Source organism: Nitrospirota bacterium, assembly GCA_030645475.1.
GTDB lineage: Bacteria > Nitrospirota > Nitrospiria > Nitrospirales > Nitrospiraceae > Palsa-1315.
The window spans coordinates 1-57,671 of record JAUSMA010000068.1; the positions used below are offsets into that span (position 1 = coordinate 1).

53 protein-coding genes and 1 tRNA gene (1 of these 54 running past the window's edge) are annotated in these 57,671 nt (G+C 56.8%); 27 read left to right on the forward strand and 27 right to left on the reverse strand.

Annotated features, from left to right (window positions below; genetic code table 11):
- A partial coding sequence (locus tag Q7U76_14350) for a phage baseplate assembly protein V (GenBank protein ID MDO8357565.1) occupies nucleotides 1–793 on the forward strand: 793 nt, incomplete at its 5' end.
- Nucleotides 794–1,010: 217 nt separating this feature from the next.
- Here the strand turns inward: Q7U76_14350 and Q7U76_14355 are convergent.
- The 18 genes from Q7U76_14355 to Q7U76_14440 form a co-directional block, all read right to left on the reverse strand.
- On the reverse strand, nucleotides 1,011–1,532 hold the full coding sequence (locus tag Q7U76_14355) for a type VI secretion system tube protein Hcp (GenBank protein MDO8357566.1): 522 nt from the start codon (nucleotides 1,530–1,532) through the stop codon (nucleotides 1,011–1,013).
- Nucleotides 1,533–1,609: 77 nt separating this feature from the next.
- Nucleotides 1,610–2,653 carry a phage tail protein gene (locus tag Q7U76_14360; GenBank protein MDO8357567.1) on the reverse strand — a complete coding sequence of 348 codons (1,044 nt, stop codon included), beginning with the start codon at nucleotides 2,651–2,653 and terminating at the stop codon, nucleotides 1,610–1,612.
- Nucleotides 2,654–2,799: 146 nt separating this feature from the next.
- Complete coding sequence (locus tag Q7U76_14365; protein ID MDO8357568.1) at nucleotides 2,800–3,534, reverse strand: hypothetical protein; 735 nt, start codon at nucleotides 3,532–3,534, stop codon at nucleotides 2,800–2,802.
- A gap of 138 nt (nucleotides 3,535–3,672) precedes the next feature.
- Nucleotides 3,673–4,851, reverse strand: coding sequence for a hypothetical protein (locus Q7U76_14370; protein MDO8357569.1), 1,179 nt, complete (start codon nucleotides 4,849–4,851; stop codon nucleotides 3,673–3,675).
- A 335-nt stretch (nucleotides 4,852–5,186) separates the two neighbouring features.
- Nucleotides 5,187–5,888, reverse strand: a complete 702-nt coding sequence (locus Q7U76_14375) for a glycosyltransferase family 2 protein (protein MDO8357570.1) — start codon at nucleotides 5,886–5,888, stop codon at nucleotides 5,187–5,189.
- A gap of 122 nt (nucleotides 5,889–6,010) precedes the next feature.
- Nucleotides 6,011–6,883, reverse strand: a complete 873-nt coding sequence (locus Q7U76_14380; GenBank protein ID MDO8357571.1) for a hypothetical protein — start codon at nucleotides 6,881–6,883, stop codon at nucleotides 6,011–6,013.
- Nucleotides 6,884–6,941: 58 nt separating this feature from the next.
- A complete protein-coding gene (locus Q7U76_14385) occupies nucleotides 6,942–7,469 on the reverse strand; it encodes a M66 family metalloprotease (protein ID MDO8357572.1) in 528 nt (175 codons plus the stop codon).
- Between the two features lie 91 nt (nucleotides 7,470–7,560).
- The gene (locus tag Q7U76_14390; protein MDO8357573.1) at nucleotides 7,561–8,052 is read right to left on the reverse strand and encodes a hypothetical protein; all 492 of its coding nucleotides are present in this window, start codon (nucleotides 8,050–8,052) and stop codon (nucleotides 7,561–7,563) included.
- A gap of 312 nt (nucleotides 8,053–8,364) precedes the next feature.
- Nucleotides 8,365–10,128: a hypothetical protein gene (locus tag Q7U76_14395; protein ID MDO8357574.1), complete on the reverse strand. Its 1,764-nt coding sequence runs from the start codon at nucleotides 10,126–10,128 to the stop codon at nucleotides 8,365–8,367.
- A 151-nt stretch (nucleotides 10,129–10,279) separates the two neighbouring features.
- Nucleotides 10,280–10,465 carry a hypothetical protein gene (locus Q7U76_14400; protein MDO8357575.1) on the reverse strand — a complete coding sequence of 62 codons (186 nt, stop codon included), beginning with the start codon at nucleotides 10,463–10,465 and terminating at the stop codon, nucleotides 10,280–10,282.
- A gap of 94 nt (nucleotides 10,466–10,559) precedes the next feature.
- A complete protein-coding gene (locus Q7U76_14405) occupies nucleotides 10,560–13,109 on the reverse strand; it encodes a hypothetical protein (GenBank protein MDO8357576.1) in 2,550 nt (849 codons plus the stop codon).
- 100 nt (nucleotides 13,110–13,209) lie between these two features.
- On the reverse strand, nucleotides 13,210–14,916 hold the full coding sequence (locus tag Q7U76_14410) for a hypothetical protein (protein MDO8357577.1): 1,707 nt from the start codon (nucleotides 14,914–14,916) through the stop codon (nucleotides 13,210–13,212).
- A gap of 199 nt (nucleotides 14,917–15,115) precedes the next feature.
- Nucleotides 15,116–16,867, reverse strand: coding sequence for a hypothetical protein (locus Q7U76_14415; protein ID MDO8357578.1), 1,752 nt, complete (start codon nucleotides 16,865–16,867; stop codon nucleotides 15,116–15,118).
- Between the two features lie 174 nt (nucleotides 16,868–17,041).
- Nucleotides 17,042–17,227: a hypothetical protein gene (locus Q7U76_14420; GenBank protein ID MDO8357579.1), complete on the reverse strand. Its 186-nt coding sequence runs from the start codon at nucleotides 17,225–17,227 to the stop codon at nucleotides 17,042–17,044.
- Nucleotides 17,228–17,489: 262 nt separating this feature from the next.
- Entirely contained in the window at nucleotides 17,490–18,056 is a 567-nt protein-coding gene (locus Q7U76_14425) for a hypothetical protein (GenBank protein MDO8357580.1), read from the reverse strand.
- Between the two features lie 277 nt (nucleotides 18,057–18,333).
- Nucleotides 18,334–20,466, reverse strand: coding sequence for a hypothetical protein (locus Q7U76_14430; GenBank protein MDO8357581.1), 2,133 nt, complete (start codon nucleotides 20,464–20,466; stop codon nucleotides 18,334–18,336).
- 93 nt (nucleotides 20,467–20,559) lie between these two features.
- Nucleotides 20,560–21,378, reverse strand: coding sequence for a DUF1566 domain-containing protein (locus Q7U76_14435; GenBank protein ID MDO8357582.1), 819 nt, complete (start codon nucleotides 21,376–21,378; stop codon nucleotides 20,560–20,562).
- A gap of 115 nt (nucleotides 21,379–21,493) precedes the next feature.
- Nucleotides 21,494–23,428, reverse strand: coding sequence for a hypothetical protein (locus tag Q7U76_14440; protein ID MDO8357583.1), 1,935 nt, complete (start codon nucleotides 23,426–23,428; stop codon nucleotides 21,494–21,496).
- 453 nt (nucleotides 23,429–23,881) lie between these two features.
- Here Q7U76_14440 and Q7U76_14445 point away from each other — a divergent pair, with 453 nt between their 5' ends.
- Complete coding sequence (locus tag Q7U76_14445; GenBank protein ID MDO8357584.1) at nucleotides 23,882–24,409, forward strand: hypothetical protein; 528 nt, start codon at nucleotides 23,882–23,884, stop codon at nucleotides 24,407–24,409.
- A 39-nt stretch (nucleotides 24,410–24,448) separates the two neighbouring features.
- Here Q7U76_14445 and Q7U76_14450 read toward each other — a convergent pair whose 3' ends face one another.
- Nucleotides 24,449–25,795: a caspase family protein gene (locus Q7U76_14450; GenBank protein ID MDO8357585.1), complete on the reverse strand. Its 1,347-nt coding sequence runs from the start codon at nucleotides 25,793–25,795 to the stop codon at nucleotides 24,449–24,451.
- Nucleotides 25,796–26,428: 633 nt separating this feature from the next.
- Here Q7U76_14450 and glgB point away from each other — a divergent pair.
- The gene (gene glgB, locus Q7U76_14455) at nucleotides 26,429–28,636 is read left to right on the forward strand and encodes a 1,4-alpha-glucan branching protein GlgB (GenBank protein MDO8357586.1); all 2,208 of its coding nucleotides are present in this window, start codon (nucleotides 26,429–26,431) and stop codon (nucleotides 28,634–28,636) included.
- Nucleotides 28,637–28,854: 218 nt separating this feature from the next.
- On the opposite strand, the gene Q7U76_14460 is transcribed toward glgB, so the two are convergent.
- A complete protein-coding gene (locus Q7U76_14460) occupies nucleotides 28,855–29,379 on the reverse strand; it encodes a DUF882 domain-containing protein (GenBank protein ID MDO8357587.1) in 525 nt (174 codons plus the stop codon).
- Between the two features lie 354 nt (nucleotides 29,380–29,733).
- Here Q7U76_14460 and Q7U76_14465 point away from each other — a divergent pair, with 354 nt between their 5' ends.
- Together Q7U76_14465 and Q7U76_14470 are read left to right on the forward strand one after the other, a co-directional pair.
- Entirely contained in the window at nucleotides 29,734–30,582 is an 849-nt protein-coding gene (locus Q7U76_14465; protein MDO8357588.1) for a substrate-binding domain-containing protein, read from the forward strand.
- 86 nt (nucleotides 30,583–30,668) lie between these two features.
- The gene (locus tag Q7U76_14470; GenBank protein MDO8357589.1) at nucleotides 30,669–31,031 is read left to right on the forward strand and encodes a response regulator; all 363 of its coding nucleotides are present in this window, start codon (nucleotides 30,669–30,671) and stop codon (nucleotides 31,029–31,031) included.
- Between the two features lie 9 nt (nucleotides 31,032–31,040).
- On the opposite strand, the gene Q7U76_14475 is transcribed toward Q7U76_14470, so the two are convergent.
- The 4 genes from Q7U76_14475 to Q7U76_14490 form a co-directional block, all read right to left on the reverse strand.
- On the reverse strand, nucleotides 31,041–31,460 hold the full coding sequence (locus Q7U76_14475; GenBank protein MDO8357590.1) for a glycine zipper family protein: 420 nt from the start codon (nucleotides 31,458–31,460) through the stop codon (nucleotides 31,041–31,043).
- Between the two features lie 49 nt (nucleotides 31,461–31,509).
- On the reverse strand, nucleotides 31,510–32,364 hold the full coding sequence (locus tag Q7U76_14480; protein ID MDO8357591.1) for a hypothetical protein: 855 nt from the start codon (nucleotides 32,362–32,364) through the stop codon (nucleotides 31,510–31,512).
- Nucleotides 32,365–32,410: 46 nt separating this feature from the next.
- The gene (locus Q7U76_14485) at nucleotides 32,411–34,144 is read right to left on the reverse strand and encodes a SagB/ThcOx family dehydrogenase (protein MDO8357592.1); all 1,734 of its coding nucleotides are present in this window, start codon (nucleotides 34,142–34,144) and stop codon (nucleotides 32,411–32,413) included.
- 143 nt (nucleotides 34,145–34,287) lie between these two features.
- Complete coding sequence (locus Q7U76_14490; protein MDO8357593.1) at nucleotides 34,288–35,517, reverse strand: response regulator; 1,230 nt, start codon at nucleotides 35,515–35,517, stop codon at nucleotides 34,288–34,290.
- A gap of 186 nt (nucleotides 35,518–35,703) precedes the next feature.
- Between Q7U76_14490 and Q7U76_14495 the strand changes: the two genes are divergently transcribed.
- From Q7U76_14495 to tadA, 19 genes are all read left to right on the forward strand, one after another.
- The gene (locus tag Q7U76_14495; GenBank protein MDO8357594.1) at nucleotides 35,704–36,126 is read left to right on the forward strand and encodes a hypothetical protein; all 423 of its coding nucleotides are present in this window, start codon (nucleotides 35,704–35,706) and stop codon (nucleotides 36,124–36,126) included.
- Between the two features lie 70 nt (nucleotides 36,127–36,196).
- Nucleotides 36,197–36,961: a tetratricopeptide repeat protein gene (locus tag Q7U76_14500; protein MDO8357595.1), complete on the forward strand. Its 765-nt coding sequence runs from the start codon at nucleotides 36,197–36,199 to the stop codon at nucleotides 36,959–36,961.
- Nucleotides 36,962–37,144: 183 nt separating this feature from the next.
- On the forward strand, nucleotides 37,145–37,747 hold the full coding sequence (locus Q7U76_14505; protein MDO8357596.1) for an acyloxyacyl hydrolase: 603 nt from the start codon (nucleotides 37,145–37,147) through the stop codon (nucleotides 37,745–37,747).
- A gap of 13 nt (nucleotides 37,748–37,760) precedes the next feature.
- Nucleotides 37,761–38,510, forward strand: coding sequence for a hypothetical protein (locus Q7U76_14510; protein MDO8357597.1), 750 nt, complete (start codon nucleotides 37,761–37,763; stop codon nucleotides 38,508–38,510).
- An 88-nt stretch (nucleotides 38,511–38,598) separates the two neighbouring features.
- The gene (locus Q7U76_14515) at nucleotides 38,599–38,916 is read left to right on the forward strand and encodes a tetratricopeptide repeat protein (protein ID MDO8357598.1); all 318 of its coding nucleotides are present in this window, start codon (nucleotides 38,599–38,601) and stop codon (nucleotides 38,914–38,916) included.
- A gap of 33 nt (nucleotides 38,917–38,949) precedes the next feature.
- Entirely contained in the window at nucleotides 38,950–39,150 is a 201-nt protein-coding gene (locus Q7U76_14520) for a hypothetical protein (GenBank protein MDO8357599.1), read from the forward strand.
- 120 nt (nucleotides 39,151–39,270) lie between these two features.
- The gene (locus tag Q7U76_14525) at nucleotides 39,271–40,404 is read left to right on the forward strand and encodes a hypothetical protein (GenBank protein MDO8357600.1); all 1,134 of its coding nucleotides are present in this window, start codon (nucleotides 39,271–39,273) and stop codon (nucleotides 40,402–40,404) included.
- Between the two features lie 21 nt (nucleotides 40,405–40,425).
- Nucleotides 40,426–41,226 (forward strand): class I SAM-dependent methyltransferase, encoded by an 801-nt coding sequence (locus tag Q7U76_14530; protein ID MDO8357601.1) that lies wholly within the window; start codon nucleotides 40,426–40,428, stop codon nucleotides 41,224–41,226.
- Nucleotides 41,227–41,320: 94 nt separating this feature from the next.
- A complete protein-coding gene (locus tag Q7U76_14535; protein ID MDO8357602.1) occupies nucleotides 41,321–41,614 on the forward strand; it encodes a PqqD family protein in 294 nt (97 codons plus the stop codon).
- Between the two features lie 3 nt (nucleotides 41,615–41,617).
- Entirely contained in the window at nucleotides 41,618–42,529 is a 912-nt protein-coding gene (locus tag Q7U76_14540) for a radical SAM protein (GenBank protein ID MDO8357603.1), read from the forward strand.
- Nucleotides 42,522–43,658, forward strand: coding sequence for a radical SAM protein (locus Q7U76_14545; GenBank protein MDO8357604.1), 1,137 nt, complete (start codon nucleotides 42,522–42,524; stop codon nucleotides 43,656–43,658). The genes Q7U76_14540 and Q7U76_14545 overlap by 8 nt, the downstream gene beginning before the upstream one ends.
- A gap of 240 nt (nucleotides 43,659–43,898) precedes the next feature.
- On the forward strand, nucleotides 43,899–44,804 hold the full coding sequence (locus tag Q7U76_14550; GenBank protein ID MDO8357605.1) for a hypothetical protein: 906 nt from the start codon (nucleotides 43,899–43,901) through the stop codon (nucleotides 44,802–44,804).
- The gene (locus Q7U76_14555) at nucleotides 44,801–45,859 is read left to right on the forward strand and encodes a radical SAM protein (GenBank protein MDO8357606.1); all 1,059 of its coding nucleotides are present in this window, start codon (nucleotides 44,801–44,803) and stop codon (nucleotides 45,857–45,859) included. The genes Q7U76_14550 and Q7U76_14555 overlap by 4 nt, the downstream gene beginning before the upstream one ends.
- Nucleotides 45,828–46,796: a nucleotidyltransferase family protein gene (locus Q7U76_14560; protein ID MDO8357607.1), complete on the forward strand. Its 969-nt coding sequence runs from the start codon at nucleotides 45,828–45,830 to the stop codon at nucleotides 46,794–46,796. Before Q7U76_14555 ends, Q7U76_14560 begins: the two co-directional genes overlap by 32 nt.
- Nucleotides 46,793–47,584, forward strand: a complete 792-nt coding sequence (locus Q7U76_14565; GenBank protein MDO8357608.1) for a hypothetical protein — start codon at nucleotides 46,793–46,795, stop codon at nucleotides 47,582–47,584. The genes Q7U76_14560 and Q7U76_14565 overlap by 4 nt, the downstream gene beginning before the upstream one ends.
- Nucleotides 47,585–47,937: 353 nt before the next feature.
- Nucleotides 47,938–48,570, forward strand: coding sequence for a sigma-70 family RNA polymerase sigma factor (locus tag Q7U76_14570; GenBank protein ID MDO8357609.1), 633 nt, complete (start codon nucleotides 47,938–47,940; stop codon nucleotides 48,568–48,570).
- A complete protein-coding gene (locus Q7U76_14575) occupies nucleotides 48,567–49,583 on the forward strand; it encodes an anti-sigma factor (protein ID MDO8357610.1) in 1,017 nt (338 codons plus the stop codon). Before Q7U76_14570 ends, Q7U76_14575 begins: the two co-directional genes overlap by 4 nt.
- Nucleotides 49,584–49,699: 116 nt before the next feature.
- Nucleotides 49,700–50,599 carry a hypothetical protein gene (locus Q7U76_14580; protein ID MDO8357611.1) on the forward strand — a complete coding sequence of 300 codons (900 nt, stop codon included), beginning with the start codon at nucleotides 49,700–49,702 and terminating at the stop codon, nucleotides 50,597–50,599.
- 96 nt (nucleotides 50,600–50,695) lie between these two features.
- Nucleotides 50,696–51,160 (forward strand): tRNA adenosine(34) deaminase TadA, encoded by a 465-nt coding sequence (gene tadA, locus Q7U76_14585; GenBank protein ID MDO8357612.1) that lies wholly within the window; start codon nucleotides 50,696–50,698, stop codon nucleotides 51,158–51,160.
- A gap of 39 nt (nucleotides 51,161–51,199) precedes the next feature.
- Here the strand turns inward: tadA and Q7U76_14590 are convergent, their stop codons facing one another.
- The gene (locus Q7U76_14590) at nucleotides 51,200–51,982 is read right to left on the reverse strand and encodes a 4'-phosphopantetheinyl transferase superfamily protein (GenBank protein ID MDO8357613.1); all 783 of its coding nucleotides are present in this window, start codon (nucleotides 51,980–51,982) and stop codon (nucleotides 51,200–51,202) included.
- A gap of 173 nt (nucleotides 51,983–52,155) precedes the next feature.
- Here Q7U76_14590 and Q7U76_14595 point away from each other — a divergent pair.
- A tRNA-Ser gene (locus Q7U76_14595) sits at nucleotides 52,156–52,245 on the forward strand.
- Between the two features lie 55 nt (nucleotides 52,246–52,300).
- Here the strand turns inward: Q7U76_14595 and Q7U76_14600 are convergent.
- Nucleotides 52,301–53,827, reverse strand: a complete 1,527-nt coding sequence (locus Q7U76_14600) for a DUF2779 domain-containing protein (protein MDO8357614.1) — start codon at nucleotides 53,825–53,827, stop codon at nucleotides 52,301–52,303.
- Nucleotides 53,828–54,069: 242 nt separating this feature from the next.
- On the opposite strand from Q7U76_14600, the gene Q7U76_14605 reads away from it, so the two are divergent.
- Nucleotides 54,070–55,395 (forward strand): MATE family efflux transporter, encoded by a 1,326-nt coding sequence (locus Q7U76_14605; protein ID MDO8357615.1) that lies wholly within the window; start codon nucleotides 54,070–54,072, stop codon nucleotides 55,393–55,395.
- A gap of 10 nt (nucleotides 55,396–55,405) precedes the next feature.
- Here Q7U76_14605 and Q7U76_14610 read toward each other — a convergent pair whose 3' ends face one another.
- Nucleotides 55,406–56,749, reverse strand: a complete 1,344-nt coding sequence (locus Q7U76_14610) for a 2-dehydropantoate 2-reductase (GenBank protein ID MDO8357616.1) — start codon at nucleotides 56,747–56,749, stop codon at nucleotides 55,406–55,408.
- A 269-nt stretch (nucleotides 56,750–57,018) separates the two neighbouring features.
- Between Q7U76_14610 and Q7U76_14615 the strand changes: the two genes are divergently transcribed.
- Nucleotides 57,019–57,671 carry the 5' portion of an NAD-dependent deacylase gene (locus tag Q7U76_14615; protein MDO8357617.1) on the forward strand. 73 nt of this gene lie beyond the right edge of the window, so only the first 653 of its 726 coding nucleotides appear in the window; the start codon lies at nucleotides 57,019–57,021; its stop codon lies off the right edge, out of view.

Here is a 57,671-nt window from a genome sequence, read left to right on the forward strand (position 1 = left end):
TGAAACCAAACATGTCGATCAGTTCGGACGGGTTCGGATTCGATTCCCCTGGAGAAACCCGTCGCATTCCACACAGACCGATCCAGGAGACAGCGGGTTTGTGCGAGTCGCGCAGATCGCGACGGGTGTCGGAAGTGCAGCCCTGTGGTTGCCGGATATCGGGGATGAAGTCGCCATCGCCTTCGAACATGGCGATCCGAATCGTCCTGTGATCATCGGCAGTCTGTATAACGGGAAGGACATGCCCCCTGTTGGCCTTCCCGCCAATAAACATCTCTCCCTGCTGCGTGCGCAATCGTCAAGCGGCCAGAAAGCGGAAATCATCTTTGACGCGACGGCAGGGCACGAACGGCTCGTCCTAGAATCAGGCGCACAAATGCTGACCCTCGGCACGAGCGGTCTGACGATGGCGGGATCTTCGGTCGCATTGTCGTCCGGCACGTCGCTTCAGTTGCAGGCAGGCGCCGACTTGGTCCAACAAGTCGGACGGAATATGGTGGTGGAAGCCGGCAAGGACATGCTGCTCAAAGCCGGACAGAACTTCGCGCTCACCAGTCAACGGAACGCGCAGTTTACGGTCGGAGACAATGCCGTTATCGTGACGGGAAAGTCACTGACGACTCAATCCGGTGCCATGCTCAAATTCGTCGCAGCAGACACGGGAACCATCCAGGTTGGACAAGGCCTGCTGACCATCCAACGTGACGGGAACATCGAGATTGCCGGAAGCAACATCGCCGTCAAATCCAGCGGAAATTTAGTGATGAAGGGTTCGAAAATCACCCAGAACTAGGCCTGCATGCCGATGACCTATCTGTCGAGAGGGAGAGGGTTTTCAAACCCGTATCCCTCTCGAACAGACGGTCTGACCCGATCAGCGCATCCGTCAGCAAGCAGAACCGCACGTCAAGGTGAGATCGTACTTGGCCAGGAAACGTTTCGGATCTCTACCTCATGCACAATAATGAATCCGTCTCGCCTCAGTTCATCACGACTATTCCGCAAGAGTATTAGAACGGTTTGTTATTGATCACATCCCAGCCTGTTCTGGCAGGAGAGGGAGACAACGAGCCGTTGGGCATTTGCTTAAAATACAGCCACTCAATTTTGGCAAATCCCAGCTTGACCGACTCGACTGGAGGACTCGCGCTATTATTATGGCCTGCTGCAGCGTAGGCTTTGACGGTCACATCGCTAAGGATGACTCTCAGATAGACTTGCTGTTGGCTTCCCACCGGTTTTTGAAACTCCAGAATGGCGGTCTGGAAATGCCGGCCATCGGCCGCAGCCAAGGCCAGCAGAGGTGAGGCAAGATCGAACACCTTTGTGAACACGAGAGGGTCGAACGGAGCCTTTGTAACATGACTCCATGAGGCGGAGTCCACCTCGATCCAATTGGCATGTGGCACTTGAGTCGCCTCACCGGGCACTCCTTGTATAAAAAGAAACATGTCCGTTGCTGCATAGCTCCGATCGATCTGGATGATCGACAAGAGCGCACTGGCCATAACTACGAGCATCCATTTCTTCATCGTCCTATCACCTCTTCAAACCATAAGAAGATTACAGGCCCTATTTTTTTCGCAACGAATCAACGGGATTGGCAGCATCACAGAATCGTTATATTGAAGCTTTCGCAGTACATATCGACTTGCACCTGTCCAGGCCTTTCTGCGCCAACATTGATCGGTTCCGGTGCATAGCGAACGATGCCCAGGCCGGCGAGTTGGACCGAGGCCAGGACTACTTTTAAGGTCGGGTCAAGCCATTCCAGCAGACCGGCCAGTTCGCCGCCTGGCCTACCTTTTACGACCGTGTCATCGAACCAAGTGTAGAAGGGGCCTGCATCGGCCTCCGGCAGCGTGAGGCGAACGATTGAACAATCGAGTACGCCGGGAGCCGATTGCTTGAGCCGGTCTTGACCGACCGCGCTCCCTGCAACAGGACGTTTCGCGACGATCGACTCGACCTTACCAATGCGCACACAGGCCTTCTCAAGCCCCTGCACGTTGAAACGGAAATTACTGTTCAGCAGCCTCTTTGATTTTGCCGCTATCCCTGAAAGTTTTTTCCCTTTACTCCCGGCCAAGCGCGTTGTCTGCGGGGTGATTCGAAGCGTGAGTGCCGCCAGCTTCTTGCCGTCGCTGGCGTCCGCAGCTGGCAACGCTACTTCCGTCAAGACGGCATTGAAGAATTCGAGCCGTTTGACCTCAGTGAAATTGATGTCCGCGTACACGACCGCGCCGTTTCTAGGGGTCGAGCCTTTTGTGAGCGTCTCTGTGATCCAGCTCATCAAGGCTTTCGCATCGCCATCCAGCCGCACTTCGATGACGAGGTCCTCAAACTTAACCGGTCCCGGCCGCTTTCGCTGAATCGCATCCGGGCCCACGGCCTCCACCAGAATATCGGCAAAGGCGTTCCCGCCCTGCACGGCTTCTATAAACCCAGCCGGCGCTCCATCCAACTCCAGCGCAATATTCACCCCGGAGAAAGTACGTGCGACGGCTGCCTCTGCCGTGCCCCCCCAGCTTCCAATGAATTTCGGGAGCCCCAGCAACATGGCTCCACCGGTGGCGAGGCTGACGGTGCGAAACAGGTCACGACGAGAGAGGTTTGGGACGATACGGTCAGATGACGACTTGTCCGAGGCCATAATGAAGACTCCTTTCGATACGTGAATACGCGACAGCACGATTCGATCTCTCTGCTCCATCAGTCGTTCAGTCAGGCACCAAGGTTTATCTAGCGCGAGATCTCTATTGCGCTGAACCAGTGCTCGCGAATCAACCGGAGACGGTCTTAGTTCCCCAGGATCGTCGGACTACCGGTGATAATCTGGCCGGTCGATGAACCAGGGATCATTTGCACTTGACTACCCACGGTCGCGAGCGCCTTTGTCCCTCCGTTCAGCAAAATCATCGACCCTTTCAGATCGAGGGGGGCCGACGCCTGCACCAGAGTTCCCGCCCCGCTTCGGAGTGAGAGACTCGCTCCGGTTTGGACTGAAGTATTACCCCCAGTTGAGACGGACAGATTTACGCCGGTCCTCACGTCCACATTCGAGCCCGCACGCAGCGCCACGCTATTTTGAGCCTCGATGGTGACCGTGGGGCCTTGCAGTTTCACTCCACTCGGTGTCACCTGGACAGCGGTCTGTAGCATCGCGAGCTGTGCCTGAAGCATGCTGACCTGCTGTTGGAGAAATCCCACTTGCTGCTCAATGGACAATTGCCCTCTCGCAGCCCCAGCCGATCCGCCAGCCGCTGCTGCTCCTCCTCCAGCAGCGGCCCCTCCACCGGCACTGGCTGCTCCACCGGCCGAAGCCCCGCCAGCAGTAGCGGCTGCCCCACTCGCGCCACCGGCTGCCGCTCCCCCAACCGCAGTGCTCCCGCCCCTCGTAGCGCCTGTGAGAGGAGGAGCAGATTGTATCTGAGGGAAGATCGGCACCGCGCGATCGGTCACTTCTTCCGCCGCCCATGCAAAATGGCAGTGAAGTGAGAACAGTACCGCCAGCGTCAACAGAAGTGCTCTCATGAATAGACTCCCCTCACTTCGCGTTGCATCAACATTGTTCCCCTGACTGATGCACAATCCATGAATCAGGGTCGTTGGGCATTTTGACCATGGCCACACTCTGCGACGGTTCGAGGAACTCGTTCCCATCTGTACCTTCTACTGCCGTGGCATCACTTTGGGCGTGAACCCTCCTGGAAGCGTCATGGCTGGAGCTGGAGCAGGCGCTGGCTGCCCTTGTGGAGGAGCCATGGGTGAAGGAGGTGGCGCTGACTGCGTGGTGACGATCCCACCTTGGGCCAACGTGAGACGCTCGCAGTACATCTCGACTTTCACCTTCCGGATGGCCTCTGCATTTGACTCCTGCTTCACCGGGGCAAAGCTGAATATTCCCAAATTGCTGAAGTTCACGGTTAACAGGACCTCTTTGAGATCTGGCGCCAGCAGCTCCAGGACACCCGGCCGTTCGCGGTCCTGACCGTTGTTGCCTTTGACCACAAAATCATCGAACCACCCATAGAACGGACCGGCCTGAGATTCAGACAGGAACAGGACAAGGTTGGGGAACTCAATCTTGGCCGGTTCCTTTTGATAGTTGCGTAGCTCCCCCACCTGATCCTGTACGATGGTTTGTTTGAACACCAGCGCCTCGATCTTGCTGACATATCTGCAGGCATCCTCAAGGCCTTGAATTCGAATCCTGAAATTATTTGGGGTCCAGGCCTTTTGTTGCTTCGAAGCGACCGCACCGATCACGTTCCCGCCTTTGCCGGCCGTCGGCGCGGTAAATTCCGGGGCGAACTTGACCGTCAGGAGACCTGCCTCCTTTGAAGCCGCATCGCAGGCAGGAAGGCCAATCTCCGTGATTAAGGCATTGCTGAATTGTAACCGGCTCCGCTCCACGCGATTGAAGTCGGCTGTAACAATTGCGCCGTTTTTTCTGACATGAGACCCGTTCAGTTCGGCAGCGATCCAGTCAAAGAGCGGTTTAGGCATCACTGGATTGCATTGGATGGCAATATCTTGGTACTTGATCGAGGCAAGATGCTTTGACGGAAAGAGAGACGTGCCCAACTGCTGCACCACGACATCGCCTTTCGCAAAACCTCCGTCGGCCGTTTTCAGGAAATCGACGAACTGGCCATCGAGTTCCAGCGCAATAGTCCCAGAGGAATATGCTCGTGAATCGACCGCCGCCTGCGCCACGGTGCGAAAACCGGGAATGCTCATGAGAGCCATCCCGCCAGCCAGCAATCCAGCCTGGGTGAGAAAATCTCGCCGTGATGGTGATGGATGGAGCCCGGATTCTGTCTCGGCATCATTCTGCTTGTCGTTCATACGTGACTCCTTAATAGAGGTTGCTAAAACTCGTTCCCCTGAGTCTCAAGGCCCTTGAGCCCTCACGTCTCAATGTTGCTTGCCTGTGTGTCGCGCTGCCGGCATGGGAGGTTCAACCGGCTTCCGCAGAAGTGTAGAAGCCGACTCTGGGCTTGTCAACGCGGGTCATCGACATCTATTGTGAGCGCTGAAGTGCGGACCACTGGCATGGAATAGTACAACGAATCTAGGAGCGCGATGAATGCAGACACAGGATGTCGGTAGGGTGGAAGCAGGACCGGCGATCTCCAATATCGGGGTGGCCGACGCACTACACAAACAGGCAAAGGCAGGACTCATGTCGCCCTAGGTCTGATGATCAGCCCCCATTTGACCAACGCCACCAAGGCGCGCACGCCGTCCTTCCACGTAACTTTCTTTCCCTCGCGATATGTGCGGCCCGTGTAGGTGATCGGAATCTCATACACGCGATAACCGTACCGAAAGAGTTTCATCGTGATCTCGACCTCGATGTCGAAAGTCGAGGATCTGAGCTCCAGCGACTTCAATGTATCGGTACGCAGCATTTTGAACCCAGTCTCCATGTCCGTCAGGATTCCAGACGTCAGGAGATTGCAGATGAATGTCAAAAGCCGGTTACCGAGGTAATGCCAGAAAAAAAACGCACGGTGCGGGCCCAAGAACCGGGAGCCATAGACGGCATCAGCATACCCTTGCTCAATGAGCCGGAGTGCGACCGGATAATCTTCCGGGTGATACTCGAGGTCGGCATCCTGAATCATCACGACATCTCCGCTGGCCTCTGCGATCGCGGTCCTGAGCGCCGCGCCTTTCCCCATGTTTCGAGGATGAAAGCAGCAGCGTAGTGACTCCGGATACTTCTCCTGCAATTGCTCTGCAATGTGGCGGCTTCCGTCCGTCGACCCGTCGTCCACGATAATGATTTCATGCGGTTTGGCGACGCGCATGACACACTCCACGATCGTGTGGAGCGTCTGCCGCTCGTTATGGACGGGGATCAGGACGGATAAACGCATGCAGCCTGTCTTGCGCGTGATGAATTACAGTCAGACCGGTCAAGGAAGGTGCCTTGGCATTCCGGGCCTCCTGCCAGAACAAAGCAGGAGGCCCGGAACCCAGGAATAGCACATGCTCTCTTCTAGTTGGGCTGTTTCCCTTCCGTCGGAACCTCGATTTCCTCTGTTGCACCGGCATCAGTACCGGCTTCCTTCTCGATGCCGCGCGGCATCACTCCGCCCAATCCAGGCAGCGAGGGGGCGAGCCGGCCCATCGCCGGCGGAAGGACGAGCTGGCCAGGAAGCTTGCCTGGTATCGGTCCCCGCTCCGGGGTCTCAATAATCGTCTTGCGCAACTGGTCCAGGTTTTGTCCTCTGAGAAGAAAGCCCACTCCACCCTGGGACATGGGCTCAAGCTTACCGTCTGGTCGAATCAGCAAACGCGTGCTGGGAGAAAGTAGAGAGTGAGTGGCCACCGGCTGACCCTTCATTTTCACCAGTGGGCCTTCCCGCAGGAACATCAGATAATGCTCACCCGGTTGATACTGGGGGTCATCGTGAATATTGACGGTATTCGCCACGAATGGGAATATTTGTACCGGAGGATCTATTCCACCCTTAGGTTTGGGAGGAGCCTCTTTCATAGAGGGCGGAGCTTGAAACCCGGACGGCATGCCGAGGGTATGGAATACCCGTATCTCCTGCGCCTGCTCTCCTTTCATCCTTCCTGTGGTATTGAGGGTCACGACTTCTACCGCGATTCGATTCACTCCGCCTGGTTCGCCCGGCGCGTCGAGAACGATATCGTCGGCCCGTTCCGCCTTGGTCACCTGTGCTTCGACAATGTCTCTGGCGAGGCCTTTGGCTTCTGCGATGTCTCGAGGATCATAGGCCCAAGCGGCGGTGATGGTCGGTGGAGCATAGAGATAGGTGTTGATCGCGATCTGGGCGAGGAACCCCACGCCTAGGACGGCGATCGCCGAAAATAAGATTCGATTCAGTTGCTGGTTGTTCATGGTCTTCGTTCCTCCTTCTTCATCACACCTTGAGGCACAACTAAGTCCAGGACCTCGGTCAGTATTTGGCGTTCACATCGGCCCAATTGTGGGGGGAGGTGAAATTACTACTCGGACTGTAGTAGCCCTTTGCCATACAGTCACCCGTGGCGCTGTGGTCCAGTCCGAACGTGTGACCCACTTCCTGACAGAAGACGCCCTGTGCGCTCGCCGAAGACCAACTGTAGTAGGTGTTGAGGGTGGCATGGGCATGGGTGATCTTGCACCAGCACCAGAGGTGCCACCAGTCGAAATCGGAACTCACGATCGTGGCAAGCCCACCCCAACCGGTGGCGCCGGCGTTCGCTCCATACACACTCACATCGGTGTGGGAACCAGCGAGCGGCAGGCTCAGATCGGTATGAGAATCCCAATCAGCAATGGCGTTTCTTGCCTCGGTCTGATTGCTGCCATACACCCACAAATTTAGCCTGCTCTTGTCCCAATGCCAGCTTCCCCAGTTATGGGCCTGTAAGGCCTGAATGTTGACCATGCCAAGACCCAGCACAATCACGGCTAACAAAACCGTCTTCACAATTTGCTTCATGGCTTCCCCTCCTCGTTTGCGTCCCAGGCTCCTTGTGTGCCACGAGACTCAGATCCCGGTGATACTGATCAACCCGGCCATGCCGGCGGCTTCACTTACCCTCACCTCCCTTCGTTAAATGGCCCTCTTTTTCGCCCGCAACCTGAGGGCCGAGCGCGGCATTGAGCGTCTCTGTCACGTTCTGACTGACTCCCACATACAGGACAAGCAGCTTTCCTTTCTTGAAGAAATGGGGCGGCTCGACCCACCCGATTCGGGTGTTACCGACTGTTGAGCCGTCAGGGGAAATCTTCGCCACCGCGGTTTTCAACGCTGTTTCGTTCGCGTACTCAAAAGTCTGGACGTCGTTGCCATCGATGCTCACGAACTGACCCGGGACTGACAGGAACGGCTGCGTGATGGTCCCCTTGGACTCGACTACATGACCGAGCTTTTTCAACTCCGCGACGAATGCTGCGCGATCCGGCTGTGAGCTACTCCCCTCCGTATTCGAGTCTTGGGATCCTAGACAGGCTGTCCCGCTGGCGATGACGATCAACACCAGGGCTCGCAACAGAGTCAGGCACCAGATTATTCGAGACATGATATGCCGTGCTCCGGGTGCCCTGTACTATCTCTGCAGGTTTGCGCGCTGACTCCCCGTGCGCTAGTGAGTCGTTCTGGAGAGCGAACTGGTTCATCCCAGGACGTAGAATGGGCAAGTTGAGAGAAGACGGAAAGGCTGGTGAGCTGGGGACCGACATACGGTTCACGCTTGCTGTACCTGTGAGGCATGAACAAGCCATTCTGAACCATAATTTGAACCTTCATTCCTCATCGGCTGAACCGATGAATTCCGAGGGTAAATTACTCATATGCGGTTTCCTCAAAGAAGTCAAACTTGAATAGAGCGAGCCTATGACGAGCCCTTTGGAGTTGCTGGCCCTGGGGACGTGGAAGAGCATTCCCGGTCTGGCAGGTCGAGACGAAAAATGGCGACGGCCTCGTCACGGTAACTGAGCTGAAGGAACCTATCAAAGCGTTGGATCTGCTCGTTGTGCCCGGCCAACCAGGATTGGTCAATCACCACCGTGTTCACGCGCAGGTTTTGGGCCATCATGCACAAGAGGACCTGGTTCGGAAAATCGCGAGCCATATCTAACTGGAACCGAAGGTACCCAGGGGGGAAAAACCCGGAATATCCGTTCACTATCGGCTTTTTATGATCGATCTGCGCAAAGAGGCGCCAGGTCTCGATCTCGTACTGAGAGACATGCTGGCCTGCTGGGAACGGAATATGAGCCACGATGGTCGCGGCCGGTTTCGTCTTGAGCCACGCGGTCCATTCCGTGCGAGGCGTCGCGGGTATGTGAATCAACGGGACTGGGACCGCAAGGTTTTCCGCGAAGGCCAGGATTCCGACCGTCAGTGCCAAGAGCTTTCCGCTCGCTCCGGGACGCCACTCAGCAAGACGGGAGAGGGCGATGGCAGCCAGCAGGCAGAGACCCAACTGGGTGAGAATCGCGAACCGGAAGGGGCTCCGCAGTTGGTCAAAGCCCGGCACGACATTCCGCAGAGTCCAAAATGGGTGCCAGTTTCCAATCTCGAGATGTAAGCCAAGGGCAAGGAGAAAGGAACCGATGACCATCGCTCCCAAGAGGATAGTCCAGCGACGTTGCGCTCCCTGTTGCAGGCTTGAGGCGAACCCGAAGCCGGCCAGAATGAGGACCAATAGGCCGGGAAAGAGTCCCCCACTGTCTCGATCCGGCGATTCTCGTGGAGGAATGGACAGGAGGGCCGTGGCAGGACGAGTGACGAAATCAGATGGCTTTGCTGAGAGGGCCAAGACAAGCGCAAAGGGGCGTTCGAAGTTCAGATTTCGGTGTAGCGATAAAATCGGAACCATCAGCACGGCGAGGAGGGTGACGGCACCCAACAGAGCGACCATCACGTGGATGACCGCACGCCGCTCACTGCGAACAGCCCATAGAGTCAGCAGTCCGGCTATACCGACGAAGGGAGCGCTCAAGAGTGCCAGTTGCTGAGAGGTCAGGCATTGGACGATATAGCCGGCCGATGCCCACCAAGCATGCCGGACATGTCGTGTGTGGGAGAAACGCACCAAGCCGTCGAGGGCCCAAAGCAGACCGAACAGCGGCAAGACCGGAAGCACTCCAAGCACCTTCGCCACAAAGGGCAACGCGACAACCAGCAGGCTGCCGAGGATGGCAGTAAAGGCAGGCTGAGACAGTGCACGAAGGATACGAAAGGCAAACAGGCCGTTGAGGGTCAGGATCAAGAGCAACGCCACGTTGTAGATCAACGCTGGCGGGATATCGAGCCACCATAAGGGCGAGACCAGAAACCCTACGAATGTCTGTGGTTCGGAGTAGCTGAAGGTTCCCGGGTTCGGATAGAAAATGGGGGCATTCCAATACGAGCTGAACCCTTGCCCAATCCGGTCTGCCGTCCACCAGAGTGTCCACAGGTTGAAGATGGGAACCGTGGCTTCCGGCTCAGTGCCGAGCGGAATCGCTGATGACACATGCCAGGCTAGAGGCCACGTCACAGCGATGGCGCCGAGCAGGCACACCATCGGTGCTATGACGGACCACTTCAGTCCGGTTTGCCCAGGGGATAGCGGCGTGGCATCGTCAAGGTTCGGTTTATGATTCGGCATACCAATGTTGGAATATTGCGGCATGAAGACAGACTATTCGGGCCGCATGGACACGATTCGATCGTGAGCTAATGACATTATGCTGGGGCAACGAGTAGCGCCCTAGCCCCAAGAGCTGAAAATTGGCCTATTGTCTCGTTATCCACTCTGACTACCGTAGTCGTGCCGATGCTTCAGCGAGTTCACGCACGCTGACGTTATAGTGCTCAATGGCCAGGCGAGTATCTTTGATATAGGACTCGGCCAGGAACAGGATCGCCTCTTTCTGAAGATTATCGACCAGCGGAGCAAACAGACCTACGATGTTCAATCCCCTCGCGCTCTGAAATTGGAACATCGCGCTACCCCTCATGTGATGAACGTACTCATTGTCAAAATGATCAAGGACTCTATAGCTGTTGAGTCGTCAGTTCGTAAGAATAGTTGACCCATTATCGTGAAAATGGCTTTTGCATGCCCGCCGGGGGCAGGGTCTGTCCCAGTGGGTTTAGGGGCTGCATTGATTTTGGTACCACAGGGAAATTGGGGACGAGTTTGGCATCCCGACAGCCATCAAAGCCATTGCTGGGCGGAAAGGGGTCATTCGGACAGATCCCAATTCCTCGTGCGAGATTCTGAGGGCCCAATGCCGACACTAATCCCGGAGTCAGAGGCCCCTGGAAGATTTTGTTGAAGACCGACTGACGAAGCTCCGGATCCCGCCAGAATCTAAGTCCGCTTTTCCCCGGTTCACTCCCGTCGTATCCGAAGATTCGCGGGGCGCATGGTTGCTTGGCTGAACAATTGATCGGCGTTCTTCTTGGCAGGAGCGGAGCAAGTTTTTGCCACTGGTGGTCTCCGTCGATACTCCTCACGGCACCGATGAGAATTTCACCGGCCGGTGCCTGGATATCGTAGGGTTTGAGCGGAGGAGGAGATGCGGTCCGCGCCATTCTTAGCTCACGGAAACCAGTGGCGGGCGTGAGGGTTAAACGGTTCAAATCACCACCGTCCAACAACACGAGCTTGGCCATCGTGAAGGCATTCTGAAGTGCGGCAAAGCTACGGAGATCGACTAGCGATTTGTCTGCATGGAGCTGTCCGTCGTTTAGAGGCGAAAAACCCATGTCCTGGTAAAGCAAATCGGTAAAACGAGTGGGGAACGTCGCCAGATGCTTGCCGGAGATGTCGTCGGCGAATTCTGCATCGATCTCAGGGCTTGTCGGTTCCTTCATGCGGAGGTTGACGATTGATCTCGCATAACCGGCGATGGCACCGTTGTCGATCCGAATCGTTGCCGACACCATCTTTGCGGCTTCGGGCACGATTTGTTGGACAGCTCGGTTCGCCAGCCTGTCGAGTTCTTCCAGCGCGTCCCTGACAGGTCTGGGGATCAGGGCATTTTGAAGGAGTTGTTTGATTTGGTCGGAAGCGGTGAGGTAACTGGACCGGGCTTTTTGACAGACCGGAGCGATCTGCGTGAGTACCGGTAATCCAAATGTGGGACCCCAGCAGGTGACCCACTCCTTCAGCGGCTCCGTGATATCTCCTCCGGGAGACAATCTTCTTCCGGGAGGACGCATCAATTCTTTTGAGGTATCTTCCCAGGCCAGGATATACGCATCGACGGAATCTTCGATCCCTTCCTGCCAGGTAGTGACGCCCCCATCGATAACGTTCAGCGACTGGTCTCGTACTTGTCTAATGGCAATGCGGGCTGCTTTCTCAGTATCCGCATTACGGAGGGCCCGTTCCTGGTCTGCCTGTAGGCGATCCCGCTTACCTTTCTCCCGATTGTAATCATTCCTGGCGGACGTCAGTGCGTTGTTTGCCGCACGCATCGCGTTTTGTGCGAACTGAATGGCCGCTTTTGCCGGAGGCGGCCAATTGTTGATGTCGTCTCCGAGGTTGAACGTCCGTCTGGTGTCCCGAATGGCCCGATCCAGCGCGGCGGCCGCATCGGTCACCACGCGTTCAGCCTGCTTGAACAGATCGTAGGCGGTCGAATAGGCCTGGCCGGTCAGTCTCAACGCCCTGTCGGCCGCGTCGAACGCCGCCTCGGCATCGCGTACTTTGCGATCGGCGTCCAGGGCCGCCGTATTGACCAGGGTACGGAGAGGCTGCACGCGCGAACGGATTTCGCCGACTTCCGCCCAGTACACATACATTGCGAAAAGGTGGAGGGTGGATAGTTCGCGCGCATACTGATTCGCCACATGGGAATTGAGGATCAAGGTGCTGCGGACAAAGTCTACGGGAGCGGTGAGCCTCGAAAGCTCGTCTGTAGACGGGGTCGTTACGCTCAAGGGATTGCGAAGTTTGTTTCGCAGTTGCACCACAGCCAGTTCCTGCGTCAATTCAATCGGAGCGGCGAAGATGCCTTGGTGGGTCCGTTTGACGAAGGTTTCGATCGCCATGTGACGGAACTCCACCTCCTGCTCATCCATCAATGAAAATACGTCACCGGAATAGAGATTGACGTAGGAGTGCGCCCACATGTCCATAGCTGCATGCGTCAGGTAGCCATAGGCAAACGCAAGCTCGCGTTGACGAGTCCTCGGGGATACGCCCGATGCTAACGGAAGCATGGCGCGCGACCGTACCCATTGGAGCCAATCGTCCGTACCCCAAAGAGGTCCCTGTAGATGCCGTCCTGTCATTGCCAGGACATTCTTTGCAAGAGGCAGAATGTCCTTCGGATCGCGCGGAGTAGCCTCCAATCCTGGGTGCGTGGTCATTTGTCCTGCCACCATGTCCGGATAGGTGTCCGGGCCGAGGACGCCGATGAGATAGTCTCCCGGCTTGTCCTTGATGGCCTGGTACAAACCTGGCGGGATTGAGTAGCTCGATTTCGATGGGATGCTGACCGACCCATTGGTTGCCCCGAGTTCTTTGACGACCTCTTTTGCCAGCCAGTAGTGGGTCTCAAGTTTCCAGGCGTATGAGGGTGAACCGGCAAGGGCACTGAGAAGCACCATCCCGATCAAGACGCGTGTTGTCATAGTTGTGGCTCCCTCAGGTAGTCATTTGCGGCGCATCTCGCATATCGAGTCAGCGCTCAATCATCAAGCCGCGGCCGGCTGTATCATCCTTGCCTCTGTGTTAGCGACGAGCTGCTGCTTCGGCAAACTGCCGCACACTGTCGTTATAGTCAAACAAGGCCAACTGCATCTCTTTGATAGAGCGATCCTTCGTGGCAAAACTGATCACCAGTTCTCTGGTCGGAAATGCATTCAGGATCGAGACAAAGGGTCCCATGTTCTGGCGCGCCTGCCGGGGATCGTACTTCTGAATATAGGCTTTGGCGATCTCATTGATACTCTGGTCGAGGGCGCCATGCATCGTGTTCGAAATCAGAATCTTCATCGCTTCCGGGGTGACGTAGTTGTAGGCCACCTCAATCAACTCTTTGAATATCGAGCACACGGCGGCACCGGCTTCAGGAATCAGTCCACAGGCCGATTCCACGACGTTACCCACCGTATCTTTGGTCGTGCCCATCGTCGAGACCGCGAGGTTGGCGACAAAGGCGCCGGCGCCAGGCATGTCGCTGTCGACCCATTTGTGACCGGAGAATCTCAGAATTTCCATGGCAACCTGAATCGCCACTTCCTCAGGCCAGATCTCCTGTTTATCCAATACTTTTTGCAAGTCTTGCAGGGAGGTTTGAGCTTGTTGCGGATTGCCTAAAGAGGCCGACATCGCCCTCACCTTCTGGGCGACCTTGCGGACATGGCTCGGCCGGATCAGTTGCTCCGCCGCCACGCCACGGATAATGCGATCCAGCTCTTTTTGGTTCGGCAAGAGAGGGCCGAGGCTATTTCCTGTCATGTCGGACTGCATGATCTGATTGAATACCTGGCCCATTTGTTGCCCCACCGGATCGAGAATGGCGGGAAGCACCTTGGTCTGCAACAGGTTCATAGCCTTATCAGCGATCTGCTGTTGAACCCCACGCGCAACCTGTTTCATGGCGGGAATGTGAGGCTCCATCGCTGCATAAACACACTTGGCTGAAGGGTCACGTTCCGCCAGCTTCTTGAGCGCTCGGACTGATCGATCGAGGACGATGTCGACTTGCGGCAGCTTGCCGTTCGCTGCGGATTCCCGTAATCCCGCCAGTTCCTCATGCATCACAATGTCGAAATTGCCCTCCATCTGCTGCCAGACTTCCATAATGAGATAGGGCGGAAAGGCAGCCGGGTTGGCAACGAAGCGTTGTGTGAGCTGCACCATGTCGCGCTGAGCGGATGAGGCCGCCGCCAGGCAAGTGTTCACCCCGTCCAGATTCATCTGGCCGAGAGCGGCGAGGGCTTGAAGATCCTTCTGGAACTTCCCTGCAAGCGGGGCAAGGGGGTTGTTCTTTTGCAGGTTTGCCAATTGTTGTTCAAGACTATCTTTCTGTCTGTCGAGCGCCTTCAGTTGGACATTGAGTTGCGCCTGGGCCTTCGCGACTTCGAGATTGACCTGGCGGTCGACCTTATCGTTGAGACAGTCGGTGGTCTGGCGGATATCCGGTGTGATTCGACATCCGAGAACCGGAGTCCGTCCTAGATTATCGATCGCGCCACGCAAGTCATCGATTTGCCCTCTCAGCGGGCGAGTAGCATCCTTTATCTGGTCCTCGATTTTATTATCGAGGCAGCGTTTGACCGTGTTTACGTCTAGCGAGATCTCGCAGCCAAATACTTTGATTGAGCGGCTTTGTACCTCATCATTCGGATCGGAGACGGCCTCCTGGGCTGGACTCAGTGAAGGAGAGAAACTGACCGCGACGGCGAGGAATGTAATGGCGACTTGCTGGTTCATCTCCGGTTCTCCTTTGCGAGAGTAAGGCACAGTTCAAATGGCAATTCCATCAGCCGGTAACATCCTCACTGGCGAGCCGGAACGCGAATCTATCGTTCTGTGTGGTTGTGGAAAACAGTCTTCGAAACAACTCAATCGATCTGCTAGTTCAAGTATGTCGTCTGGTCTGACCATTCGGTTCAGCCAATCGTTTCTATTGTTATCGTGGTCGCGCCGATGCCTCTGCAAGTTCTCGCACACTGACGTTGTAATGCTCGACAGCCAAGCGGGTTTCTTTGATATAGGACTCGGCCAGGAACAGGATCGCCTCCTTCTGAAGATTATCCACAAGCGGAGCAAACGGCCCGGCCTGTCGCCGCAGATCGTCCAGCACTGCATTGGCATCTTGTCCCGCATTGCGGTGCATCGAGTCCTTCACTTTGTCCATAAACGCATCGAATGCTTTGTTCATTCCGAAGAGTACCCCTTGTTTCAGGGCCGGTCGACCGACCCATTCCCACCCCTTTTCCGCGACCCACAACACGGCATCGCAGGCTGCGGCACCGACTTCCGGGATGAGTCCGCAGGCGGCGCCTGCCACTTCATCGACGGTGTTTTCCACTGCCCCGAGGGACTTCATGGCCGCTTCGACCATGAAAGCGCCGCCTGGTGGAACAGCCAACCCCGCACCGAGATCGATCTCAGCCCGTTCGCTGTCGATGAACTTATGGCCGCTAAAACGAATAATCTCTATTCCGATATCCAGGTAGGCCACCGCCGGCAATCGGAAGGTATTGTCGAGCGACGTCCGCACCGTTGCGAGCGCAGCTGGCACTCCTTGCCGGTTCTGAGCATCCAACGCCACCGCGAGCAGATGTACACGATCGGCGGATTGATGGACCGCCGGAGGATTCAGCAAATAGGCCGAGAGAACTCCTGTGGCGATATCCTTCACCTCGCCGGGCCCCGGAAAGAGATCCTTTACGTCTGTGAGACCACGTGAGGTAATTTCCTCAATTGGTGCATTCTCTGCCTCCTCCAGACCACGGCTTCGAATCATCCCCAATGGCTGCTGAAATACCTGAGGTGCAACCGGTGCTATTTGCATCACAGGAGGAGCCCCGGCGCTACCTGATGGCTGGCTCGGCGGGACAGAGGCTGACGACCAGGTCGAGGCCGATCCCGGCAAGGTGACTTTCGCCTGTCGCATGCTTGCGCCGATGGCTGCTTTGAGCCCTTTCCCAACTGCTTCGTCGACGAGCGGCTTCAGCCGCTGACTGTACAATGCATCCATCCTCGTGCGGATGGTCGCTTGGAGTTCTGCCGCGGAACGCTGAATATCAGGCATGCGGGGATTGATCTGCTGGAGGAGACAACGGGCGCCTTCGTGTTTTTCCGCCATCCGTCTGAACTTCGCTAATCCATAGGCCGGGTCGGCCATGCGCAACGCCATTTGAGACGACGGCGCGCGAAGAGCCTGAAGTTCTTCAGCCATCAATCGATCGAAATCCGAGTCGACCAAGCGCCAGATGTCGTCCACAACCCATTTAACAAATTCTCCAGGATTTCCGTTGAGCCTCTGGATATATTGCGCGACATCCGTACGGCCGCTCGCGCGGGCTGATTCGAGGCATTGCATCAATGGCTCAATCTGCAGCGAGCGGGCTGCTTGCAGGATCTGTTGTTCTCCTCGGAGCTTTGCCAGAAACGGGCTGTTCTGCAGTTCTTGCCTAGCCGCATCGGCCTGACGCTGGGCCTCTTGGGCCTTCTTGTTGGCATCGTCGACTCGCCTGTTTGCCTCGTTCTTTGCCTCATTGACGCGGTCGTTGACCTTGCCGTTGATGCAACCTTCCGGGTTGTCGCCGAAGTTAAATGAGCAACCCAGGATGTTGAAGGCATGGAGAGTCGACGCACTTGATAACGCGAAGGTGAAGGCACAAAGCCCTGCGTACATGATGTGTCGGGATTTCATCGATCAATACCTCCTGGATAGTGAGACAATCGTCGGTCGCTCCTCCGAGCCCACCTGTCGGAATGCGAAGATGGATGGGCGCCCCTGAGACAAGACATTGTTCATTGGTCGGTCCTGTGACGCAGAAGGTTCATGTGCATTTGCGCGGAAGTGTAGAAGCCGTCTCCTGGCTTGTCAACGCAGCGAATCGTCATGCTCTTGTGGCCTCTGGAGTGTGGCCATCACCCGCCGGCCTTCTTCTGCATCGGTCACTCGACAGAGATATCCATTGGCCACCACATGCCACCCGCTGTGCAGGAGCATGAGACGGAACGAGTCGACTGGTCGAATCGCGTGCTTGTCGAAATAGAGAATCTGCATCGATCGTCTCGCGCATGAAGGGGAAACAGTCATAGTCTCAAATTCCGATGGCTTGATGCCACGGATACTGCAATTGAGACAGGTTGACTTACCTGTAGGTCGAAGCAAGTAGCGGATTAGTTCACGAGGATTGAACGAGACGTTCTCGATCAGAAGAAATAGCGAAATCGATGATCGTTGAGGACTCGTTGACTTGCGGTGCGGGCACACGAACCAGGATGCTCGCCTGCCCGATCATGGAGAGAAGCACAAATTCGAGTGATTAATGGCCGCCCTTCTTTTCTTCCTTCCGGATAGGCTTCTCCTTTTGTGCGAGGGCCTTCTCAACCAACTCAAGCAATACGGGTGTTGGGTCCCATCCGCGTGGCCGAATCTCGCTGTACGAACCTACGGCGTCCAATCCTTGCGCGTGGGGAAGGAGGAATACAACATGGTGTCCATCCTCCTTCGCGGGAATGGACAGGGCCACAGGCTCGGTAACCGTATCCGGATGGTGCATCACGAGCGCCTCGATCAGAAAGGCGCTTCCGCCTTCAGGAGCTAGTTGCATCGTTGTCGCGCCGATGGCGTTCACCCTATATGTTCCGGTCGGAACAACCAGTGGTCCTCCCTCTGGGCTCATGAAATGCACGGGGCGGTCCAAATGAATCACCGATGGCGTACGGTCTGCCAGGGTCGAGGCCGGTACCGTCACAGCGCTCATAGCCGGTTCGGACCCAGAGGGTACTGCCTGTTCACCGTATGCAGCCTGGCCAAGCGGCGTGAGCAGGAGAAGCGCCACGATGACTCCCCGTCGCTTCCAATATGAGCCGATCCATTCGTGTTTCAAGGCATCCTCCATCCGTAGACCTAACCATTCACCAGGTAAGTCGGAGTTAGGTAAGAAAGGTTCGAAACAGTTTCGCGCGAAATAGTAGCCTTCGAGATGCACGAATGCAATGTGCGAGAGGGCTCACTGCAGAACAAAACGTCCCTGATACGTGTTTGAAACCTAGAATCCAGTTCCCACTCAAAACTATCTATGGAATCCAGACAACGCAGAATCTCCTTTTCTTTATCCGCAAGGGCTTCATCTCTTTCCATTCTCTACTACCTTCCGTTCTTGGCTAACGACACGTGAGTGCGGACTGACTGAGAGGGAGACGAATCGCAGAAAAACTCTGCTGCTGGGGAGGCGACCATCGACAGCCCCAGGCGTCGTTACAGCCGGCCACCTGCACGGTTTTTATGCCGGACAACGAAGGACCTGAGAGGGAACAGGCGTGAGGATGGTCCTGAAGCGACCCTACTCTGGGCGTATCCATTCGCGGCTGGCGCAGCAGATTGCCGGTTTCGCAGGTCGCGTTCGCCTCGCGCACGCAGGGGATGTAGTAGGCATTGCCACTCCAAGCCTGCCAACGGAGAGAGAAGGTTGACAGCGACACTCCAAGGATCACAGGTGAAGGCTCTCGAGAGACAGCGGGGATGTGTATTTCGCTATGAGCAAGATCCCACAGACAGTTCCGACTTGAACCGCTACAGGCTGCAACCGCCAGGGCTAAAGATTGTCCATGAAAGGAGGCTAACTCGGGATGGTCCTTGAGATCCAGAATGTATCTCGGCAAACCTGCCCCTGCCACATAGGTTGCAACCGGCTGTGGCATGCGGCAACCGCCGGGAGGACAGAAGCTTGCCATTTCCGGAGGGAGCTCTCGCTGGTAAACAGGCTGTTGTCCAGGCGGAATCTCACCGCTATCGCTGCAGAGATCACGGAGCATCCCTGGGAAGTTAACTAATCTATAGGTGAAGTTGATATACACAAGGGGAAACGAACTGCCCGCTGTCGCGAGACAGACCCGATAGTGAGTCACCGCGTTGGATATCGCGCCGCGCCATTCGAGCCGGTAGCGAGAGGGAGACTCCTGGATTGGCTGAATAGTTGCGCGGTCGATGAGCGGCAGCATGTCCACGTGAATGGGTGCCGACCATGAGCAGGGATGTTGCGCATCGAGGCAGGCTCCTACCGACCCCTCAAAAGCTCCGGTTTCATAACCAACACTGATTCCGACGACCGGCACTCGAACAGGTCTAGCGGGTAAGGGAGACGCCTCATACTTCCATTCCCACCCCGAGGTGCTCAGGGAGGTTCCGGTATTCACAATTACACGGTTATCTCCCTCAACGGAAGCGCCGGCTTGATGTATCGTAGATTCTCGCGAGCCGTCAGCACAGATTGCCCGGGTGTTCGGCTGCAGATGGCTACGGTCGACCAGACAAAAGAGATAGTGGTGTGCCCCTTCCACCGGACCTTGAATATTGAGTTGAGGTCTATCATTGACCAGCGGCCATTGCGGAGGGTTGAGCACCGGAGCATTCAAGACGAGCTTCCAGGTCAGCGAGCGCGGGCGGGCGTAGGTGCAGGTCAACGGCGCCGAGCCGCCGGCGAGCCGCCCGCCGGATGTACTGATGATGGGGCTCGGTACGCAGGCGCCCACCGTCCAGATCAAATTCTTTTGTTGCCCATAGGCCAGCAAGGGCTGGAGCATCGGTCCGGTTATCCGATAGGTCCGCATAGTCGGCGGGAGATTCGGAATAACCACAGAGGTTGTTGATGCTTGGCCCGGCCTGGCGCAGGCCCTCCCCGCCTCCGAGATACAAAGCTGATACGAAATCGGCGCAAGTGTTCCCGTGCCTGGTTGCCAGGAGACCGATTCACCCCAGGCGGCGATGCTGTGACCGGCCAGGGGAGCCGTCAGCAGCGGAGCCGGCGGCGTGCCGGCCACGCGGGCTATCTCTCCGAACGCCTGCAGGCCTTGCTGGACTTGGCCCTGAGCGAGTGGTGTCGGTGAGTTGCCTGGCCCAGCCGAAATAGGAGCTCTCGACTGGACTCCGGTCAGTGAGCCAACCGCCTCAAGTGCGGTCCCGTCGGGATGCAGTAGGACTAGATGGAGGGTATCTTCGTCGGTCAGGATGAGCGCCGCGGTCAAATCCGAGAGCGGTTCTTCGTGATGGATCGACGCGGCTCCAACGATGAGCGCGGGCGCGCCTCCCTGCTCCAAGAGTCGTAGCGCCGATTCGTTCGCCCCTTCGACGGCGTAGCTGCCTGGTGGAATCGTCAGAGACGCGCCGTCCGGGGCAGTAAAATAGGCTGGCTGTTCCAAGAGAATCCGTGGTGCAGAAGGTTGCTCCTGGGCAGAGAGACCGCCTGACGCGACGAAACAACCGACAAGCACGAGCAAGCAGAGACGATAGGATTGCATGGAATGCACCTCGCGTATTCTCGCCACGCTGTAGCCCCGATGAAATCGGCGGCTCATCCTCGACGGAGCGGAATGTGCTCATGAAGGCCTGCGTTATCGTACGCACCAGACGGAACCGCCTGCCCCTGAACCTGACCCAGGCGCTGTCCCGGTTGCACCGGCCGACGAGCCTCCGTTCAGTGAGAATGATACCCTATAGACAAACGGGTAGTCCTCTCCATCGCCGGCATGATAGGGACGCGTTGCACCGTCGACAGTGCTTGTCCAATACCATGGATCACCTCCGCCTTGTACTCCGATAAATGGACTTTGCTGAGTGAGCGGCGCGAGGGTGTTTAACTCCTGCACCGTCGGCAAGCGCCAGCCTCTGTGAGGGGTCAGGGTGTTCGGCACCCCAAGCTTGACGCAGATATCGCTGGCTTGAGGCCACATCAGTTTGGCCGTCCCCGGTTGGCGTTGCCAGATGAGTCCTGTCTCTTTGTCGACGACAGCCCCCCCGCCATAGACGACTTCCCATCGCTGGGCAGGCGGGTATTCGTAACGCTGTTCAGTTTGAGCCTGAATTCGTTCGTCCAGAAGACGTTGTTGCTCATGTGCCACACGAGTTGTTTCACTGAGGATGTCGACTTTTCCAACAAGGCTTTTTAGTACCCCCTCAAGCTGGATCACTCTCTGTTCAAGCCGTTCGACGCCCTGAAGTATCTTCGCCTCATTTGAATACTGAATTTGTGGCGGCGCCGATTGAATCGGCGCCAACCCAGGCACAGGCTTTGTTGGTTGAGCACTTCCCTGTGCCGAAGGGAGTTGTGCAATTTGCAATGGTGTGACCAGTGGATAGTCATCGGCAAGGGAAAGAGAAAACATCAATAGAATATTAGCCGCACAGGTGAGCATGATGAGAACAGCGCGCATATCATTTCCTCCAGTGGGCTATTGGATTATAAATCGGTGACGGCATGTGCTTAACGATGCCAACGCCGAATGATCTGTTTTCCTATCGCTCCTGACAAACAGCCTGGCTCGCTCGTTACGGCAAGGGGCACTTGGGCCATGTTTGAGTGTCTGTTCCCACCCATGTCCGCACGCGTTTCTCCCATTCGGCAAACGTGATCCCAGGAATCCGCTGAATAGCCCACTTGATGAGGTCGTCTCCCAGTAGATGGGCCAGGACACCGCTCCCTCCAATGGAGCCACTCCTTGCCATGTGATTGCATGTCTCGGGAATCGACAGACGGCTGAAATCGGCTGCCGCCGGGGCGCGCCATGTATCGTCGAACCCTGTGGCTTTCGAGTGGCATCCGGCGCAAACCGTTCGATTGGTGGCATCGGTACCTTGGGGAAAGCGGCTTTCCGTGACATGTTGTTGATATTTCACATTGAGGTTCACCATGCCGTGGCAGTTGAGGCATTTTGACTCTTGCGTCACGGGATAGACCCAGTAAAAACTATTCTTGTTCGTGACCTCGATCAGAATCGACCGAGATGCCGATACCGTGCATTGCTCGACTCGATTGCAGGCTTCCACCGTCCAGTGAAACCCATACCCGCTTTCCGCATAACGATCCCAATACTCCAGTGGGATGGAAAGAATGCGTGATGTGGTCGGACCGTTGCTGCATGTATTCACGCGGTAGATCGATCGAACGAAGGTACCTTGCTCCACTCGTTCCCGTTCGCGATTTTCGGCCAGACAGAGCTTGTAGGCGACTGCACCGATTACCGGTTGCCAGGAGAATTGATAGGGCTGCCATTCAAGCTGATACTGGTTTTGATCATGGTGTGTGGGACTGAGCAGAGCCCCCGTGACAGGGGCGAGTAAGACTGGCGCTGAAGGAACCGCGAGCGCGATCTGCCGTGTGGCGCGTTGATAGATGCAGCCTACGGCGTTGTTACAGGCGGCCACTGTCCAGTGTAGCGGTCCTTGCCGAAGCAACGACAGGTCTGCTTGCGGAACAAAGGTCGTGGGTTGAAGATTATTGAGAACGGCAATCCGTTCCACGACGGTCTGTGCTGTGGCTCCAGGCTGAGTTGGGCAAGGCTGGCCGGGTTTGGCCAGACAGATGAGGAAGTAGTCCGCAGAAGCGACATGAGGGAAGTCCCACCGGAACGTCGGTCGATATGTCTCCACCGCGGCGTTGACTCCCGGGCTTTGTAGCGTCGGCGCGGGCAGCGTCCACACGACAGACCGAGGGAGGCTTCGACTGCAGGCATCCTGGCCTGCTACCAGCATGCTCGGAGCGCAGGCTGTGACAATCCACTGTAAGCGCTTCCCCTGAAATCTGATTGGGAGAGGGACGTCATACTCCGTCGCTGTGATAGGTCTACCAGTTTGCGCGGTGGATCCACCCGTCCCCAATGCGAGCCCCACACCAAGCTCATACTGTGCCGTTCCGGCAGCCGCTCGATCTTCCAGCGTACGAAAGACGACGGCACGGCTCGCCGACGAACAGAGTTGGTTTTCCTCCACCACACAGAGTTCATAACGTGTTGGCACAGGCTGGCCGGCGCCTGGATGCCACTGGAACCTCACGGCTGGTCCGTTCAACGTTGTCTCTGCAAGAGGGAAATCTTGAATAGGGAAAGACGGCGACCCCAGTGGCCTGGCTTGCGCCTGAAGCTGAGTCCCGGCCATGGCTTGACTAATTTGAATGTGACTGACTGGACCGGTCGAAATCCCTCGTCCTGTGATCCCGCTCACGCTCCCAACAGCATCCAAGGCGCTGTGATCCGGCAACAAGAGCACAATATGCTGTTCACTCTCACCCACAACCATCGACAGCGCGACTGACGATTCAAGCGTTTCTGAATGGGTCGTGGGCGTTGCCGTGATAAAAAAAACGGCTCCACCGGTCAAATGGGTCAGTCGTAAATGCGACTCACCCTCGGGGTCAACTCCATAGCTGCCGGCCGGTATCTCGGTCACAATCCCATCCGGCGCGGCAAAATATATCGGGTATGTCAATGAAACATTCGCGACATTCAGATCGGCATGTGCCGAGAACGCTCCTTGAGCTAAGAGGCAAAGTGCTAGGCCAAGTCCTCTCCGAAATTTTGCATATCGGTTCACAGTCTGGCCTCCGTTTCAAGCGACATGGGGCGCTCTCGGTTCTGTCTGCGAATCTCTCTCGCGTAATGGTGTGTCGTTCACGGCCTCCAGAAGGTTCATATGAAGTGGAAATCGGGGAGCAAATGATGCGGCCTCACTCTTCTAAAATCAAGGGAATTTACTCCTACTCTTTCAATTGTGAAGGGATATCAAGAGCGGCTGTGCCGGAAAAAGCGCGGCTTCAATGGGCGAAGCCCTCCTCTCAGCATTGAGTTCGCTAGAGATCTTGGCTTTTTCCCCGAGTTCCTGTAGCTTGGAGACGTCCAATCTATTATGGTGCATGTGCCTGTATTCCTTAGAGGAGGCTGTATGAGTACGCGGATGACGCAGATTGCAAAGGGCCTGTTCGTACTGGTCTTGGTAACAGGATGTACAGCGCCGTTATTTGAAATAACCGATAACAAGATTGAGACGGGTACTGAAGCCCCCGTGACGAGTGAACAGATCAAGACTGCGATTCTGGAAGCCGGGAAAGGCTTGAACATGAAGATGGTGACGACGAAACCCGGTGAGATACAGGGGACCTATCAAGGTGGGAGCTATACCGCCGTCGTGTCCATCCCCTATACGAAACAAAACTACGGGATCCATTATAAGAGCAGCACAAATCTCAAGTACGACGGAAATAAAATTCACAAGAAGTACAATGCGTTTGTGAACAACCTAGATGTTGCCATTCGCCGCGAGTTGTCGAAGATTACGAAGGTGACACAGCCGCAGAGGGCCGAGGAACCGACCACCATGGGTGGCTTGATGAACTGGGTCAGAAGTGTCGGCGGATCAGATGAGCCGAAGGATAAGCCTGCCGCTGACAGCTCGAAAGAGAAAACGAAGTAATGTGGACTGCTGTGGGATCGAAACCAGAGGAGGCGGCAATTACCCTGCCGCTTGCTCAGCGTTTGATATAAGGTCGCACGCCTTCTGATTCCCGTTCTTGCAGGCGTAGCTCCAGAGAGCCCGTGCGAGCGAACGATCTCTGGCCACGCCTTCGCCGAGCGAAAAGAGCGTCCCCAACGCGGTGCAACTATTCAAATCTCCGCTCCGGCATCCCTTCTCGAAGTATCCGGCGCCGCGCCGGATATCTTTGCGGACGGAGTCTCCCAAGAGGTAGCGGCTCGCCAAGCGAAAACATTTCTCACCATCTCCGTCCTGGCAAGACTTCTCCAACGACGGTGAGTCATTCTTCACATGCTTGCTCTCCGGTTGAGCCTTCGGCTCCGGCGTAGCCAGCGCCGGCGGCTTTGATTGAGGCACTTCATCTTGCTTCTTCAGCTTGGCGGTCACTTTCTCAAGCTCCGCATGCAACCGGGCAATTTCGGCGGCTGACTCGTTCGGGCTTGCCTGCTGCGGCTCGTGCGATTGACGCGTCGTCGTTTGATCTGGAATAAACACAAACTCGCCTTGCTCAGGAGTCAACGACCAAAATTGCGGCCGTTGAGTATGCCCGAGGAGATGGGCCGCTGCGTATACGCGCTGATCGAGGTACGTGTAGAGCTCTGATGTCGGAATTACACCATCCTCGTTGAGATCGGCCAAGCCCTTTCCTAGCCCCTCCAAGAGATAGTAGGTGAAGGCACTATGTCCCCATGTGGGACTTTCTACGGCTTGTTGATCGGCTCCTCCGGCGGTTAAGAGCTGCCGGCCCTTCTCGCGGGTGATCAGCTTGAGATAGGCATCTGTGGTCGGAGAAAGACTGCGAAATCGTTGGCCCGCGATGCCTCCATAACAGGAGTCGATCAAGAAGAGGATTTGCTTGGCTGGTAATGCTTGGGCCAACGACTGGATCAGTCCCATATCGATGGCAGTTCCGCTCAGAGCTGAGGCTTCGGCATCGACGGGCAACAGAAACCCCATCGCATTCCCGGCCCCATACTTCCTCGTCTCGCCATGACCGGCGAAAAATATGACAACTTGATCCTGTTCCCCGACTTGACTTGGCAACCGATCGCCGAGTTCCTGCAGAATGGCTTTCCTCGTGGCCGCTTTGTCGAACAGCGACGTGACCTTGAATCCCTTCTTCGTGAAAAGATCGGCGATGCCCTTCGCATCAGCCACCGCGTAGGTCAAGTTGGGGACATGCTGATAGGCATTGATCCCGATCACCACGGCCCAGGACTTCCCACTTCGCCCGGCAACGAACTCCGCAGGCGACTTGCCATCAATGTCCGTGACTTTCACCCCGCGACTCGTTCCTGCATCGACCTGCGCGGTCCATAACACCATCAGAAGGAGTGCAGCGAACGCCACTCCATTTGGCAGCCAACACATACAGTGCGGCAACTGCAGAAGGGACAGGTGAAAGAATTGAGATTGTCGGGAAAGACGAGCCATCTGCTCCTCACTGCAGAGACAGGAACTATGATACGTATCCGTTGGTCGTTAACGAGACCGGTGCTTTGCGTACTTTAGATTGAGTCTCTCGGGGGATCGCCCTGGGCCATCATCCGAAATACAACAGCCACCCCCCAGATTCCAAAGGCTGCGTTATGATTGTCTATCGCTTCGAAGGGAGAAATGGTTCACGCAGGCCTTCATACATGGAAGTGTAGAAGCCGCCCTTAGCCTTGTCAACGCGGCGCATTGCCACCCTATTGCGGCCATAACCCACCAGTCCTCATCGACGTCGTCGACCCGGAAGAGATACTCTCGTTCGGTCATGATTCTACTGCCCCTCTTTCCGTGCTTCATGACATTTCTCCCCGTGATGGTCCCTTTCCACCAGAGCAGGCACCTCAATATTCGTCAATACGGCAGGAAACACTCAGATCTGTGAACGAAAATCCTTATGCGTTTTCCTCTTCCATTCTTGACTCGCCCCTCTTACGATACAGCCAACGCCTTGAGGAATGTCTTCGTATGTCACGCTTATCGCTCGATCAACTCGAACAACTCGTCCAGGGTCACCACTGGGACCCCCTCGCGATTCTTGGCCCCCATCCAATCGTCCAGGGAAATTCCCAGACTGTTGCAGTTCGCTGCTTCCTGCCGGAGGCCATTGATGTTGCACTGCTTCTCAGTGGGCAAGATCGGCAGCCCATTCCGATGGTGCGCGCCCATGAAGCCGGTGTGTTCGAAGCAATCGTTCCGGGGCCGCTAGGACCGGTCCCTTATCGCCTTCGCATCACCGACCATGCGGGACAGATCTCAGAGCGGCATGATCCCTATGCCTTCCCCCCCCTTCTCAGCGACTATGAGCTGCATCTCTTTGCCGAGGGCACCTTCTTCAAAGCCTACGAGACAATGGGCGCCCATCTCAGGACCGTGGAGGGGATCGCTGGAGTCCATTTTGTCGTCTGGGCACCGAACGCCCTGAGAGTCAGTGTCGTAGGCGACTTCAACCAATGGGATGGCCGCCGCCACCCCATGACGAATCGCGGAGCCACCGGACTCTGGGAACTCTTCATTCCGGACCTCACTGACGGCACACTCTATAAATATGAAATCCGTTCGCGCCATCATGACACCCCGCTCCTGAAAGCCGATCCCTATGCGGTGGCATCGGAGCTGCGCCCCAAGACCGCATCAATGGTCCACTCGCTCGCTCCCTACCGCTGGAAGGACCAGTCCTGGATGGCGGCTCGGGCACAGCAAGATCCGCTGGCGACGCCCCTCTCAATTTACGAGGCCCATCTCGGATCCTGGATGCGTATCCCCGAGGAAGCGGATCGCTGGTTGACGTATTCAGAGCTAGCCAAAAAGCTCATCCCCTACGTAAAGAATATGGGATATACCCACGTCGAACTACTCCCGATCACAGAACATCCGTTCGACGGATCCTGGGGTTATCAGACCATCGGTTACTTCGCCGCAACCAGCCGACACGGGTCTCCCGAAGACTTCATGGCCTTCGTCGACACGGCGCATCAGGCCGGAATCGGTGTGCTCATGGACTGGACTCCCGCACACTTTCCCGACGATCCGCATGGGTTGTCCCAATTTGACGGCACACACCTCTATGATCATGCAGACCCAAGGCTCGGCTACCATCCTGACTGGCACAGCCGCATCTTCAATTACGATCGCGTCGAGGTCCGGAACTTCCTGATGAACAGCGCCCTCTTCTGGCTGGATCGCTACCACATCGATGGCTTGCGCGTGGATGCCGTCGCCTCGATGCTCTATCTCGATTATGGTCGGAAAGAAGGGGAATGGATTCCCAATCAGTTCGGCGGGCACGAAAACCTCGGAGCTGTCACGCTGCTCAAAGACTTAAATGTCCTGGTCCACCGTGACTTCCCTGGCGCCATCACCATCGCCGAAGAATCCACGTCCTGGCCGGGAGTCTCACGCCCTACCTATGCGGGAGGACTCGGTTTCACGTTTAAGTGGAACATGGGCTGGATGCACGACATGCTGGAATATTTCAGCCACGATGCCGTCCACCGCCCCTTCCACCAGAATCAGCTGACGTTTGGACTCCTCTACGCCTTCAATGAAAACTTTGTCCTGGTGCTCTCGCACGATGAAGTCGTGCATGGAAAACGGGCACTGCTCGACAAGATGCCCGGCGACGAGTGGCAACGTTTTGCCAACCTTCGCGCGCTCTACAGCTTCATGTATGGGCATCCCGGCAAAAAAATGCTGTTCATGGGTGGAGAGTTCGGGCAGTGGCGTGAGTGGAACCATGAGAGCAGCCTGGAATGGCATCTCTGCGCGTTGGATCGACATGTGGGGCTCCAGCGGTTCGTGCGGGATCTTAACTGGCTCTACCGCCAGGAACCGGCGCTGCACGAACTCGACCACGACTGGACCGGCTTCCAATGGGTCGACTTTCGCGATGCGGACCATTCCATCATCGCCTTCCTGAGAAAAGCCAAGGATCAGGACAACCAGATACTGTGTGTGTGTAACTTCACCCCGGTCCCCCGCTACAACTATCGAATTGGCGTGCCTCGCGAAGGCTACTACCGCGAACTGTTAAACAGCGATGCTTCGGCTTACGGCGGGAGCAACGTGGGCAATGCAGGCGGACTCCAGACACAGGCCCTCCCCTCTCATGGTCTACCTCATTCGCTTGCAGTCACACTCCCACCCCTATCGGTGTTATTTCTCAAGCGAGCCTGATCGAGCAGAGCGCAGAAAACGATTCTGATAAGTCTGAAGCCCGAGAGTCCCTTCGCATGCCAGAACACTGAAACGTTCCCGCAGGCTACTCAAAAAGGCCGGCCAGCAAGGCCGCAGCCGATGAATGCACCGGAGGCGTAGCCTCTGGGCTACGTTGAGGATGCTTTCGAGGCGAGAACGAAGCTGACGGCCTTTTTCAGTAGCCTGCGGGAAGGGGATTACCAGGTGCGGAAAGGACCGCAATCGAGATGGATGAAGTTCTTACGCGGATAGTAGCCAACCCCACCATACTGAAGCTTCATCGCAGCATGCCGCAGCTCACGAGGAGTGACGCCAGGAATATAAAAATCGAGCGCCTGCCCCTCAATATGTAAGCTGTGCCGCGCCACTCGCCGGCTCCGTTTCACAAGCTGGGCATTGTACTCGGGTGACCGATAGCCGGAAATCACATGGATCTCTCCGGCGCCATCAACCGACTTCTGCACGAGATTCACATGCTCCAGCATCCGCACGTCGATGGCGGCCACTTCTCCGGTGTGATGGCAGCGAAGAATATGGTTTACCTCATCCAACGCCGTCAGATCATAGTTCCCCGCCTCGTCTCGATAGCGGACTCTCAGCCGTTCGTCGGTGTGCACGTTGAAGAACGTCAGCTCCCCATCGGGGAGTTCATCCGCACGCGCGGCCGAGGGACACAACAGCCTGCTGCCGAGTAACAACAGCCCGACAACGGACGTTTTCAAGAGAGACCGACGAGTCCAGGACCAGGAATCTTGATGTGGCAAGGAGAGGCTCCGGGAGAAAATGCACTGCATATTGGCAGAACAACTCTTTCGCTTGTATCAAACACAAGAGAGTCCGTCAACCATTTCCTCTACCGGCCCATGGGTGTGACATCAATGAGAACTGCCAATTACAGTAATATTCTTCATGTCAGCCCTACCCCATCGCAGTGAGCGCATCATGTCGGGAATTGTGAATTGACCATTCCACCCGAAACCCTCAGTGGTCGCTCTCTGGTATGATCGAACATAAAAGGACTATTGATCGTGGCACAACATACTCGGCCTGCTTCATATTGTCGTGATACTCCCCCTGTGGGAATTGTTTTGCTCATCTCTGGGCTTCTACTCTTCGGCAATGCCGACGCGGCCCTCACCGGTCGCATCCTCATCGCAGGGTATGGCCCAGAATTACCTGTCATACAAGATCTGGCAAAGGCCTATGAGCGGCTACATCCAGGCACGGCGATCGACCTCGAATGGGAGAGCACCGTGCGGGCCGCTCATCTGGTAAAAACCGGAGAAGCACAGATCGCCGTTACGGACCAACCAGATCCTGCACTCAAGGCCACGCAGATTGCATGGGATGGCATCGCGGTCATTGTCAATTTCTCCAACCCTATCAAAGCCCTGTCCAGCGCCCAAATCAGTGGGATATTTGCTGCACAGATCACCAACTGGTCCGAGCTGGATGGTGCTGCAACCAACATAGAAGTCATTCCTCGCACGGCGGCGAACAATCTCACGGCCGGCTTCAAGGATTCCTTGGGCCTCACAGCGCGGATAGTGGCATCGGCGGCCCCGGTTCGTTCCGATCAAAATGTATTGCGTTTGGTATCCGGACGTGACGCCACGATCAGCTATATTTCTTTAGCCACAGCGTTGAAAGCGCAAGAGGATGGCATTTCGATTCAGATCCTCACGATCGATCAGGTCGATCCAGGAGACGCCACCGTAAAAAATGGGCGATACCGTCTGCGCCGACCGGTCCTCATGCTCACCGGAACACAACCGGACCCACTCACCGAATCATTTCTCTCCTTCGTCCATTCGGTCAACGGGCAAGAGTTGCTGCGCAGCATGTTCGTTCCCCTTGAACCATCAGATCCGACGACCACGCCTTCAACGGTGCAACAACTCGATCGATCCTCACCGAGATCGTGATCACCACGGCTCCCCATCAACTTCTCCCTGGACAGGAGAACCCAACATAGGTAAGATCCAAAACATTACGGATACCTCTTACGCTTATGGCTACAATTCTTGTTATCGACGACGAAGAATCGATCCGAAGCCTTTTGAAGGAAGTCCTTCAGAGAGCCAACCACCGTGTGCTCGAAGCCCGCGATGGTCGTGAGGGATTGATTCTCTACCAACAGAACAAAGTCGATCTGGTCCTCATGGACATTCTGATGCCGGGAACCGACGGCCTTGAAACCACGTTACAACTCACACGGGAATATCTCGACGCGAAGGTCATCGCCATGACCGGTGCCCAAGGCGACCGCAACTTTCTCGACGTCGCGAAACTGTTCGGCGCCCGTCGCGTCTTCGAAAAACCCTTCGACCTCGATAAACTCATGCAAGCTATCGACGAAGAACTCGCCAAGTAGCCAGACGTATCACTCCCACCCTACCGGATCGTAGCCTCGCTCCTTAAGACAACGCTGAACGAACTGTCTATAGGCATTGCTCGGGGGTGAGCGCCGAAAGAGCCCACGGAGAAATCCTCCGGTTGCACCGGCGGCAGCCCCCACCATCGCACCACGGCCCGGATGACCAACGACCGCTCCGCCGACCGCTCCACTCGCCGACCCAATCGCTCCACCAGCGGCCGTGCTGCCGGCAACCTGTCCACTCTTGCCTTGGCTCCCGGTTGCGCCGGCGTCTTTGGCCATCTCCCGGCACTCGTCGATATCTCGATCAGCTACGTCCTCGCCGACTTCCTTCAAATGTGCATTGGGATAGAGAATGGGTTTGGGAGCTGCACAGCCTAAGACGAGAAACACAATGATGATCAGAAAACCGCAGGATCGAGCCATCACAATCTCCACCTACCACCAGCAACGCAACTGGGCGAGCCGCGTTGACTTATCGGCCTCCACTGAGCTCCTTCCTGACTAAGGAACGCATCATCACTGGATCGTTATAGGCTACTTCGCTCAAGGCATCCATAATATGGAGCCCTTTCGTCGCGACGAACTCCTTGGCCTTCGCATAGTTCTTTGCCGTAAATCGCGCCACCGCCGGCTGACCATTCACAATCTGACAAGCCAGGATCTCGCCGTTCACTTCCAGCGTGCCCCCCTGCTCGACCAGGGTCTTCGCCTGCGCCGGCGTGATGCCATGGAGTTGCGCAAACTCCTCTAACCCACCTGTTTCAACTAATCGCCCATCCGGCATGATGCAGAGTCGTTTGAAATGCGGAGACCAATCCTTGCGGAAGTCGATAAACTTGATGTCGCCACCTTTCGCCACCGCGCGATCCAGCGTTCGATAATCGAGTCCAAGATTCTTCTGTTGAAGCTTCGTTTTCAATTCATCCGGCAAGGTGCGAGCGAACACCTCGAATGCAGCGGCAGGAAGAGCCAGCGATCGTGCGCGGGCCAGTTGTTCCGCCTCGGCAAACTGCATCAGATCCAGCACGAAGGTCTGTTTGGGCACAACCCCGGTCTGGTCGATGACACAGGCAAACAGTCCTCGCGTCAGGACCCCCCCGATCTGCGGATAGACATAGACCCCGCCCTCGGTCAACAAGGCGGTCATCGTCTCCAGCGGAACCTCATAGCTTTCCGACAAGACCTTCGCATGACCCGGGAGGTCTTCCTGATGCGTCATGGCGCAGGCTGTCACATTCCCCGGTGCGTCGAACTCAGAATAGTCCTCAATGACGTTGTAGAGAACCGTGGGCTTTGGCTTGTCCGCTTTTTTCTTAATTTTAAACATGATGCAAACAGCTCCAAGTGGCTAATACATATGCCATATCACAAATCTATCTACTCAGATGATGATAGGGTGGCAACGTCATTAATCGTCCATCCTCAATCGCTCCGCCCACTGTAAAATGATACAACGATTGAAACGAGCGCCCCTTAATCCCGACGATCTCATGGACCGGGTCATCAAAGAAGCAGCCGATCCCAGTTCCTCGCACCCCGGCTGCCTCCGCTTCAAGATACAGCACTTGTCCCAGCAAGCCCGCCTCCCAGAATAAGCGTGGATACCACCAAGCCCCACCCTCCCGCAAGCGACCTTCAAACTCGGCAATCATCCCCAGCGAAAAGGCGCTATCTCCCGCAATCTCTTGATGGCAGCTCACTTGCACCGCCGCCCTCTTCGCATCTCCCTCCAGCAGCCAATAGAACGGCAACGTTTCTGGACATCCAGGGACCGGGGTCCAGACCAACTCCTCGTTCATCGACTGTTGGAGCAACGGCAACTTCTCTCGATCGCGGGCCAGAAAATAAAGCCCCGGGATCAATCCATCCACGCGATGCACAAAGAGCAACAGATGAATCGCGGGCTTCCATGGCAAGACATCCCACGGCATTGGCCTGTCAAATTGAGGCAACTCTGACGAAGGCATGACGCGACTCAATAGCTGAAAGAATGTGCTGGAGGTAATGGAGGTCTTCCCATCGAAGGACACAGCGCTCCGGCGTTGCCGAATAACTTGGCCCGCAGTGGGGCCAACGTCGGCTGCCTTTCGCGAAGCGTCGTTCGTAAGAAATTGTGGCAAGGCGGCTCCCTGCGGTTCAGAGGTGGATTTCCAGGACGCCTCGGCTACTTCATCGATAATCTCCCAATGTACTCCATGCTCGCCGCTTAATTTGTTAGCCTTGCCATGCCAGGTCCCGCTCACGAGAGCCTTTACGGTCGCTGCATCGACTTGTAAAGGGATCTCGCAATCTTGCCCCTTCGCCGCAGGCCAGACTACGCAGAGACAGTCCGGATGCTCCCGTTCCGTCTGAGCAAAATCCTCTATTCGATCGGTACCTAATAGCGCCGCAACGGTGTCTTGGGAAGTCCCATCCAGCAGCGCCATATTCCAGCCAAGCGTCGCTGCCGCGATTCTTGCCGTTCCAATCGCATGCCCCACATCGTGATTACAGTAGCGAAAGGCCCGCTCGCCATACTTCCAGGCTTCACGCCAATGAATCGAGGTCAGTCCGACCAGAAACGACTGAGCTGGAAAGGGGGCAAGGAGTCGAGCAACTCCCTCCGCATTGAACGCCGCCCGTAGCTCAATCCCATGCTCTTTGGGCGCATAGTGATAGAGACCGGCCTTCAGATCTAAACCGTCCATCTGCGGTAACAGGAGATAGCCTTCCGTCGGATGGAGATTCCCCGACGAGGGATTGTTGCGCAACGCCCACTGCATATCTCCGGCTTTTTTCCAGGCAGATAAACCGAGAGAACATTCCAGAAACCGTGAGAGCGCGGTCAACGTAACCGGATTAGCTGCCACCGCTCCCCGTTCATAGATCTCCCGATAGGGCGGCGATACCGGTTCATCGTCCGACTTGAGCAACGGAAGAAGAACAAGGTCGGCCCCGTCAAATCGCCTAAAGGGATCGGGCTGGTTCGCCCAATCCAGATGCCCGAGCGAACGGGCATACCGGTTGAAATGATGCTTGGTCTGAACGTGGTAACGAATCACACGATCGATGGGATCGGTCGGCGCAGTCTCGACTGGTTCACGGTACAGGGGAATTTCTGTGGCCATCGCAATTGGTCACAGTCTACAGAGGGGGGGGAAGAAAAGTAAACGCGACGAGATCGGACAGGATCGATGAGCACTAGACAGTGCACCGGCAACATGATCCTCATCATGAAACGCAAGGATGAGATATGGCGATGAGGCGAGTGCTACGACCGCGCGGGCGCGACAGCCGACTCCGCTGGCGAGGGGTGCCCTGCCGCTTTGTACCAACTAGGCAGATGCTCTATCAGACCGCAGGCAGTCAGGTACTCACGATCAATGGGCGTGGGAATACCGCTCGTCGTCGTGGGATCGCTGGCCTCCTCCAAGGCGTTGGTCACATGGACAGCCGCCAAGAGACTAAATCCTTCTTGAAAGCGTTCCCCCGGATGATGGTGAAACGCCACGGCTTCCACGATGGCATCGCTCACCCCCCAAAGCCCCAGCAAATAGGCCCCCACATCTTCATGTGACGCCTTGAACACCGCACGTTCGGCGTCGCAGACCGACAGACGATCGTGGCGCAAATTCGCAAGCACTTCGCCGTACTGCTCAGGAAAATTCGTGCTGAGAACCAAGAGACCGATGTCATGGAGCAATCCGGCCATGAAAGCCCCCTCCACACCGAGGGAACCGACATCCTGACTCTTCGCAATATCCCGCGCAGCGGTGCCGGTGATGAGGCCATGTTTCCACATGATCTCCAGCGGAATTGGCGTCCGCTTACTGCCTTCAAATTGCGCAAATACCTGCACGGACAGCACCAACGCCTTCACCGAGTCGATTCCCAGAAGGGCCACCGCATGCGCCGGGCTGGAAATCGTACGTCGAAGCCCGAAAAAAGTAGAATTCACGACTTGAAGCAATTTGGACACCATGGCCATGTCTTGGGAGATGATGCGAGTTGCCACGTCGGCCGAGGCAGTGGAAGAACCCATCGCAGCCACCAGCTCCTGATAGAGATGCGGAAGGCTCGGCAAGGTGCGGATCCCGGCAATCAAGGTCCGCAGGGATTCATCGGTCAGGCGAGCCCCCAGCGCACCGGCCCGTGCAATGGTTGCCTTCAACACCTCTGCCGTAAATGGCATCGGAATGAACTGGTGTGCGACTTCCAACGCGGACACGATCGTGGCACGGTGGGCGCAGCTTGAAGAGGCGATGCGAATGACACGAGGAGCTCGGCTTTTCACTTCCGTCAACAGTTGAAGCCCACCCATTCCCGTCAAATGTATATCCGAAAGAATCACGTCAACCGATGACTGGGCAAGAATTGCCAAGGCCTCTTCTTCCTTCCCAACAAACTCCATTTCCCACTCGTTCGATAATGGAGTCAGCATAGACTGTAGCGACGCGAGCGCTGCTGGTTCCGCAATCACGAACAATACCCGCTTTTTCATAGAACCTCATGATTTGACGAACACTGCAGACCCCGTCGTTTCCTCTGTCGGAACAATCGGCAGCTGACTTGAGAGACCGGCAAGGCCTCGTCGATCCGATGAATTTCCCGCTGTTGACGATCTGCCTCATTGACCTCCTTTTCGCTCCACGCGTATGCTGCAGCCAACACAATCAACGAGGGTCCCATGCAATTCGACGCTGCACTTGCCGCACAAGATACATTCAGACGAGCCGAGACGGAGATTGGCTCCGACTGGGATACCGCCGTAGAGCTTGAGAACACCTTTTCAGGCAACGCGGGATCGACGGCACGGAAAGCCTATGAGGATCTCCTTGCCATTGGACAGCGCTACCCCTTCGCCCATTCCTTCCAGGCCTTCTGCATCTTCATCACCTGGCAGCAGGTGACGGAGGAGACCATCGCACATCATTTCCAGACCGGCCTCCGGCTCTGCGAAATTTTTCTCGCCTCCCCTGACGGGAAACATCCAGACGACTTCGAGCAGATCACCGAACTCTATGGGTCATTTCGCGATGGATTGGGGCTCGACGAAGAGGATGAGATTCAAGTCGAATTTAGAAAAGATACGCCGAAGGGGGGAGACTAGCGGTTCGTGTAGCTCGTGAAACGTGAAGCGCTCCTCGTCAGACGAGATACGAACGACGCTTCACAAACAGATGTCCGACGCCGACAAACATCGCGCACGTATTTTTCTCCACCGCGGCCAGCTCGCGCAGGCTAAAACTGCGTATGAACAGGCCATTGCAGATGATCGCCTGGCCAATGACCCCCAAGCCCTCTCCGATTCACTCGGCAATCTGGGCAACGTCTGCGCGCAATCGGGTGACCTGGATCAGGCAGAAGCCTGTTACCGGGAAGTACTCACCATTCAGCGCACAGAACGGAACCAGCATGCCATCGCCCACACCTTGGTCAATCTCGGCAATCTTCACATCGGCGCCGACCATCCGGGGAAAGCCCGCCCCTACTACCTTGAAGCCTTGGATCTGCTGCGTGACCTCAACGACGACCGCGCACTCGGCATTCTCTACAATAACTTGGCGCTACAAGAAGCTCGTGAGATGCAATGGGAGCAGGCTGTCGCGTCGTTCAAACAGGCCCTCGACTGCCATCGAATTGTCGGAAACGAAGAAGGGCTGGCGGTGACCTATAGCCAACTGGGCAAGTGTTTTCTGGACCAGGGCGACCTCACCCATGCCGAACGATGCCTGAACAATGCCTCGGAACATTACATCAAGCTCGGCAATGAGCCGGCCGAAGCCGCCGTGCTTCGGCTCCTTGCCACCCTGTACGACACCCGCCGAGATTTGATTTCGGCAAGACGCTGTCTTGAACGAGTCGTCTCTCTCGACCAACGATACGGCTTGCCTGAACTTCCCACCGACTCGCACCATCTCGCGAAGCTCAAACTATCCAGTTAGCGCTATCTATCTTGCCCCTCGCTCTGAATCGCGCGTACATGTTGTCAGCATTCCTTCACGATCCACCAAATTGAAACCTGCATAATTCTCGACAGTCCAGAATGCTCTGCTATTCTTGGATCTCACTCCTGCTGCGTCAAGTTTCAGCACACAGTAGCCGACAAGATAGCGATGTGGAATCGTATGCCATTTCATACTCTGGTCCTCACGACATTGGTTCTTGGGGCGGTCATGATCGCTCCCGGCGCCTACGCTGCAGAGGACTCACCCACGATCACCGTCGGAACGCAGGAAGTCGGACTCACCGCTGGCTACATGCTCCCCCATCGGCTGACGGCCGACCACACGACCAAGCAACAGGGCCCCGCCTTCATGCCTTCCTGGATGATGACGCTCACAGACCCTATCGGGAACGGATGGAATCGCGGACAGGTGTCAATCGGGGCGGAAGTCGTCTATATCCAATTTCAGGAACCAATCCTCACACACGGCATCGGTTTCACCCCCAAGATCAAATATACCTTCGTGGCTCTGGATCAGATTCGTCCCTATGTGGAGTTTGCCGGCGGCCCCTTCTGGACCGATCTTGGAGGGAAGATCCCTGAAGAGTCCTCGCGATTCAACTTCGTGCTGACGGCGGGATTCGGCCTGTCCTGGTTCATCACGCCGCAGACGTCGCTCAACGTCGGCTACCGCTTTCATCACATCTCGAACGCCGGCACGCGTTATCCGAATTTAGGGTTGAACGCGAGCCTGCCGTTCGGCGGGTTCTCATTCTATTTTTAAGGGGAGAGTCACCATGATGCAGCACCTATTCCGCTGGACGCTCGTAGGGGTGATGGGAATCGCCAGCACGACCATCGGCTGTAGCAGATGGATCGATGTCATGCCCTCCTCGACGCTTCACGAAGAGGCTGTCATCCGTTCCATCTCCAACGACGAGCGGGTGCAGCTTGTAATGGACGGCCTCAGAATGACGCAGAACGGAGCCCCCCAGAATCCTTCGGCCGATATTGAACGCCGCATCTTGAACACGGTACAGGAAACCCGACTCTTTTCGACGCTCGTTCCACTTGGAGAGAATGTGGCCTCGCCCGGCGAGAAAGCGGTGACCGCCCGGATCACCTTCGATGAAACCGTCGAGCCCCATTCCGGATCGGCTGCCTGGAAGGGATTTGCCATTGGAGTCTCCATGTTCCTGCTTTCCCCCGTCATCGAACTGCACTATGACTACGCCGCAAAAGCCACGCTGGAACTCGAACGATGGGACGGACAGGTAAAACGCTATGAGGCACAGTCGTCCGGCACAGCTCACTACAATCTGTTCGGCGCCTCGCCGATTATAATCAGCGAGCTGAAGGGACAAGTCGCTGAAGCCTGCCTGACCGAACTGATGGATCAACTCGTTCGCGATACCACCTTCTATATGGCAAGTAGCAGTCCCCTCCCGGACTCCCCCACTCTCACAGTGACTGTGAAGTCGCGGAAACCGCTCCGTTCCTCCTCGTTGCGCTCTGCTGTTCCCGTCTCAACCACACCAGCCCCATAAAGAGGATCTGCCTCCTCCCTCAACTCCGCTCTGGCCGACCCATCTCTCCCAATGTTATAGTGCCTCCACTACGGGGGGAGCCTGCACGATGGATATCGAAGCATTTCGGCAAATGGTCGCCAAAAATCCCAAAGGATTTCTCGGTCGTTACGGGCTGGGGAACAAGATCCTCCAGGAACGAGGCAGTCTTGAGGAAGCGGTTGAGCATCTGACCGTCGCGACAGAACTCGACCCCACCCACGTCGCATCCCATCTCGGCCTCGGACGCGCCCTCGTCACCTTGGGCCGCAAGGATGATGCAAAACCGGTCCTACGGGCCGGCATCGACGCGGCTCGCTCGGGCCGATCCAACGGAGGCGTGGACTTGGTCCCTGAAATGGAAGCATTGCTGAGAACATTGGGATAGCCAATCACATCGTGATCGAGCGAGGAAGGCCCTATGAAGATTGAAGATGCCAGACAGCGAATCGAATCGGCGATGACACAATACGGGATGAAGGCCGGGATGGCGATCGACCTGGTGATCAACGAAGTCCGTTCCGATCTCGGCGCTGCCACGGCCAATGAATTAATCGACGAATTCGACCTCGAACTGCAATATAACATCGCACCGATCGAGTCGGATTACTCCAACAGCTAAACCAAGAAAAAAGGCAAACGGCAACTAACTACTCAGGTGTTTAAGCTGAAGACTAACAGCCTTCAGTCTATCTACCTGAGTGGGTACCTTTTCACTTTCAACTTTTACCTTCTTCTCAAGATGCCACTAATCTGGTGCGCCATCTCCGGTCATGGATTCGGTCACGCGGCGCAGGTCGTACCAGTGCTCAATGCACTGGGCGCCCTCGTACCAAATCTGACCGTCCTCCTCCGCACCACAGTCCCCGCCTCGTTTTTCCGCGACCGTCTGACGATCTCCTGGGACCTTCAATCGATACAGCAAGATGTCGGCTGTATCCAGGACGGCCCCCTCACGATCGACATCGAGAAAACCTGGGCGGCACACGAGCACTTCCACGAAACCTGGGAGACACGCCTATCCGATGAAGTCGCCGCGATGCAAGCGACATCACCGGTACTGATCATCGCCGACACACCCTATCTGGCCATCGAGGCTGGCTTTCGCGCGCAGATACCGACCATCGCCCTGGCCAACGTCACCTGGGACCTCGTACTCAAGGACTACTGCCAGGCATCCGACCATTCACATCAACAATTGATTCAATGCATCCGTGATTCCTATGCGAAAGCCGACGGGGCTCTTCGTATTACCCCAGCTCCGGAAATGGATGCCTTCTCACAGGTGGTAGATATTGGTCCGATCGCCAGCCCCGCTTCCCCGGAACGAGACCGACTGGCCTCGGCCCTCGCCCTCGCTCCCGACGAACATACCGTCATGGTGGGGTTCGGAGGCATTCCGCTCAAATCTCTTCCTTTTGAACAGATGGAACAGCTACGCCCCTACCGCTTTCTCTTCGATAGTCCAGTCCCTCATGGATATTCGCGCATCCATTCCACGACGACGCTTCCCCTTTCCTTTAAAGCCCTCTTAGCCTCCGTCGATATCATCATGACCAAGCCAGGTTACGGCACCCTTGTCGAGGCGGTCGCCCTTCAACAGCCAGTCGTCTATGTCCGCCGATACAACTTTGCCGACGAGCAGCCGCTGGTCGACTACCTCCATCGCCACGGACGAGGCATCGAACTCTCACTCGACGACTTCACCATGGGCAACTGGGAACCAGCCTTACAGCAGGCCCTCACTGCGCCAAAACCCACATTATTAGCGATACCGGTCCCAACCGGAGCAGCCGAAGCCGCGAACGTCATCGCGCAACAACTCCGCAACAGTGTGCCGCATCACAACAATCAGACGAACCATCTTCGCACGTAAGGAGTTCAGACCCTGCGCCTCATGGCTCGCTTCATTACCGTGCTCATTCGTCTCTGCGAGCAGCTCGCGGGGATCCTGTTTCGGGTGCAACAACTCCTCACAGGCATCCTCCCTGCATTGCTGTCTCCAAGAGAGATGACCGAAATGATCCGCGCCCACTACGATCGCAGCTACCACGACGTCGCGGCCCGTGAGCCCGAGACCTGGTACAAGTGGACGTTGGAGAGCTGGGAAACAGACGTGCTCGCAGACCACCAGATGAAGACGGGAATCATCCTGGTGCTGGGAGCCGGTGTGGGGCGCGAGTCCATCGCGCTGGCGCAACGAGGTTTGTCCGTCGTAGGCCTCGATATCAACCGGGAGAGCTTGCACGTCGCCGCTCGGCAAGCCATGGCCAGACACCTCAGCCCCCTCTTCGCACAGGCGGACTTTCTGGCTCTCCCCATTGGCCCAAGTCGCGTGGACTATGTCTTCATGTCCGGGATCATGTACAGCTCCATCCCCGGTCGGCCACAACGGCAGGCCTGGCTCAGGAGCCTCCGTCCATGCCTAAAGGACCAGGGTCTGCTGGTGCTCAACTTTCTCATCGCCAGAGAAATAGATTCAAGAACGCACCGGCTCATTCACCGGCTCAACCGCTGGCTCACAACATTGCCAGGAACCAATCAGTCCTATCAATTGGGCGACACCTGCTCCCAAAACCATTTCCTCCATGCCTTCGTCGATGAAGAAGAGATCAGATCCGAACTTCTCGAGACAGGCGCCAGGGTCCACCAATTACACTGGCATGAAGGATATGCCGTGCTCACATGGCCCGCATAATGGCGGCTCGCCCCTCCACCTGTGCCAGGAAACTGATCGATCCCCCAAATAGCCCTAGAAGGGCTGCACAGGATTTGTTATCCTTCCACTACCGATGACACCCACTGCGATTTACAGTAAAAATCCAGACTATGTGCAGCGCGATGTCGCAGGGGAATGCCTTCTAGTCCCTATTCGGCGGACGTTGACCGAAGCCAATAGCATCTATGTCTTGAACGAAACCGGGGCGGCGCTCTGGCATCGAATCGACGGGCAACGGACAGCGCAGGACATCGTCTCAGACTTCTGCAACGAGTATGAGGTGGCGGCAGACCAGCTGGCACAGGACTTCACATCGTTACTCGACGACCTCCTCTCCATCCAGGCAGTCGAGGAGGTGGCCAGATGACTCATGATTGCGCAGGATAAACTCACCCACCTTCCCGAGCGCTTCCCCTACTCCTGCCAATGGGAGATCACCTGTCGTTGTAATCTGCATTGTGTGATGTGCTACACCGATTGCTTCAATCGCCCCGAGGCCATCCGCCAGGAACTTTGCACCGCCGACATCCTTCGCATTATGGATGAACTGGCCGAAGCCGGCACCTTGGAACTCTGCCTCACCGGAGGCGAACCGCTCGCCCGTCCCGACTTTTTCCAACTGTATGAGCATGCCATCCGTTGTGGATTCCTGGTGACGGTCTTTTCGAACGGGACCTTGATCACGGAAGCGCATGCGGATCGATTTGCCGCGCTGCGGCCCCATCGCATTGAAATCAGCCTGCACGGACTGACCCGAGAGACCTTCGAACAGATTACGCTCGGGCAAGGCTCCTACGACCGCTGCGTCCAAGCCATCAGGCTCCTCCTCGATCGCCGGATCCCCCTGGTGCTGAAGAGCACCGCGATGACGCTGAATCGGCACGAGATCATCGACATCAAACGATATGTCGAATCGCTGGAAACGGTGCCCTACAAGCTCGGCGAGGAAATGCGACCGTCACTCGACGGCGGCGCAGGCCCATTCCACTATGCCCTGTCTGAACAACACCTTGCCGATCTGAACCGGCAAGACTCCGATCTAGAAAAAGAGGCCAGCCGGCAGGATTCAGTAGACCAGCCGCCTTGTCGTAGCGGCATGCATTCTTTCCATATCGATGCCTATGGCCGCCTACAGCTCTGCTCCGGCAATCGCCGGCAGAATTATGATTTACGAACCGGCTCGTTCTCTACAGGGTTTTTCGAAGCCCTGCCAACCTTTGCCTGCGACTGGAAAGCCCCCAGTGAACCGGCCCTCATCCAACCAGGGATGCATCATGCCTAACGAGAGAGCCATCCCAACCATTCAATATGGTGCATTCAGCCAACGAGTTCACGCGCAGGCTGCGGTCACCCGATCCGTGATCAAGGCGCAACTGGAGCTGACCTATCGTTGCAACCTCCATTGCCGCCATTGCTACACCGACCCCTACAACAGCAAGGACTTCTTTCCGCGCGAACTGACGCTCGAAGAAATCCATCGCCTGCTCAACGACATGCAGCAGCTGGGCATCGTGTGGCTCAATCTCACAGGCGGCGATATCTTCATGCATCCCCATTTCTTTGAGATCTATGAGACCGCAATTCGCAAAGGCTTCTTGCTCCAGCTCTACACCAACGGCACCCTCTTCACGAAGGCCACCATAGAGCGACTGCAGCAGATGCCGCCCTTCACCATCGATATCTCCTGCCACTCGGTGACGGAAGAGCCGTTCGACTGGTTCACCCAGGTCCCGGGATCTTTCCGTTCCTTCGTCCGCGGCATGGAGATGCTGAAAGACAGCGGCCTGCAATTCACGCTGAAAACGAAAGCCATGAATTGGAATCGGAGCGAGATGCCTGCCATCAAGCAATTCGTGGAATCGTTCGGGCAGGAGTTCGGACTCACGACCTCGCTCTCTCCACGCCTCAACGGCGATCTGTCGTCGCTCGCCTATCGAATCGCTCCCGAAGACATCGTGGCACTGCAAGGAGATCAGCCTCCAACTGATATGGAGGAGGAACGCTGCAACAGCGCGAGCTACTTGCTCATGCCACACACAGACCGGCTCTATCGCTGCGGTTGTGGCACCGATACCATCCACATCAATGCCTGGGGCGAACTCGGCACCTGTACGTTGCAATACGAGCGGCGACTGTCGCTGCGAACCCACCAACTTGCCGAAGCCATCGAGATACTCTTCCGAGAGATCCGCAGCATGCAATACCAGGGCAAGACGCCCTGCCGCACCTGCGAGATCCATACATTTTGCGACAAGAAGCCTTCCGATGCGCGCTGGGAATCCGGCTCAGCCGAGGCTCCCATCCCCTATGATTGCGACGTCGCGCATGTTCGTGCACAATCGACCCTGCGCCACACATTGATTCATCCTTTGCAGAGGCCGCACAAGGAGGTGGAGACCCATCATGACTGAGAAAAAACCGTACAGTGCTCCGCAGCTCTTCCGAGTCGAGCTGAACCAGGAGCAGGCCATCCTCTCAGCTTGCAGCCTGACGACCATGAGCGCACTTGCGAATTCGCTCCGGAATGGCTGTCGCGCCAATGGACAATGTCAACCGCCAGGCTCGCCAGGAGGCTGCAAAAAATCGAACGTCAGAGGCGCGATGTGCCGCGATAGTGGTCCGCGCCTTTCGTAGCACGAGCAAAGAGCACCATGCGGATTGATCTTCAGATTGGCGGGTACCGAATCAGCCTGGACGAGCCGGAGAACCATCCTCAGCTCGCCTGGCCACTGCGCCCCTTCGACTCATTCCTCGCTCAACCTGACTCACAAGCAGACTTGGACGTGACAGTTACGGTGGCTCCGCATCTTCCCTCATTGGCTAAAGGCCCCCTCAAGTTCGACGCGGCCCATGGCCTCTGGAAGCTCTTCGAGTCCGACGCAGGCCTCGTCATCGAAGCTGTAAGCCCCCACACGAATCAGCCACGGGCCTCTGCGCTGGTCTCTGCAGACTATCGGAGGGTATCGGCCTGGGTGTTGCCTGAACTGCAGATGGGCCAAGTCGGGTGGTGTCCGATGCATCTCTTCAATCCACTCATTGAAGTCTGCCTCCTATCTCGCATGTCGCGTGATGGAACCATCCTCCTCCATGCGGCGGGCCTCTCCAGTCACGAACAGGGGTACCTCTTCACCGGAGCCTCGGGAGCGGGCAAATCGACGATTGCAGACTTCTTCTCAGAACGGGGCGCGCGCGTCCTCAGCGACGAACGGATCATCATCCGCAAGATCGAGGGCCGCTTCATCGTCCATGGGACTCCCTGGGTCGGTTCCGGCAACTATGCCGCCAATGATTGTTGTCCCCTCACCCGCCTTTACTGCATCAGCCACGGTACCGGCGCGCATGCCTCGGCCCCGATGTCTCCACGCGCCATCACGCAAGAGCTCCTACGGCAGAGCTTCCTGCCGCTCTGGGATCGCGAGGGCCTGGATAGGACCATGGGACTCATATCGGATCTTGTTCAGCAAGTCGACTGCCGGGCGCTCGCCCCGCTGAAATCGCCAGACATCGTGGACTTCATCCTGGCGCAAGGGCATCCTCATCCGGTTGGATCGTTATGAAGACCATCGCGTCGGAAGATTTCCTCGACGCCATCTCCCGCAAGGCGTCGAAGATCCGCACACCGGAGGGCGTCACCTTTGAACTGACCTATGGCTGCAACCTGCGATGCGTCCATTGCTATAACCCCACCCATCGTGCACTGCCCCACGAACTGACGACCGATCAAATTTGTGCGCTCCTGAAACAAATCGCCGATCTCGGCGTGCTCACCGTGACCTTCACCGGGGGAGAACCGAGCGTGCGGCCAGACATTGGGGAAATTCTTCGCGCTGCGCGACGGCAGGGGTTGATGATTCACCTCATGACCAACGCCACCCGTATCACCGCATCCTTCACCGAGCTCCTCCAAGAGGTCGGCGTCAGCCAGGTCAATGTCTCCATCTACGGCGCGACCGAAGCGGTCTATGAAGCGATGACCGCAGTTCCGGGATCCTATCGACAGTTCCAGCAGGGACTGCTCAATCTCGCCGCTGCGTCATTGCCAGTCCTTGTCCGCATGCCCGTGACGACCATCAATCGCGATGAAATCCATGCCTGTCGGCAACTGGTGGAATCTATGCAGATGCGATTCCAATATTGTCTGGAGATCATGACCGGCACCACCGGCGATCAAACGCCATTGCACTATCGCCTCGCCCCTGAGGAGAAAGTCAGGATCGATCAGGAGATGCTCCCCCATCGGTGGGACGACGCATCCGAGGAAACCTGTTCGAGCAACCAGTCCTTCATCGAATGTGCCTGCGGTCAGAGCCGATTTGCCATTACTCCCTATGGCGAGATGAATTTGTGCACGGGGTTCCCTCTCCCTCGATATGATCTCCGCGCCGGCACGGTGAAAGAGGGCTGGGAGCTTCTCAAGCAGACTGTCGACCAGGCACAACCAAGCCCCCGGTACGAATGTCCGACCTGCGAGGTGCGGCCCCACTGCCGCCAAGGCCGGAGCGATGCCTGGCTCGAAACCGGGGACTTGAGTTCCTGTCTCCCGCATTTCAAAGAATGGGCACAATTGGAGCATCGCACCTATGCCCTCCTCGACCCTCGACGACCTCGCTGACGCCTACAGCCAGGTCAGCCTGATCAACAAACGTCTACTCAATGAGTGTGAGGCCGTCGGCCAAACATTCCACCAGAAGGGCATTGAGTGCATCCTTCTGAAAGGGGCCGATCTGCTCTCACGCCTCTATGGAATGCGTGGGACGAGGCCCCTCTCGGACGTAGACCTCTTAGTCCATGCACAAGACCTTCCCGCCATTCATCGCCTGCTGATGGAGTCAGGATTCTCTCAACAGATCGACGGCAACCCCGCCTATCTCTCGTCCCAATCGACCCTCACGCTGGATCTCATCTCGGAACTCTGGTATCTCGACGAACAAGGACTTGCGGAACTGTGGGCGCGGGCTCGAAGCAGGCCGCTCGGACAGCTCATGGTCAAGCAGCTGGCGTCCGACGACCTCTTGCTCTATTTGGTCGCCTACACCGTCGTCCACCGGGGACACTTCGCGCCATCATTTTTCACCGATCTCAGATTGCTCATCGAGAAGGAGGCCCTCCATTGGTCTACCGTGGTCGAGGAAGCGACCAGACGCCACCTGAAAATCCCTCTCTACCACGGCCTGCGACAGCTCACGTTGTCGGACGCAAGAACAGGAGTTCCATCTGCCGTACTCCAGCAACTCGCGCCATCGACCCTGTCGGAACGAGTCCTGAACGTTCTCTTCCGACGATTCGTGACCACCCAGCCCCTCCCCGAGCTCGGGCATTTTCTCTTGTGGGTCACACAAGCACCAGGGCATCGGTTTGCTTGGCTCCGGCGGACCCTCTTCCCATCCTCGCGCTTCCTGGCCTATCGGTATGGGAATAATAGTGCGATACGACCCTGGCACACCAGAATCACTCGATGGTGGCAACTGGTCAAGGCTGGAGGGCTCTTGATCAGCCGCATGCTGATCCGACTCGTGATCGGAGGACGAACGCCCAAGAGGTCGTCATGATCCACCTCCTGCCCACGCGCACCGTCGATAGCCGTTTTTCCTTGCAGGATGTGCCTGATGAGCTGCATTGGCCTCTCCTGAGCAACATGGTCGTGCCTCGCATCATGTCATCGAGCATGACACCGACCATTCAAGCGGACGACAGGCTTGAACTCAGCCCTCCGTCCTCGCTCACCGTCGGCGCGATCGTCGTCTTTCGAACCGAGAACATGTTTATCTGCCACCGCATCACCGCCATTGACGCGCAGGGGATACTCACCACGAAAGGCGACGCGGCTGATGGCCCAGGCGAAGCCGTTCCGTCAACGTCGGTGATCGGAGTCGTCAGGGGCGTGATGCGGGAGGGTCGCTACATCGCCTTTGGTGAATGCCCGGACAGGCTCTTCGCCTCAACCGACAGGCCTAGTCCAGGAAATCGCGTTCGAACCGCAGTCGTCCGGTCAATTCTCAGGACTACTGCTGCCTGTGCAACGTACACACTCATTCAGAATATGTTGTCTCGTCTCCTCAGGAAAACAGCCATGGTGGATGCCTTCGCTCCTGCCCCCCTCCGCTCCCTCCCCTCCCATGTCAGGGTCGACTCGTTCAGGCTCCAAGGGTTCCAGGATTTCAATGCCGCGAGGAACGGACCACAACCGACTCATTACGTTCTGCGCCTAGGACCTTGGCGATTGGCGCAATATGAGACGGCTACGGGATCGCTGCTGCTCCGACAATCTCTCCAAGACGCCGGTCTAGAGCCTTTCATTCGGCGATGCTGCGATCCATGTCACTGTACCCAAGAATGAAGCACAGAGTCGCTTTAGCTCCTCTCAGACTCCGCATTTTCTCGTCATTTCGAAGAAGCCGATAGCTCTGATTTTTTCAAACCTAACCGGCTGCGGTAAAACCATGTTGGAAAGACAGAACATCGACGGCCCCTCACCTTGCTCAAATACAGGACGTCTCCGCAGGATGCTCAAAAAGACCGTCCAGCAAGGCCGCCGCGAGTGAAGAGCCGAGGCGTACCCTTGGGGTACGTTGAGGATCTGAACGATGCGAGAACGCCGCTGGCGGACTTTTTCAGCATCCTGCGAGAACACACATCCTTTTGCCCGTTCCCACCGTAGAATGGTATAGTCGTGGCGGACATGAGGGGGTCTTGATTTCCCTCTATTCGCGCGTTCGTTTTATGGATACACCCTCTCGACAAGCCACCACGACAATCGATCCAAGCCTGATGGCCCGCGTGGCCAAAGGCGATCAGCAGGCATTCAGCCAGCTCTATGACCATTCGAGTGCGCTGTTGTTCACGTTGGCGGTCAGGATCCTGAGCAATCACGAAGAAGCTGCGGAACTGTTGCAGGATGTCTACTTGGAAGTCTGGCGGAAGGTTTCCCGCTATGATGTCGGACGTGGAACTCCGGTTGCGTGGCTGGTCACTCTCACCAGGAGTCGGGCCATCGACCGGCTACGGGCCAGGGCTACGCGGGGCTATCGGACTACGCAATCGCTGGGGGACGGAGCCGCAGAGCACGTGGCCGACTTGGGCCCTAACCCCTTTGAGACACAGGCCGATCAGGAACTCCGCGTCAACATCGGTGCCGCGGTGGCGGGATTGCCCCAAGCGCAACGACAAGCAATTGAACTGGCCTATTACGAAGGACTCTCCCATGCCGAGATCGCCGCACGGCTCAACCAGCCGCTTGGGACCGTCAAAACCAGAATCAAGCTGGGGATGTCCAAACTCCGGGATGGCCTCCACCAGTATTGGAACCATGGTGAGCTCCAATGACGCATGAAGAACTTGAAGAATCGGTTCCGTTGTACGCCGCTGGGGCACTGGACCGAACCGAACGACAGGCGCTGGAAGCCCACCTGCTCTCGGGCTGCGCCTCCTGCCACGCTGCGCTCAAAGACTATCAATCTGTCGCTGCGCTTCTTCCGCTCGGGCTCAGTCAGACCAGTCCTCCACGCGCCCTCAAAGCCACCATCATGGCCGGACGAAATCCTGCTCCGATACCAGAAGAAGCGGCCCAGAAAGAACCGGCCCGACCGAGTCTGGAACCTGGAGAATGGATGAATCACCTCTTTCCTCCCATCTCCCCTGCCCGCTCATGGTCGCTCCCCTGGGCTGTTGGATTGGCTACGCTCGTCATCGTAGCGGTCGGCGGCTATCTCTCCTGGAGCGTGGTCAGCCAACGGTCCGAGAATACCTCGAACATTCAACAGCTCGAATCCTCACTCCAGGACAAATCGACGACGCTTGCCGCATTGCAGCGTGAGATCGGCGAACAAGCGAAAGCACTCGCCGAAGTGCGCAACGAAGTGCAGCAACGAACGAACGAAGCCGCAGACGCGAAGGAACAGCTAGCCCAGCGTGAGGCTGACCTGGAAGAGACTCGCGTGCAGCTCAGCCAGCGAAGCGGCGCGCGCACCGGCGGGACTCCGCAAGACGAATTAGCCACACTCCTGCGAATCCCCAACGTCAAAGCTGTCACCCTCACCGGATCGGACGTGGCGAAACATGCTGCGGGATTCCTGCTCTACGACGCTCGAACCCAAAAGGTCTGGCTCTACTCCGTGAACCTTCCGGAATGTCCCAACGGCACGACCTATCAACTCTGGGCCATTCAGGCCAAGCCCGTGAGCCTCGGGACCTTTCATATGGATCACGGAGACACCGCTCACCTCTTGGTGAAGAAGGTATCGAATTTCACCGATGCGAAAACATTTGCCCTGAGCCTGGAGCCATCGGGCGGCCGTCCCCAACCGACCGGCCCCATCTACCTCTTGAGCCGATCCTAACGGAGACGGCACTCAACGCTTGACCTCTCTCCGCTGGCCCGCTACAACCTCCGTATCAACAACTTCTCGGTTGTCCATCCAACGCAACGTACCCATCGAGCCGGCACAGAGGAATCATGCGAGCCCTACATGCGCTGACCATTGCTGCCCTGTTTTGGGGATTCTGCCTGACGTCTCCGCCTGAACTCTGGGCATTGGAGAAATATGGACGTCCCTTGCCGGAGATGGAAGGGGCCCATGACAACAGCGAAGAGCATTGGGTTCGAGGTTATCTCCTCTCCGGCGCCTTCATGAGCAACCCCAGCTTTGCAGCCAGACCGGACAACAGCGGCTTGGTTGGCCTTCGCCATATGATCCATCTGGAAACGGATCTCTATAAAGAGTATCTCCAATTCTATACCGACCAGAACTTCTTTTCAGATCGGCAAGCCGGCTGGGTGAGTCTCTCGGAATGGGACTCTGTCTATGCCTTTACCGGCACTATCCAGAACTTAGGATGGCGCCTGCAATATGAACGAGATGCTCCCTTGGATCGAAGCGGCATCATACAGGCCTATGCCGATACACTCGTCACCTACCGACCGGCGGACGCCCGCAGCCTCAGCTGGTGGCGCTCGGCGTTTCCCGATCAGAACCTGACGGTCTATGCCGGCGGCGGATGGCTCTTTCACAACCAATCCTACTTTGCCAGACCTGACAACAGCGGGCGCGCGCTGTTCCGATATGTGGCACATGCCGACCTCGACCTCTATCGCAATCGTGTCGTCCTCTTCGTCGACGGCAACTTCTTTACGGACCGAAGCGCGTCCAATGTCCTGCGGCCCAGTGAATTCGACTTGGTCATGGGGCTTGCCGTCCGTTACCACGAGATGGAGATTGCCCTGATCCATGAGCGAGACCTGCCCTTGGATCGAGGAGGGTTAGTGCAACGGTACGTCGCGTTGCAGTTGCGATACGAGTTCGAATGGACCAAATCGTCGAGTCCTGCAGGCAAACAACTCTCGCTCCATCGCTAGTACCCTTTCTGCCCTGTCTCCTGCTCCACAGGCCATGCTACGATGTCGGCCTGAACGAAGGGTGCGTTAGAGCAGTTATTCGGGAGAACAGTCACCGTGCCGACAGATGAACAGGATCAGGGCTTCATGCGAGTCGCATTGGAGGAAGCCGCCCGCGCGACGGCGATCGGCGAGGTGCCGATTGCAGCAGTGGTGGTGCGTGAGGGGAAAATCCTGGCCCAGGCGCACAATTACCGCGAGCTCTGGCAAGATCCCACGGCCCATGCGGAAGTCATTGCCATCCGCGCCGCAGCGACGGCACTCGGCACATGGCGATTAACCGAGACCACGCTCTATGTGACCGTCGAGCCCTGTGCCATGTGTCTCGGTGCGATTATCCTGGCAAGAATTCCGCGAGTCGTCTTTGGAACAAAAGATCCGAAAGCCGGCGCCTGCGGGTCGGTGTTCGACTTCACAGATGAACCGAAGTTGAATCATCGAGTTGAAGTACGTGGTGGGATACTGGAACAGGAGAGCCAAGCCTTAATCCAGCATTTTTTCCGTCAATTGCGCGCGGGATAACGCAGGTTACACAAATCCTCGACGAGAACAGTCCGTCATTTAGGCTCTCGTCATCGATCGGATAGCCCAGTCACAGCCATATGCCGAGACCGCTCCTCCCCATCCAGCACCACAATCTAACCAGTGAATCGTCCATCCAGGCTGCATCGGTGCCTCGACCGACAGTTGAACCACTGCCCTCTGCACACAATCTGAGCTGAGAATCTCGCATTGGCGTAATGACCGTAATCCAACCGCCTGACCTTTCAAGACCGCTTCTTTGGCAACCCAATAACGATAGAACCATCGGATCTGGTCTAGACCAGACTGACTGATCACCCTATCGCGCTCAGCTGCTGTACAAAATCGCTCGGCCAACTTGGCAACATCGACCCTGTCTCGAATCTGCTCAAGATCGACCCCGACGTCCTGATCTGCCAGAACGGCTATCAGCATGCGCCCATGGGAATGGGACAAACTGAACTGCAGCGATTGGTGAGGGGTCCGCCCATTCAGAAGCGCCGGTTTGCCGGTCGAGCCCACCTGAAACGTCAAGGCTGACGGATTGAGGCTGGTATACCGGGCGAGCACGGCCCTGAGACCTCCGTGCGCCAGGACAAATCGGATCCGATCTTGCTGACGGATGAACCGAGCAGCCCTCCCTCGCTCCTCTTCACTCAACCAGGAACGGCACTGCTCCACAAAAGACAGGCTTGCATCGAGCGAGAAACCCCAGACGTGAACGGTCCGCTCCTCTGTCATGATCGGCGTCGACCAACCAGCCGTTGAGATCGACTCAATAGGTGGAAAGGTTATCACCGGCTCATCCGCATCAAGATTCATCGCTCCACTCCTGTCGATCCGGTCAACATGTCAGATGGCCCATCCTACCGGCCTATGCAGTGGAAAGAAAACCGATTGAAAAATCACGGCCCCCAGGGTAAGCTCCCCCAGCCGATCGCAATAACGACACATTCGCCAAACCCTACCACGACGTCAGGCGAGTTCTACGAAGCGGAGAGGTGCGAGAGTGGCCGAATCGGGCAGTCTCGAAAACTGCTGTCCTGGCAACGGGACCGTGGGTTCGATCCCCACCCTCTCCGCCAAAACAGAGTAGTTATGGCCGCCGGCCTTATCCTCTAAGGCCGGCGGATCAGTATCTCACTCAGCGTTCCCCTGCGCCTTTTCCTGCAACGCTCGTCTCAGCTCGACCATCGCCAAGGTATCTCGCTCGCAATATCGCAGCAGGCTTTCCTCAATCGTCGCCCGCTCGATCCAATCGGTTTCGACAAAGACCATACGGTAGTACTGACTGGCGGCATACCCTCCCTCTTTGATGGCCAAATCGTCATAGGCAAGTGAGGGCACCATCGCCGGCAGCACCGACTTAATGGAGTAGGAACCACCGAATGCAGGATGGTAGTAGTGATCTCGTATGATCGGGAACAGGTCCCAGAGCCTGGCAATGATACGAGATAAGGCCGGCTTGAGAGACGGAATGGCCACAGAGAGCTGTTCCAAGATGGACCGTTCGTAGGGTGAGTACACGCAGATACTCCCCTTCTCCCCCAGAGACTCCAGCAAGGACTCGGCCAGTACCCTGCGAGGGTCGCTGACATCCTTGTGCAAAAATTCCTCGTGGCGCAGCTCACCGGTTTCCTGCTCAATGTGATTCGACCACTGAACCGGGAGTGCTTGATAGGGTCTCGTCTCAGTAAATCGAGGCACCGCCATCATCACCGTCTCGAAATCGAGGTGATGGACGGGATACTTCACAGCCTCTAGCACCGTGCCGAGCTTCGCAGACACCCACTCGACATTCTCTTTGACGCGGCGCTGAACCGGCGACAATTTCGTACCGGCAGGAATCTCGTCGATCGTCATCACGCCCTGTTGCGTCAGCTGACCGACCACCTGCTTGGATCCCGGCAAGTAATGAATCCAGCGCGCCGGTTTGTCTTTGGTGCAATGGTCCCAGAACGGACAATCGTAGGGTGTATGACAATGCTGGTCCGGCTCGATCGCAGGGGCATGAGGCTGGAGCAACATACGAGTCATCTCAGCCAACCGACCAGGCACTTCAGCCCTACGTTGTGCCACCGCCTCAGACAGATCCTGAATCGCAAACAACGCTGTCAGATCGATGGTCCCATCTCGATAAAGATAGCCTGTATTGATATGCATGAGACCGACGGAGACGAGCGTCAGCCCTGCGCCTACGATCACTTCGCTTTGCACGGCCAGATCTTCGAGATGGATGTCTTTGACCCTGGTGGAAGACTTGACCTCAATTAGACGCCAGCCACAAGGCTGTCCCTCTTCGGCTGGAAGACGCTCCAGTACATCTGCACGAATTAAGACCCCGGCATGCACAAATGCCGCTTCGAAAATCGCCGGTACGGCAGGATCCTCGATCAGCGCAGCCGTCTGCGCCAGCGCGGCCTCGCTCTGGCGATAGCCCGCTGTGACCAACACACCCCCTTGGAAGCGGCTCCTGGCCAACTCCCCGACTTCTGTGCCCATCTCAAACATCGCCTGAGTTGCTGCATCCGGCTTCGTCGCCAGAAAGGGCTGGTGAATTTCGAGATACAGCCGCTTGTGACATTGAAGACCGGACAGAAATTTCGACTTGGAGAGGCGTGGAGCCTTCGGAGGAGAAGCTGGCGCGGAATCGTTCAGTTCATTCATCGTGTATGACCCTAATCGGACGGACCCACATTTGTCCAGCAGCGAGCGAGAATAGCGTGATGGGCAAGAAAGACGGGACTAAGAGAGGATAAACTGTACACTAACAGGCTGCTGAGAAAGACCGTCCAGCAAGGCCGCAGCGAGCGAAGAGGCGAGGCGTACCCTTGGGGTACGTTGAGCCTCATCGTGAAGCGAGAACGCCGCTGGCGGCCTTTGGCAGCAGCCTGCTAGGATGGCCCGCCATGGCATCCCGCATCGCACTGATCAGAAAATCCGTCCTCACTCTTGCGTTACCGGTCACGGTCAGCAGCCTGCTCCAACGGACCGAGGGCATCGCCGCCGTCTTCCTCGTAGGCGGTCTCGGTGCTACATCCATTGCTGCCGTTGGACTTGGCCAGTTACTGGCCTTCATGTCCACCACGCTCGTCTCAGGACTATCAGTGGGGGCAAACGTCCTCATCGCCCAGCTGTCGGGCGCTCGCCGCAGCAAAGACGTCGGGGAAGCCGCCACCCACCTCCTCGGATTGGCCGCCCTCGTCTCCTGCGCGCTCATGATAGTCGGATTGTCCCTGAACCGTCTCACCATGGAACTATTGGGCGCAGAGCATCACGTGATCGCATTGGCCCTTCCCTACTCGAATCTGATTTTCCTGGTCATTCCCTTCACAATCTTTCTGCAAGTACTCTCCTCGATCATGCAAGGCACAGGAAACACCAAAACTCCAATGTATGCCTTGATCGCCGTGAATCTCCTCTACCTGACGATCGCTTACCCATTAATTTACGGCCACTGGGGTTTTCCCGCCTGGGGGCTCACAGGAGCAGCGGTGGCGACAGGTATCGCAGAAGGAACAGGCGTAGCCTATCTCCTCTGGGCCAATCGAACGCTCTTCAAAAAATCGCTCAAGATACGCCGCGATCTCATGCGCTCCACCTGGCAGATCGGAGCACCGGTTTCCGGCGAACGGATGTTTCAACAGGCGGGCATTATCCTCTATACCAAGATCGTGCTGCTCTACGGGACAGTGACCTACGCCGCCCATCAAGTGGGCCTGTCGATTGAATCCCTCTCGTTCCTGCCGGGCTATGGCTTCGCGATTGCGGCAGCCACGATGGTGGGACAGAGTATCGGCGCGGGGAAATATGTGCGGGCCAAACTCGAAAACTGGGAGGCCAACCGGTTAGCCACCATCGCGATGGCCTCGATGGGCGTCCTCTTCTTTTTCTTTCCCTACGTGCTGCTCCGCGCATTTACGAATGACGAAGCGGTGGTCGAACTCGGGACCGTCTTCCTGCGCATCGTCGCGGTCCTCCAAGTGCCGCTCGCCCTCACCATGGTCCTGGCAGGATCGTTGCGTGGAGCAGGCGATACCAGATTTATCATGTGGGCCACGACGATCGGCATGTGGGGAGTCCGCGTGCCCATTGCGATGATCGCGGGCCCCTGGCTCGCACTGGATGTACTCTACGTCTGGAGCGCGATGATCGCGGATTGGACAGTCCGAATGGGACTACTACTCTGGCGCTACCAATCGGAACGGTGGAAAGCGATTCAGGTCTTCCGGTAAGAGATCGCACTCAGCAATTCGTCCGCACCGATGGCCGCGTATCTGTTCCCGTTCCGATGGTCACTTCGATCCGCGCGACCCCCTTCACATTGGCGCACAAATCTCCCAGCCCGGGTGTCACCAATCGATAGGGTCCGCCTTTGGATTCCGGCAGCGCTTCTCCGTCTACTTCGTACAACAGAATCCCCCACTCTAAGGCTTGCGCGAGCGTGAGACAGGCTGAATACTTTCCGTCTGCCGAATGCACCGTCACATGGTCGGCATTGATCCCCAAGGCCGGCACATCCAACAATGCCTTGAGGCGAATGCCTGTCCCCTTCATGTTGGGCATCACCGTCGAAATGTCGAGCTGCTGTTCTGCCGGCAGGGCCGCGATTGCCGAACGATCGAGCGAGACCGGCTGCACCACCGCCCCGTCGATTCGCACAATACCGGGGCCGGTTCGATCCCGCTCGGTGATCGTTTTGATCACGGCTGTCAGCATGTCGTTCAACGGCGTCGGGATACCGAACTCCCGCCCGAGCTTGGCAACATACCCATTCAGCACATCGATCTCAGTCGGCCGCCCAGCCTTCCAATCGTCATACATGGAGGTATGGATATCGCGAATCTCCTGGGTCCAGCGAACGACCTTCTCCGCCATATCGTGGGCTAACGGCACCTTGACGGCTGCCGCGACTGCCATCACTTCCCCCACGATCTGTTGAATGACGCGCAGCATCTCGGGATGATCGAGCGCCTTGGCAACTTTGTCGTCGATCATCACCGTCAGAGGATTAAAGACGCAATTCCAGCACATCTTCTCCCACTTACTGCGCCTGACATCCTCGGTCAACTGACAGGGAATGCCCGCCTGCTTGAACAGATCCGCGATGGCCAGCAGACGAGGGCTCTGATGTCCCATCATCTCGCCGATCGCCACCGCCCCCTTTTTGTAATGATCGATGACCCCTGGCGCGGCGATCTTGGAGTAAATGAAGGCCACCCCACCCACGACACAATCTCGTTGGAGGCGCGATACAATACGATCTTCTGTATCGACCCCATTCTGGAGGGTCAGAATGACGGTCTGATCGGTCAGGACCGGTTCGATTTGGGTGAGCACTTCATCCAAATCGTAGGCTTTCACGGAGAGGATGATCAGATCCGGCCTCGGGAGATCTCGTGGATCAGATGCTGCTTGCGGATGCACGGTGAAGGAGCCCTTAGCACTGCGGATCGTGAGACCATTTTGCTTCACGGCAGCAAGGGTCTTAGGCCGCAGCAGGAACGACACATTGGGATTGTTCTTCGCCAGATGCGCCCCGAAAAACCCGCCCACCGATCCGGCACCGACCATCAGAATATTTTTCATCGCCTTACTCCTTCCGAGCGACCTAGGGAAAAATACAGTTTACCCCTGAAACATTCACAGACATCGAAAGCTAAGATAGCCACGACCCACCTTACAGGATGCTCAAAATGGCCGCCCAGCAAGGCCGCAGCGAGTGAAGAGCCGAGGCGTACCCGTAGGGTACGTTGAGGGTCTGAACGATGCGAGAACGCCGCTGGCGGACTTTTTCAGCATCCTGTAAAAGAGGCCGTACTATAGCAGGCCGCTGAACTAGGATAAAATACCTCGCCATGAGCCCAGAAGAACTATCAGAAGCCCGCTCTCACGTTACGTCCGCGCGAGCCATCACAGTCCTGACCGGTGCGGGCATTTCAGCCGATAGCGGCGTGCCGACTTTTCGCGGAACGGAGGGTTTGTGGCGCAGCTACCGTGCGGAAGATCTCGCGACCCCGGAGGCGTTTGAGCGAGACCCCCGGCTGGTCTGGGAATGGTACAACTGGCGACGTGAATTGATTGCCACGAAACAACCGAATCCTGCCCACCTTGCCCTTACAGAACTTGAGCGTCGCAGGCCCGATACATTCTGGCTCATCACGCAAAATGTGGATGGGCTCCATCGAACCGCCGGATCACAACGCCTCTCCGAAATTCACGGTAATATCTGGAAGGTTCGTTGCACGGGCTGTGCGGTGATCACAGACAATCATGAGGTTCCTCTTCCTCTCCTGCCGATGTGCCGGCAATGCGGCGAACTGCTCCGACCTCATATCGTCTGGTTTGGGGAGTCGCTGTGGGAAGAAGACCTGCGACGCTGCAATGAGGTGCTACGGGACTGCGACCTCTTATTGGTAATCGGCACGTCCGGAGTCGTCTATCCAGCTGCAGGTTTTGCATCAGTCGCAAAGGAAACCGGCGCGCTGGTCATCGAAATCAATCTTGAAAC

Bases quoted from the DNA above. Each gene is read 5' to 3' on its own strand.
- Q7U76_14355 (MDO8357566.1), bottom strand. From the start codon at position 1,532: ATGAAGAAATGGATGCTCGTAGTTATGGCCAGTGCGCTCTTGTCGATC.
- Q7U76_14360 (MDO8357567.1), bottom strand. From the start codon at position 2,653: ATGGCCTCGGACAAGTCGTCATCTGACCGTATCGTCCCAAACCTCTCT.
- Q7U76_14365 (MDO8357568.1), bottom strand. From the start codon at position 3,534: ATGAGAGCACTTCTGTTGACGCTGGCGGTACTGTTCTCACTTCACTGC.
- Q7U76_14370 (MDO8357569.1), bottom strand. From the start codon at position 4,851: ATGAACGACAAGCAGAATGATGCCGAGACAGAATCCGGGCTCCATCCA.
- Q7U76_14375 (MDO8357570.1), bottom strand. From the start codon at position 5,888: ATGCGTTTATCCGTCCTGATCCCCGTCCATAACGAGCGGCAGACGCTC.
- Q7U76_14380 (MDO8357571.1), bottom strand. From the start codon at position 6,883: ATGAACAACCAGCAACTGAATCGAATCTTATTTTCGGCGATCGCCGTC.
- Q7U76_14385 (MDO8357572.1), bottom strand. From the start codon at position 7,469: ATGAAGCAAATTGTGAAGACGGTTTTGTTAGCCGTGATTGTGCTGGGT.
- Q7U76_14390 (MDO8357573.1), bottom strand. From the start codon at position 8,052: ATGTCTCGAATAATCTGGTGCCTGACTCTGTTGCGAGCCCTGGTGTTG.
- Q7U76_14395 (MDO8357574.1), bottom strand. From the start codon at position 10,128: ATGCCGAATCATAAACCGAACCTTGACGATGCCACGCCGCTATCCCCT.
- Q7U76_14400 (MDO8357575.1), bottom strand. From the start codon at position 10,465: ATGTTCCAATTTCAGAGCGCGAGGGGATTGAACATCGTAGGTCTGTTT.
- Q7U76_14405 (MDO8357576.1), bottom strand. From the start codon at position 13,109: ATGACAACACGCGTCTTGATCGGGATGGTGCTTCTCAGTGCCCTTGCC.
- Q7U76_14410 (MDO8357577.1), bottom strand. From the start codon at position 14,916: ATGAACCAGCAAGTCGCCATTACATTCCTCGCCGTCGCGGTCAGTTTC.
- Q7U76_14415 (MDO8357578.1), bottom strand. From the start codon at position 16,867: ATGAAATCCCGACACATCATGTACGCAGGGCTTTGTGCCTTCACCTTC.
- Q7U76_14420 (MDO8357579.1), bottom strand. From the start codon at position 17,227: ATGCAGATTCTCTATTTCGACAAGCACGCGATTCGACCAGTCGACTCG.
- Q7U76_14430 (MDO8357581.1), bottom strand. From the start codon at position 20,466: ATGCAATCCTATCGTCTCTGCTTGCTCGTGCTTGTCGGTTGTTTCGTC.
- Q7U76_14435 (MDO8357582.1), bottom strand. From the start codon at position 21,378: ATGCGCGCTGTTCTCATCATGCTCACCTGTGCGGCTAATATTCTATTG.
- Q7U76_14445 (MDO8357584.1), top strand. From the start codon at position 23,882: ATGAGTACGCGGATGACGCAGATTGCAAAGGGCCTGTTCGTACTGGTC.
- Q7U76_14450 (MDO8357585.1), bottom strand. From the start codon at position 25,795: ATGGTGTTATGGACCGCGCAGGTCGATGCAGGAACGAGTCGCGGGGTG.
- glgB (MDO8357586.1), top strand. From the start codon at position 26,429: ATGTCACGCTTATCGCTCGATCAACTCGAACAACTCGTCCAGGGTCAC.
- Q7U76_14470 (MDO8357589.1), top strand. From the start codon at position 30,669: ATGGCTACAATTCTTGTTATCGACGACGAAGAATCGATCCGAAGCCTT.
- Q7U76_14475 (MDO8357590.1), bottom strand. From the start codon at position 31,460: ATGGCTCGATCCTGCGGTTTTCTGATCATCATTGTGTTTCTCGTCTTA.
- Q7U76_14480 (MDO8357591.1), bottom strand. From the start codon at position 32,364: ATGTTTAAAATTAAGAAAAAAGCGGACAAGCCAAAGCCCACGGTTCTC.
- Q7U76_14485 (MDO8357592.1), bottom strand. From the start codon at position 34,144: ATGGCCACAGAAATTCCCCTGTACCGTGAACCAGTCGAGACTGCGCCG.
- Q7U76_14490 (MDO8357593.1), bottom strand. From the start codon at position 35,517: ATGAAAAAGCGGGTATTGTTCGTGATTGCGGAACCAGCAGCGCTCGCG.
- Q7U76_14495 (MDO8357594.1), top strand. From the start codon at position 35,704: ATGCAATTCGACGCTGCACTTGCCGCACAAGATACATTCAGACGAGCC.
- Q7U76_14500 (MDO8357595.1), top strand. From the start codon at position 36,197: ATGTCCGACGCCGACAAACATCGCGCACGTATTTTTCTCCACCGCGGC.
- Q7U76_14505 (MDO8357596.1), top strand. From the start codon at position 37,145: ATGCCATTTCATACTCTGGTCCTCACGACATTGGTTCTTGGGGCGGTC.
- Q7U76_14510 (MDO8357597.1), top strand. From the start codon at position 37,761: ATGATGCAGCACCTATTCCGCTGGACGCTCGTAGGGGTGATGGGAATC.
- Q7U76_14515 (MDO8357598.1), top strand. From the start codon at position 38,599: ATGGATATCGAAGCATTTCGGCAAATGGTCGCCAAAAATCCCAAAGGA.
- Q7U76_14520 (MDO8357599.1), top strand. From the start codon at position 38,950: ATGAAGATTGAAGATGCCAGACAGCGAATCGAATCGGCGATGACACAA.
- Q7U76_14525 (MDO8357600.1), top strand. From the start codon at position 39,271: ATGCCACTAATCTGGTGCGCCATCTCCGGTCATGGATTCGGTCACGCG.
- Q7U76_14530 (MDO8357601.1), top strand. From the start codon at position 40,426: ATGGCTCGCTTCATTACCGTGCTCATTCGTCTCTGCGAGCAGCTCGCG.
- Q7U76_14535 (MDO8357602.1), top strand. From the start codon at position 41,321: ATGACACCCACTGCGATTTACAGTAAAAATCCAGACTATGTGCAGCGC.
- Q7U76_14540 (MDO8357603.1), top strand. From the start codon at position 41,618: ATGATTGCGCAGGATAAACTCACCCACCTTCCCGAGCGCTTCCCCTAC.
- Q7U76_14545 (MDO8357604.1), top strand. From the start codon at position 42,522: ATGCCTAACGAGAGAGCCATCCCAACCATTCAATATGGTGCATTCAGC.
- Q7U76_14550 (MDO8357605.1), top strand. From the start codon at position 43,899: ATGCGGATTGATCTTCAGATTGGCGGGTACCGAATCAGCCTGGACGAG.
- Q7U76_14555 (MDO8357606.1), top strand. From the start codon at position 44,801: ATGAAGACCATCGCGTCGGAAGATTTCCTCGACGCCATCTCCCGCAAG.
- Q7U76_14560 (MDO8357607.1), top strand. From the start codon at position 45,828: ATGCCCTCCTCGACCCTCGACGACCTCGCTGACGCCTACAGCCAGGTC.
- Q7U76_14565 (MDO8357608.1), top strand. From the start codon at position 46,793: ATGATCCACCTCCTGCCCACGCGCACCGTCGATAGCCGTTTTTCCTTG.
- Q7U76_14575 (MDO8357610.1), top strand. From the start codon at position 48,567: ATGACGCATGAAGAACTTGAAGAATCGGTTCCGTTGTACGCCGCTGGG.
- Q7U76_14580 (MDO8357611.1), top strand. From the start codon at position 49,700: ATGCGAGCCCTACATGCGCTGACCATTGCTGCCCTGTTTTGGGGATTC.
- Q7U76_14590 (MDO8357613.1), bottom strand. From the start codon at position 51,982: ATGAATCTTGATGCGGATGAGCCGGTGATAACCTTTCCACCTATTGAG.
- Q7U76_14600 (MDO8357614.1), bottom strand. From the start codon at position 53,827: ATGAATGAACTGAACGATTCCGCGCCAGCTTCTCCTCCGAAGGCTCCA.
- Q7U76_14605 (MDO8357615.1), top strand. From the start codon at position 54,070: ATGGCATCCCGCATCGCACTGATCAGAAAATCCGTCCTCACTCTTGCG.
- Q7U76_14610 (MDO8357616.1), bottom strand. From the start codon at position 56,749: ATGAAAAATATTCTGATGGTCGGTGCCGGATCGGTGGGCGGGTTTTTC.